This window comes from Archangium sp. (genome assembly GCF_036277355.1).
Taxonomy (GTDB): domain Bacteria; phylum Myxococcota; class Myxococcia; order Myxococcales; family Myxococcaceae; genus Archangium.
On the sequence record NZ_DASUNC010000060.1, the window covers coordinates 1 to 46362 of the forward strand.

31 protein-coding genes and 2 pseudogenes are annotated in these 46362 nt (G+C 70.0%); 11 read left to right on the forward strand and 22 right to left on the reverse strand.

All coding sequences use genetic code 11. The annotated features are described in order from the left end of the window. Positions 1-184: 184 nt before the first annotated feature. The 3 genes from VFZ09_RS15330 to VFZ09_RS15340 all read right to left on the reverse strand — a co-directional run bounded on the left by VFZ09_RS15330 (position 185) and on the right by VFZ09_RS15340 (position 3141). Positions 185-997, reverse strand: a complete 813-nt coding sequence (locus VFZ09_RS15330; protein WP_329728318.1) for an alpha/beta hydrolase — start codon at positions 995-997, stop codon at positions 185-187. Positions 998-1151: 154 nt separating this feature from the next. Beyond that, complete coding sequence (locus VFZ09_RS15335) at positions 1152-1934, reverse strand: hypothetical protein (protein WP_329728319.1); 783 nt, start codon at positions 1932-1934, stop codon at positions 1152-1154. 91 nt (positions 1935-2025) lie between these two features. Beyond that, positions 2026-3141: an acyl-CoA dehydrogenase family protein gene (locus tag VFZ09_RS15340; protein ID WP_329728320.1), complete on the reverse strand. Its 1116-nt coding sequence runs from the start codon at positions 3139-3141 to the stop codon at positions 2026-2028. 89 nt (positions 3142-3230) lie between these two features. Between VFZ09_RS15340 and VFZ09_RS15345 the strand changes: the two genes are divergently transcribed. Further along, positions 3231-4637: a pyridoxal phosphate-dependent decarboxylase family protein gene (locus tag VFZ09_RS15345; RefSeq protein WP_329728321.1), complete on the forward strand. Its 1407-nt coding sequence runs from the start codon at positions 3231-3233 to the stop codon at positions 4635-4637. A gap of 10 nt (positions 4638-4647) precedes the next feature. Here VFZ09_RS15345 and VFZ09_RS15350 read toward each other — a convergent pair whose 3' ends face one another. The 6 genes from VFZ09_RS15350 to VFZ09_RS15375 form a co-directional block, all read right to left on the reverse strand. Then, positions 4648-5112 carry a hypothetical protein gene (locus tag VFZ09_RS15350; RefSeq protein ID WP_329728322.1) on the reverse strand — a complete coding sequence of 155 codons (465 nt, stop codon included), beginning with the start codon at positions 5110-5112 and terminating at the stop codon, positions 4648-4650. 157 nt (positions 5113-5269) lie between these two features. Beyond that, the gene (locus tag VFZ09_RS15355; protein ID WP_329728323.1) at positions 5270-6541 is read right to left on the reverse strand and encodes a serine/threonine-protein kinase; all 1272 of its coding nucleotides are present in this window, start codon (positions 6539-6541) and stop codon (positions 5270-5272) included. An 18-nt stretch (positions 6542-6559) separates the two neighbouring features. After that, positions 6560-8056, reverse strand: a complete 1497-nt coding sequence (locus VFZ09_RS15360; protein ID WP_329728324.1) for a serine/threonine-protein kinase — start codon at positions 8054-8056, stop codon at positions 6560-6562. A 15-nt stretch (positions 8057-8071) separates the two neighbouring features. Then, positions 8072-10864, reverse strand: coding sequence for a DUF1998 domain-containing protein (locus tag VFZ09_RS15365; protein WP_329728325.1), 2793 nt, complete (start codon positions 10862-10864; stop codon positions 8072-8074). Beyond that, on the reverse strand, positions 10861-13254 hold the full coding sequence (locus VFZ09_RS15370; protein WP_329728326.1) for a hypothetical protein: 2394 nt from the start codon (positions 13252-13254) through the stop codon (positions 10861-10863). Before VFZ09_RS15370 ends, VFZ09_RS15365 begins: the two co-directional genes overlap by 4 nt. A 1-nt stretch (position 13255) precedes the next feature. Beyond that, positions 13256-16480 carry a tubulin-like doman-containing protein gene (locus VFZ09_RS15375; protein ID WP_329728327.1) on the reverse strand — a complete coding sequence of 1075 codons (3225 nt, stop codon included), beginning with the start codon at positions 16478-16480 and terminating at the stop codon, positions 13256-13258. A gap of 188 nt (positions 16481-16668) precedes the next feature. On the opposite strand from VFZ09_RS15375, the gene VFZ09_RS15380 reads away from it, so the two are divergent. The 4 genes from VFZ09_RS15380 (at position 16669) to VFZ09_RS15395 (ending at position 20919) form a co-directional block, all read left to right on the forward strand. After that, positions 16669-18285, forward strand: coding sequence for an AAA family ATPase (locus tag VFZ09_RS15380; protein ID WP_329728328.1), 1617 nt, complete (start codon positions 16669-16671; stop codon positions 18283-18285). Next, on the forward strand, positions 18282-19187 hold the full coding sequence (locus VFZ09_RS15385; RefSeq protein ID WP_329728329.1) for a hypothetical protein: 906 nt from the start codon (positions 18282-18284) through the stop codon (positions 19185-19187). The genes VFZ09_RS15380 and VFZ09_RS15385 overlap by 4 nt, the downstream gene beginning before the upstream one ends. Before the next feature lie 255 nt (positions 19188-19442). Next, complete coding sequence (locus tag VFZ09_RS15390; RefSeq protein ID WP_329728330.1) at positions 19443-20408, forward strand: DUF2381 family protein; 966 nt, start codon at positions 19443-19445, stop codon at positions 20406-20408. A 16-nt stretch (positions 20409-20424) separates the two neighbouring features. Beyond that, entirely contained in the window at positions 20425-20919 is a 495-nt protein-coding gene (locus tag VFZ09_RS15395) for a serine/threonine protein kinase (protein ID WP_329728331.1), read from the forward strand. A gap of 47 nt (positions 20920-20966) precedes the next feature. Here VFZ09_RS15395 and VFZ09_RS15400 read toward each other — a convergent pair whose 3' ends face one another. From VFZ09_RS15400 to VFZ09_RS15435, 8 genes are all read right to left on the reverse strand, one after another. Next, entirely contained in the window at positions 20967-21110 is a 144-nt protein-coding gene (locus VFZ09_RS15400; RefSeq protein WP_329728332.1) for a hypothetical protein, read from the reverse strand. Between the two features lie 134 nt (positions 21111-21244). Then, positions 21245-21598 carry a hypothetical protein gene (locus tag VFZ09_RS15405; RefSeq protein WP_329728333.1) on the reverse strand — a complete coding sequence of 118 codons (354 nt, stop codon included), beginning with the start codon at positions 21596-21598 and terminating at the stop codon, positions 21245-21247. A gap of 48 nt (positions 21599-21646) precedes the next feature. Continuing rightward, positions 21647-22126 (reverse strand): hypothetical protein, encoded by a 480-nt coding sequence (locus tag VFZ09_RS15410; protein WP_329728334.1) that lies wholly within the window; start codon positions 22124-22126, stop codon positions 21647-21649. 155 nt (positions 22127-22281) lie between these two features. Then, positions 22282-24357 carry a vWA domain-containing protein gene (locus tag VFZ09_RS15415; protein ID WP_329728335.1) on the reverse strand — a complete coding sequence of 692 codons (2076 nt, stop codon included), beginning with the start codon at positions 24355-24357 and terminating at the stop codon, positions 22282-22284. Further along, a complete protein-coding gene (locus VFZ09_RS15420; protein ID WP_329728336.1) occupies positions 24358-26535 on the reverse strand; it encodes a hypothetical protein in 2178 nt (725 codons plus the stop codon). Further along, positions 26535-27785, reverse strand: coding sequence for a PP2C family serine/threonine-protein phosphatase (locus VFZ09_RS15425; protein ID WP_329728337.1), 1251 nt, complete (start codon positions 27783-27785; stop codon positions 26535-26537). Before VFZ09_RS15425 ends, VFZ09_RS15420 begins: the two co-directional genes overlap by 1 nt. Next, entirely contained in the window at positions 27782-29740 is a 1959-nt protein-coding gene (locus VFZ09_RS15430; protein ID WP_329728338.1) for an FHA domain-containing protein, read from the reverse strand. The genes VFZ09_RS15425 and VFZ09_RS15430 overlap by 4 nt, the downstream gene beginning before the upstream one ends. A 20-nt stretch (positions 29741-29760) precedes the next feature. Further along, positions 29761-30534, reverse strand: a complete 774-nt coding sequence (locus VFZ09_RS15435; protein WP_329728339.1) for an FHA domain-containing protein — start codon at positions 30532-30534, stop codon at positions 29761-29763. A 139-nt stretch (positions 30535-30673) separates the two neighbouring features. Between VFZ09_RS15435 and VFZ09_RS15440 the strand changes: the two genes are divergently transcribed. Then, positions 30674-31615, forward strand: a complete 942-nt coding sequence (locus VFZ09_RS15440) for a hypothetical protein (RefSeq protein ID WP_329728340.1) — start codon at positions 30674-30676, stop codon at positions 31613-31615. A gap of 48 nt (positions 31616-31663) precedes the next feature. Here the strand turns inward: VFZ09_RS15440 and uvrA are convergent, their stop codons facing one another. Beyond that, entirely contained in the window at positions 31664-36964 is a 5301-nt protein-coding gene (gene uvrA, locus VFZ09_RS15445; RefSeq protein ID WP_329728341.1) for an excinuclease ABC subunit UvrA, read from the reverse strand. A gap of 164 nt (positions 36965-37128) precedes the next feature. On the opposite strand from uvrA, the gene VFZ09_RS15450 reads away from it, so the two are divergent. The 5 genes from VFZ09_RS15450 (at position 37129) to VFZ09_RS15470 (ending at position 43440) form a co-directional block, all read left to right on the forward strand. After that, the gene (locus tag VFZ09_RS15450) at positions 37129-38322 is read left to right on the forward strand and encodes a cytochrome P450 (RefSeq protein ID WP_329728342.1); all 1194 of its coding nucleotides are present in this window, start codon (positions 37129-37131) and stop codon (positions 38320-38322) included. A gap of 115 nt (positions 38323-38437) precedes the next feature. Further along, positions 38438-39637, forward strand: coding sequence for a cytochrome P450 (locus tag VFZ09_RS15455; RefSeq protein WP_329728343.1), 1200 nt, complete (start codon positions 38438-38440; stop codon positions 39635-39637). A 102-nt stretch (positions 39638-39739) separates the two neighbouring features. Continuing rightward, positions 39740-40732 (forward strand): serine protease, encoded by a 993-nt coding sequence (locus VFZ09_RS15460; RefSeq protein WP_329728344.1) that lies wholly within the window; start codon positions 39740-39742, stop codon positions 40730-40732. A gap of 168 nt (positions 40733-40900) precedes the next feature. Continuing rightward, entirely contained in the window at positions 40901-42838 is a 1938-nt protein-coding gene (locus VFZ09_RS15465) for an ATP-binding protein (RefSeq protein ID WP_329728345.1), read from the forward strand. 125 nt (positions 42839-42963) lie between these two features. Continuing rightward, positions 42964-43440, forward strand: a complete 477-nt coding sequence (locus VFZ09_RS15470; RefSeq protein WP_329728346.1) for a hypothetical protein — start codon at positions 42964-42966, stop codon at positions 43438-43440. A gap of 17 nt (positions 43441-43457) precedes the next feature. Here VFZ09_RS15470 and VFZ09_RS15475 read toward each other — a convergent pair whose 3' ends face one another. The 4 genes and pseudogenes from VFZ09_RS15475 to VFZ09_RS15490 form a co-directional block, all read right to left on the reverse strand. Then, entirely contained in the window at positions 43458-44192 is a 735-nt protein-coding gene (locus VFZ09_RS15475; RefSeq protein ID WP_329728348.1) for a DUF1643 domain-containing protein, read from the reverse strand. Continuing rightward, positions 44169-44327 (reverse strand): annotated as a pseudogene (locus VFZ09_RS15480) (transposase); the annotation flags it as partial. The gene VFZ09_RS15475 and the pseudogene VFZ09_RS15480, both read right to left, overlap by 24 nt. A gap of 58 nt (positions 44328-44385) precedes the next feature. After that, positions 44386-45333 carry a DUF2381 family protein gene (locus VFZ09_RS15485; RefSeq protein ID WP_329728347.1) on the reverse strand — a complete coding sequence of 316 codons (948 nt, stop codon included), beginning with the start codon at positions 45331-45333 and terminating at the stop codon, positions 44386-44388. 106 nt (positions 45334-45439) lie between these two features. Beyond that, positions 45440-46362 (reverse strand): annotated as a pseudogene (locus VFZ09_RS15490) (hypothetical protein); the annotation flags it as partial.

Consider the following 46362-nt stretch of genomic DNA (forward strand, 5'->3'; position numbering starts at 1 on the left):
CTCCCCGGCACCACGCAAGACTCGCTTCCGGCTGGCGGCCTCCTTTGCCGGGCGGGGTTTGAACCCGCAGGGTCCCTTCGTGAAGTTTCCGCTCCTACATCGCTTCCTCCTCACCCAGGCTTCGCCTGGCGCACTCCAACAGCTGGACAACTTCTCCGGGACCGCGCCCGGGACAGCCCCGGCTTCATGCGGCCGTGTGGAGGTAGTTGTCGATGGCCCGGTTCACCGCCTCGGGCGCGCTCAGGTGCGGCAGGTGCCCGCGCGCGGGAATCGTCATCATCCGCGCGAGCGGAATGCGCCTCGCCATGTACTCGCCCACCTGGTTGGGCACGGCGAGATCCTCCCCGGAGTGGATGATGAGCGTGGGCACCTTCAGCCGCGGCAGATCCAACCGGTGGTCGTACTGGAAGACCATCCTCGCGAAGGCCAGCGCGATGTCCGGCCGCATGGAGGACAGCGTGCGGGCGAACTCCTGGCCCAGCTCGGGCCGCTCGGGGTTGCCCATGGCCAGGGGCGCGAAGCCGCTCGCCCAGGACTGGTAGCTGGAGTCCATGGCGTCGAAGAACGCGTCCAGCTCCGCCCGGGTGAAGCCCCCCACGTAGCCCGACTCCGGATCATCCAGGACCCGGGGCGTCGACTTGACGAAGACGAGCTGGCGGAAGCGCCGCGGCTCCACCAGCGCCGCCAGCACGCCCACCATTCCACTGAAGGAGTGGCCCACGAAGATGGCGTCGGAGAGCTTCAGCTCCCCACACAGCTCCAGCAGATCCTCGGCGTAGGCGTGGACGCCGCTGTAGCGCCGCGGATCGTAGGCGTTGAAGTCGGACCCGCCGCACCCCACATGGTCGAAGAGGATGATGCGGTAGCGCTCCTGGAACGCCGCCACCTGGTGGCGCCAGGCGCTCTGCTCGGAGCCGAAGCCGTGGGAGAAGATGAGGGTGTCCCGGCCACTGCCGAGCACCTGCACGTTGTTGCGCTTCCGGATGGCCTGGCCCATGACGCTCACACTCCCATCGAGTTGGTGAGCGTCCATCCTGCCAGCACCCCGCGTTCGCCCACTTGTCGCAACTATCGCAGGAAACGCGGATTGCAGGGTAGAGCACCTCCGTCCGGGGTTTGTCCGTCCGTCACCCAACACCCGGCCGGGAGGGCTATGGCCCCGTGCCCAGCGCGCGCACCAGGAAGTCGTCGAACCAGACTCCCGCGATGGGTGTGGCGAGCCCCGCGTCCCCCTCGCCCGTGAGCGCGGCCGGGTCCGCGTCCGTCACCGAGAGGCGGACCTGCCCGTCCACCGAGGCCGAGAGCCGCACCGGGCCCGCGCCCCACACGGACAGGGAGAGCGTCGCGGCATCCCTCGGAGACGCCTGGCCACTGGCGGCCTCGCCGAGCACCGTGAAGCCGCCGCCCCGGTAGCGGCGCAACTGGATGCGCCCCCGCGGCAACAGCACGAGCGCATAGCGTGCATCCCCCTCGGCACGCACCACGAGGCCCGCCTCGTCCACCCCGAAGGCCTGCAGCCGCGCCTGCACCTGACAGTCGGCACAGCGCGAGGGCAGCGCGAGGGCGAGGTGGAAGTACACGTCGTGCCGGCGCGAGGCCGCCAGCTTCGGCGCCTCGTATGAGTAGACGAGGGCCACGTCCCGGCCCACCGCGAGCACCTCCGCCCGGTCCGCGTGGCTGGCGTCCGGTTGGATCGCCGCGGCGAAACGGAACGTGCGCCCCCCATCGTCCGAGCGGAAGAACGACAACCCCCGGCCCTCCGCGCCTTCCTGCTGCACGGCGAACAACCAGGTAGGCGGCCGCCCGCTTCCCGTGTCGATGCGCACCGCGTGTCGTTGAGCCGGCAGGGTGAGCGCGTTTCCACCGCTCACCGGAACCACCGGCGCCAGGCTCGCGAGCACCGTCGCGAGCAGCGCCGTCGAAAACCCCACCATCCGTCCCCCTCCCCCGTATTCCCCGAGACAAACCAAGGCGCTCGGGGGCGGGAGAGAAGAGACAGGCGGCCACGGGACATGTCCCCCGGTCTCAATCGAAGAGTGGCATTCCGGTCATTGCCTTGCCGATGAAGTCGTAGAGCAGATCCGTGGTGGGCGACATCACGGTGACGGCGTGGGCGTCGCGGAAGTGCCGCTCGATGCCCACCTCCTTGCGGTACGCCGCGCCACCACACACGCGCATGCCCAACTCGGTCACCTCGGGGGCCAGCTCGCCCACGGCGGCCTTCACCTCGAGCACCCGCAGCTGCGCGTCCTCGCGCTTGGACTCGAGGGCGTCCAGCGTGTCGCGAATCAGCCCGCGCACCATGTCCGTCTTCATGCGCATGCGCGCCAGGTAGGCCCGGATGGTGGCGAGGTCCGCCAGGGACTGCCCGGTGTGGAGCAGCCGCGTCTTCGTCACGTGCGCCGCCGCCTTGCGCGTGGCGGCTTCCATGATGCCCAGGTAGCAGGCGGAGCCCAGCACCTGGAAGTGGGGCAGCACGTTGCCCATCATGATGTCGAACCCGCCTCCGTCCTTGCCGAGCATCGCCGAGCGGGGCACCCGCACGTCCCGGGCCACGATGGGGCTGGAGGAGTTGCCCCGCAGGCCCATTCCGTCGAACGCCACGGGGAACGACAGCCCGGGAGCGTTGCCCAGGACCAGCCAGAGCGTGCTCATGCCCCGGGCCTCCACCGGCTTGCTCGACCAGACGTAGCTGTCGGCCTGGCCCGCGGAGGTGGCCCAGCTCTTCTCCGCGTCCAGCCGGACGGTGCCCTCCTCCGGCACGGCGAGGGCGGTGCTCACCGGCGCCCAGAAGTGACTGCGCGAGCCCGCCTCCGACAGGGCCAGCGTCGTCACGTGGCGCCCCGCCGCGATGGCCTCGCGGATGTCTCGCGGCCCGTGCTGCTCGATGACCGCCGCGCCACAGAAGTGCATGCACAGCACCATGCCGCTGGAGCCACACGCCGTCCCCACCTGCTCCACCAGCGTGGCCGCCGCCCGGAGCCCCTGGCCTTGTCCCCCCACCTCCCTCGCGCTGAGCAGCCCAAGCAGGCCCGCCTTGCCCAGCGCGTCCATCGCCGCACGGGGATAGACACCGTAGCGGTCCACCTCCATGGCCTTGGGCTCGATGACTTCGGAAATGATGCTCTCGACGGAGTGCATGGGTCCGGATCCTCGGAGATGAAGGGGCGCCGAGGGTAACAACCCGCTGCCCCCGGAGGGCAAGGGACAATCTGCTAAGAGACCACCCCATGATTTCGCTCGAGCTGACGACCGACGACTTCCGGCGCCTGGCCCTCCGTGTCTCCACCCTCGCCGAGCAGTGGCTCGCGGAGCTGGATGCACGCACCATCGCTCCCGCCCTCACGGGGAGTGATACCGAGGCCCTCTTCGCCGAGGGGTTGCCCGAGGAAGGCATGAAGGACAGGGCGCTCGACGCACTGGGGGCGGTGATGGCCGGGACCCGCGCGGGCAACGCGCGCTTTCTCGGGTACGTGCTCGGCTCGGGCGAGCCGGTGGGCGCGCTCGGGGACTACCTCGCGAGCGTGATGAACCAGAACGTCACCGCGTGGCGCTCGTCCCCCACCATGGTGAGCATGGAGCGCGCGGTGGTGCGGGGACTGGCGGCCGCGGTGGGCTGCCACGGCTTCACCGGGAGCCTGACGGGTGGAGGCTCCTCGGCCAACCTCATGGGGTTGACGATGGCGCGCGAGGCGAAGGCCCCCGCGAACGAGGAGGGCTCGCCCTCGGGGGTGGTGTACGCCTCCACGGAAGTCCACATGTCCATCCCCAAGGCCCTGGCACTGCTCGGCCTGGGACGCCGCAACCTGCGCCTCATCCCCACGGACGCCGGGTGGCGGATGCGCCCCGACGCCCTCGAGCAAGCCATCACCGGGGACGTGGCCGCCGGCAGGCGCCCGCTGGCCGTCGTCGCCACCGCGGGCACCGTCAACACCGGCGCGGTGGATCCCCTGAAGGACGTGGCGGCCATCGCCCGGCGGCATGGGCTGTGGATGCACGTGGACGGCGCCTTCGGCGCGCTGGCGGCCCTGGCCGTCCCCGAGCACTTCGAGGGCCTCGCCCTGGCGGACTCGCTCTCCATGGACGCGCACAAGTGGCTGTATCAGCCGGTGGACTGCGGGGTGCTGCTCTACCGGGAGGCCGCCGCCGCGCGCCGTGCCTTCTCCTTCTCCGGCGACTACGTGCGCACGATGAGCTCGGACAGCGTGGAGGGCTTCGCCTTCTTCGACGAGTCCCTGGAGCTGTCCCGCCGCGCGCGTGCGCTCAAGCCGTGGCTCTCGGTGCGCTACCACGGGCTGCGCGCCTTCCGGGAGGCCATCCGCGAGGACCTGGAGAACGCCTCGCGGCTGGCGGAGCTGGTGCGGGCGGAACCGAAGCTGGAGCTGCTCGCGCCCGTGCCGCTGAGCGCGGTGTGCTTCCGCTACGTCGCGGGCCTGGCCGAGCCCGCGCGCGACGCCTTCAACACCCGGCTGATGGCGCGCCTCAACGCACGCGGCCGCGTCTACCTCTCCAACGCCACGCTGTCGGGGCGCTTCGCCCTGCGCGCCTGCTTCGTGAACCACCGCACCACGGCGGAGGACGTGCGGACGGTGGTGGCGGAGGTGCTCGCCACCGCGAAGGAGTTGCAGGGCGCGTGAGGGGACGGGACTAACCGGCACGAGGTTGGGAGAGCAGCCCCAGTTCGCGCCGGAGGCGGCTGGCGGGTGCGTGCAGTCCCACGTCCTCCAGCCGCTTGAGGGCCCACTCGAACGCCTGCTGCTCCCGGGCCACGATGACGTAGGGATAGGGCGGCCGCCACACATGGAGGAGCACGCTCAGCGCCAGGCGAACCACCGCGGTGGGGGCGATGTAGGCGGCACCGACCACCGTCCGTCGCATGGCCTCGTCATGATCCCGCGACCACTGCTCGAACCGTTTGCGCTGCTCGGGCGACATGCCCGCGGCCTGGCTCAGGTCCACGACGAGGACGTGCGGCTGTCCGCGATCCATGGAGCGGGTGGAGCGAGCGAGGTAGTCGTCGAACTCCGGGTTCGACATCTCCCCCACGATACGGGAGATGAGCAGCGGCCAGTGCGAGTCATCAATCGAAGCGAAATGGCGCGACCCGCCCATGACAGCGCTCTCCTCGTGCGTCTCCCACCGCCGCGCATTGTGCCAGTGAGGCTGTGCGCACGAGCCGCCGGATGTCCCGTCCCTCGCGGGTTCTGTCCGAAATGAAGCGGTGCCCTGGAAGGGGGAGCGGGGTCCGGTGCGTTACGGTGTCTTCCGCTCAGCGGGAGCGGGTGCCCGACGAGCCACCGGGCCGCGTCACCGGAGCGCCACTCCTCGGCGTGGACTGCGCGGAGCCCCCGGTGAGCATTCCGATGAGCGCCGAGCCGAACAGGGCCACCAGTCCCGCGAGCGCGAAGAGCAACACCCAGCGCCAGGGCTTGCCGCGCGGTGGAGCCTCCTCCTCCGCCTCGGCTTCCTCCACGGGTGGAGGCGCGGGCTTCTTCGCGAGCTTCGGAGCCCGCTTCTCGATGGGGGCCGCGGGCTTCGGCTCGGCGAGGCGGACAGGGGCGGGAGCCGGACGGGCCTCCACGACACGGGCGGCGGGCACCTGGACGGGAGTGGGCCTGGGTCTCTCGATGGCCGCGGCGGGCCTGGGCACGAACGTGGGCTCGGTCCCATCGAGCTCGTGGACTCGCGGAGCCGGAACCTTCTCCTCCAGCGCGGCGGCGAACTCCCCGCATGAGGCGAAGCGCCGCTCCGGCTCCAGGGCCATCGCCCGGAGGATGGCCGCGCGGAGCCCCGGCTCGAGGCCCGGGTGCACCACCTCCGGGGACACGAACTCCCCCCGGGTGATCTTCTCCATGATGGAGAGGTCGCTCTCGCCCTGGAAACACGGCTGCGCGGTGGCCAGCTCGTAGAGGGTGACACCGAGCGAGAAGATGTCCGAGCGGACGGTGACCTCCTCGGCCGAGCGGATCTGCTCCGGGCTCATGTACTGCGGCGTGCCCATGCGCGAGCCCTTGCGCGCCACCGGCCGGCCCTCGCCCTCGGACAGCGTGTCGGACACCTTGGCGATGCCGAAGTCGAGCACCCGCACCACCCGCCGGCCGTGCACCTGCTCCAGGAAGATGTTGGAGGGCTTGAGATCCCGGTGGATGACGCCGTGCTGGTGCGCGAACGCCATGGCCGCGAGCACCTGCCGGAAGATGTCACGCACCTCGTCCGGGCTCGGAGGCTGCTTCGCGCTGGCCAGGTACTTGTCGAGCGACTCGCCCTCCAGGTAGTCCATGACGAGGCCCGCGACGCCGGGCGCCACGACCACGTCCGTGATGACCAGGATGTTCGGGTGCCGCAGCCGCGCCTGGATGCGGCCCTCGTCCAGGAAGCGGGCGCGCAGCTCCGCGTTGCCCACCAGCTCGGGGTCCAGCACCTTGAGCGCATGGACGCTGCCCAGGGCCACGTGGCGCACCTTGTAGACGCGCGCCATCCCGCCGCCGCCCAGCTCGCGCTCCACCTCATAGCGCTCGACCACATTCCCCGGGCTCAACATGACGCGACTCTACTCCAGCTAGAAGAGCTCCCAGGGGCCCACGTGCCACCCCCGCTGGCGCCTGGCGGCGATCTTGTACCCGTCCACGATGAACGCGCCGTACCAGATGAGCCAGAAGCAGGCTCCCGCAGACCCTCCGGAAATGATGCCCTTGATGACGAACAGTGACCCGATGAGGCCGAGCACTCCCTTGGCCGTCTGCCCGTTGTAGATCTGCCCTCCGCCGGACAGGCAGAACAGGTTCAGCAGCACGGCCACGGCGGGTGAGCCCTCGGCCCGGGCCATGGCCGCCGGCGAGGAGTCCTGCACCACCTGCCTGTGACTCACGCGGACGGTGGTGACCGGAGCACTCCGCACCGGAGCAGGAGCCACCGGGGCAGGAGCCACCGGCGCCGGAGCCGGCGGCGGAGGGTACGGAGGGGTATCGGCCTTCGGGAACCGCCCGGTATTCGGAGGGTACGGAGGGGTATCTGCCTTCGGGAACCGCCCGGTATTCGGAGCGCGGTCGTCCGTCGGAAAGCGGCCGGTGTTCGGCACGTAGGTCGGCGCGAGGGCTTCCGGCTCCGGAGTCCTCGCCGGAGGGAGCTGCGCCTGCGTCACCGCGTAGGAGCGGGACGGCTTCTGGGGCGCCTGCGCACCGGCCTCGAAGGCGTGCTCCAGGGCCTCGCGGAAGGCGGCACAGTCCTGGAAGCGCTCGGCGGGGTCCACGGCCAGCGCCTTGCGGATGCAGCCGGCGATGACGGGGTGCATGCCGCCCACGACGCGCTCGGGAGGCTCGTAGGTGCCCTCCACGATGCTCTTCATCGTGTCGAAGTCGCTCGCCGCGTGGAAGGCGACCTTCCCGGTGGCGGCCTCGTAGAGGATGGCGCCGAGCGAGAAGATGTCGGTGCGCGCGTCCACCTCGCCAGCCCCGCGGATCTGCTCCGGGCTCATGTACAGCAACGTGCCCATGCGGGCGCCGGCCTGGGTGCGCGCCTTGCCGCCCGGACCCTCCTCCACCAGCTTGGCGATGCCGAAGTCCGTCACCATGGGCTGGAGCCGGCCCCGGCTGTCCTTGCCGATGATGATGTTGTCCGGCTTGAGATCGCGGTGGACGACGCCCCGCTTGTGGGCCACCTCCATGGCGTCCAGCACGGGCAGGAAGACCTCCAGGAGCACCCGGGGCTCCAGCCCCTGGCCGCGGCAGAAGTCACCGAGCGTGGGGCCCTCGATGTAGTCCATGACGAGGCCCGCCACCGGGGTGGTGACGATCTCCGTCACCTGGACGATGTGCGGATGGCGCAGGCGCGCCTGGATGCGGCCCTCGGCGAGGAAGCGCCCGCGGATGTCGTCATTGAGAGCCAGGTCCGCGTTGAGCACCTTCAGGGCGTGCGTGCTGTGCAGCCCGAGGTGGCGCACCTCGTACACGGAGGCCATGCCGCCCTGACCGAGCAGCCGGACCACCTCGTAGCGGCCATCCAGCTGCGTTCCCGGCTGGAGGAGGTTCATGTCATCACTCATACGCTCACCCGCCATGGCGATTGCATCCGCCTATCCCAGCAACCCGAGCACGCCCGACTTGTCGGGACCGGACGCGAGCACGTCCTGGGGCGTGCACTCGAGACACCCGTTGGGGCACTTGCAGTTGGCCAGGATGGCGCGGACCCACTTGAACGTGTCGTCGATGAGGGCCAGGTCCAGCGCCTCGGCCACGCCCATGCCCTGGAGGTGCCGGTCCACCACCACGATGCCGGCCGGGGCGTCCGGGAACATGCCCGGCCCCACCGGCACCACGTCCATGTCCTCGTCATTGGAGAGCAGGTGCGCCACCAGCACCCCGTCCGCCGAGCGCGCCAGGTGGACGAGCACCTGGGGCGTGGTGGCCGCGGGGAAGAAGACACCGCGCACGCGCGTGCGGTACCGGCAGCTCACCGCGCCCACGTCCACCCGGCCCGGCCGCCCCAATTGCGAGTAGCCGGTGACGCTCTCCACCACCGTCGCCTCCAGGGTGCACACCTGGTACACGCAGCGCCCGGTGCGCACCGTCTGGGGAGACTCCACCACGGTGGCGGACTCGAACTGGATGCGCAGCTGCGGCTTCGTGAGGGGCCTGTCGTTGGGCACCGGCTTGACGCGCAGCTCGTTGCGCTTGGTGTCCAGCGAGTGCAGGGGCACCTCGTAACGCGAGTCGCCCACGGCGAACACCCGGCCCGGGTAGTAGCGCGTCTCCACCAGCAGCCGGTCCACCTCGGTGAGCAGCTGGCCACTGTGCACGTCGAGGATGCGCACCACCTGCTCGCTGACGGTGCGCCGCAGCGGATTGACGGCCTCGGCGAGGCCCGCCGGGACGACGGGGCTGCGCACGGCCGGACGGCCCGCGGCCAGCCGCACCACGTGGCGCTCGGGACGGAACTTCGGCCCCAGCAGTTGCTCCACGCGCGAGCGGCCGAAGACGGCGGCCAGGGACTCCACGTCCTGCGAGCCCTCCTGCATGGCGGCCTTGAGGTGGGCCGTGGCCAGCGCGCCGTTGTGGTAGCCCACGAGCGCCCGCGGCGGCATCAACATGCCGTGGCGCGACAGCCCGTCCAGGTTGCCATCGCGCGTGAGGAAGCGCGTCACCGGGTTGTCGGCGAGGCCCCACAGCGCGTCATGCGTCTGCCCGTCCGCCAGCGGCACCCGGTGGGGGAGCGCCCGGTACGCGGCCACCAGCCACGCCTCGTCCAGCGTGCCCACCGAGGCCACGCCGAAGAGGGACACGTCGCGGACGAAGCGCAGCTCGCCGCCCCAGAAGTCCACGGCCTTGAGGTCGAACGCCCCGCCCGGGTCTCCCACCGCGGCGGGCAGCTTCGCCCCCACCACCGGCTCCAGGGCCCGGCGCACCCACGGCGTGCCGGGCTGGGAACGGAAACCCTCGACCACGCGCCACACGCGCACGGGCGCCGTGGAGCGCGGCGTGAAGGGCACCTCGCGCACGGAGATGCCGGGGAACATCTGCTCCACCAGTCCCCGCGTGCCCCCGCCGCCCACGCCCGTGGCCAGCACGCTCCAGCGCGCCCCGGCCGCCGACAGCGCCAGCTCCAGCCGCCGCAGGGTGAACATGCGGTGCGTGGAGGCCAGCGGCGTCCCCCGGTCCACGCGCGACAACAGCACCAGCCCCACCGAGAGGGCCCACAGCCGGCCACAGCCGCCCCGCGTCTCGGAGAGCGCGCGGATGCCCCCGGCGGACAGCTGCTCCACGTCCAGGAAGACGGCGGCCGGCATGCGGTTGCCCGCGAAGGCCTCGCGCATCGCCGCCTCGCCGGCCAGCAGCGGCCCCGAGGGCCACGAGCCACTGCGCGCGATGGCCTCCAGCACCGCGTCGCGCAGCGCCTCCGGCTCGTCGCTGACGACGATGCACGGCAGGCCCTCGCGCTGGAGCGCCAGCATCACGCACGAGATGAGGAAGTAGCGCTCCGTCGGGTCCGGCAGGTCGCCCACGAGCCAGCCCTGGTTGGGCGAGCCCCACGCGTTGGCGAGTTCCTCCAGCGCCCGAGGCGGAGCCCCGGTGGCGCCCGCGTCCCGCCACGCGGCGGCGCTCCAGGCGGGAGCCGGCTCCGGGTTGTTCGTGCCCGGCGTCGCGAGCAGCGGACGCGCCTGGGAGTCGAGGGCGCCCAGCTTCCGCCACATGCCCGGGACGTCCGCGCGCAGTGGCGCGGGCATCTGGGGTTGGGGAGCCTCCTCCTTGGCGGGCGGAGGCGCGAGACGCTCGGAGCGCGTCCACACCGCGAGCGCCACGGACAGCATGGGCAGCACGGCGGCCAGGTCGAGCAGCGCGCGGGGCTTGTCCTGCCGCCACGGCGCATCCACCGCGATGAGGGCCAGCACCGGCACCGCCACCAGGACGAGCGCCAGCGGATCCGCGAGCGGCACGCGGAAGGACGAGAGGCTCTTGTGGCCCGCCTCCTGGAACGCGAACACCAGCGTCGCCACGAGGAAGGCGGCGGCATGGGGCAGCGCCAGCAGCAGGACGGCGTCCAGGGGGAACCAGGTGAACACCACCTGGGGCACGCCGGGAGTCGTGCTCTGGGGCAGCGCCGTGAGCGCATGCAGCCAACCGAGCGGCCCGCCCTGCATGGAGGCACTGGCGGCCTCGACCAGACGGGTGAGGAGCACCAGGGCCAGGGTGACGAGAACGGCCTTGCCCACGGGAAGGGCGGCGCGGCGCCAGCGCGAGTTGGGACCCGGGCCGACCACGAGCGCGGCCAGGGCCCAGGCCAGCACGGGCGTGCCGAGCAACAGCAGCCAGACCAGCAGGTAGAGGGCCGTCGTCAGCTGCTGCGACAGATGCGGGAGTTGCAGCGTCATCGCGCACCTCGCGGAACCGCCACGGACTGCGGGGTGGCGCGAGCCCCCCGCGACATCTCTTCCACGGTGATGCCCTCCCAGGTGCGCAGGAAGATGACGCGCGCGGCCTTGGAGGGAGACCACAGGATGGGCAGCCGCGTGGGCATGTCCCGGAGCCCGGCATCGAGCGTGTCGCGCCCCGCCGACGGAGCGATGACGAAGCCCTCGCCGGGACGGACGCCGAGCACCGGATCTCCATGCGCGTTCAGCGGCTGGCACGGCGGAGCGAGCACCGCCCCCATCCGCGAGCCGAAGTCACGCAGCACGTCCGCGGCCTGCACGCCCGCCTCTTGATCATCCATGACGCTGCGCTCGGCCATCGGCTTCACCTGACGCCGGCTCAGCTCGGCGATGCGCTCGGGATCGCCGCACGGCACGTCCTCGAGCAGGCCGCCCTCGGGCCAGGCGCCCTCGAGCAGACGGTCCGCCCAGACGCGGTCCTCGGAAATCTCCCGCCGGGAAGCAATCCACCGGCTGATGACCTCCGGAGGCACGAGCGAGCCATGCAGCAACCCGCCCGCGCCAAGCAACGGCCCCAGGTCGTCCAACCGGGCCTCGGCGGCCGGAGTCACCCCGAGCGCCAGCAACTCCTGACGCTTGCGATCCCTCGCCTCCAGCAGCGCGTGACGGACGGCGTGCAGCCGGGCCACGGCGTTCTCCAGCGCGAGGATGGCACCCCGGCGGGCGCGCTTGCGGCGCACCACGAGCTGCAACTCCGCCTGTTTCGCGCGCCGCCCTCCCCCGCCCCGGCTGACCAGCGACTCCAGCGCGTCACGCCGGAGCTTCAGCACGCGGCGCACTTCCTTCCGGGTGTGGTTGCCCACGAAGTAGAGCCACCCGGCTCCAGCGCCTGCCGCGGCGAGCACGCCGAGAATCCACGGCAGGGCCTCGCGCCAGTCGAAGCCCGTGGTGGGCGGAGGGGCCGTCGTCGACAGCTGGGGACTCGAGAGCGTGGCACTGCCCGGGGGCGCGGCCGGAGTCATCAGGGACAGCGTGAAGAAGGAGACTCCCAGCAGCACGGCCAGCGCGAGCGCCGCCGCGGCCGCCAGCGCCATCCGCTTCGAGGGCAGCTCCAGCAGGGCCTGCTCCAGCTCCTCGCGGTGCGGGTCCACCGGCGGGCCCGCGGGCTGGGACGGGTCCAGCTTCCGCAGGGTCGCGTCCTCCTGGGCCTGCTCGTCGTGGAGCTGCGCGATGACGCGCTTGAGCCCCTGCTCGACGGAAGGCAACTGGGACAGGCCCGACGAGGGCCCGAGCGACGCATCGAACACCGCCTGGATGCCCTGCTCCACCGAGGTGGCCACTTCTGCCTCGGCGCGGTCGAGCGCACGGAAGGTCTCGTCGGTGCGGGCCTGGTCCACCGTGGTGGGCGAGGTCTCCACCGAGGCCGGCTTGAAGAGCCCGGAGTGGTTGGCGCGGATCTCCTCGGGCGTATCGAGCGGGCCCACGCGGATCTCCGCGGGCAGATCCACCGGCGAGCGGGACAGCTCGGCGGCGAGGCGCCGGGAGAGCTGCGCGGCCTGTCCCTCGACGAAGGGGGCCAACCAACGCTCGTGCTGGAGCGCGGACACGGCGCCCATGGCGAGCGTGGCATCGGTCCCGGGCTGCTGCACGCGCTCCACCAGCACACCGAGCCCGTCATACGCGGCGCGGGCGGCGGCATAGGTGCGCAGGCGGGACTCGGGCAGCTCCACGGAGGCCAGCGAGACGAAGCTCACGAGGCCCTCGTCACGGGCCGGGTGGGCCATGCGGCGGGACACCTCGTCCTCGGTGCGCAGCCCCGAGGCCACCATGCCGAGCGCGAAGGAGGCGCAGGTGGACACCATCTCCTCAGAGGAGAGGGTGCCGGCGGCGGTCTGCTGGGACACGACCCAGATGCGGGCCAGCAGGGGGAACACGGGACGGGCCCGGGCCCAGCTCTCCAGGGCGGCCAGCCGCGCGAACACCACGGAGGCGCGGGGGCTCGACAGCGCCGGCACCTGCACCACGAGGTGCAACGTGGCGGTGCGCTGCTCCGGCGGCCGGTCCGGCGGGAACATGGTGCCGTAGCCCTCGGCGAGCAGCCGCGCGGCCTGCTCGCACGCGGTGAGCAGGTCCTCGTCAGCGCCCTGCAGCGCGGCGCCGAAGGCGATCACATCCAGCCGCTGGTCGCGCCGCTCGCCCGAGCCACGGCCCGCACGCAGCAACTCCTCCAGCAGGGGCTGGAGCCCGGCGGCCACACCCGAGGGCTCGCAGCGCAGCACGCCCAACAGGGGCGAAGAGGCCTCCAGGGACTGGAGCGTGCGGCCGATGACCTCCTGGCCGAAGCGCCCCAGTCCGACCAGGACGGTGGGGTACGAGACGGCGGCGTCCAAGCTAGCTCCTCAGCTCGGCGGCGAGCGCCTCCACCACGTTGCGCTCGTCCTGGAGGAAGCGGCGCTCGGCGTCCTTCTGCTCGGAGACGGCGCGCGCGTAGGCCTCGGTGAGGCGGCGCTGGTGGGCCTGCACCTCCTCCAGCAGCTTGCCGCGAGAGGGCCGCTCCGCCGTCGCGCTCGTCCACGAGTCGCGGGCGTTCTTCTCCAGGTCTCCGCGGAGCACGGGGTCCAGGGACTCGAAGGCCTCGAAGGCACGGGCCCGGTCCGGCGCCAGCTTGTTCTTCGTGCCGGCGAAGCTCCAGTGGTAGCCCTCGTCGTCGCGCGAGATGCCGCCGAACAGGGCGCACAGCGTGAAGGCGCGCAGGCGGGCGTCGCGGGCCTCGCGGGTCGCCTGGGCCGAGCGCTCGGCGGTGCGGCGCTCCTCGGCGCGCTTGAGCTCCACGGGATCCAGGTCCGGCAGGCCCGGCGAGGACTCCCACACCGCCTCGATGTGCAGCGGATAGGTGCGGTTCTTGTCGTCGCGCACGCGCTTGTAGCCGGAGTACAGGTCGGACTGGACGTTCTTGAACCAGTACACGGGCACGCCGAGCAGCGCGCGGTAGAGCACCAGCGAATCGCGCTCCTCCCAGCCCGCCACGCGGTGGGTGCCGGACACCACGCCCTTGAGGACGCTCCAGAGCGAGCCCTCCTCGTCACTGGCGTACTTGTCGTGCAGGCCGGCGTAGAAGACGTCCGCGGGCGTCACCGTGGGATCATCGCGGCGCGTGGCGTCGATATGGGCCAGCAGCACGCACTCGTCGGACAGGCGCTTGAGCCGGTCCTCGATGCCACGGCGCACCTCGGTGGCGGACACGGCGCGCAGCTCGTCCTCCAGCTTGCCCTTGCGGCGCAGCTCCTCCAGGTCCTTCCCGGCCTTGTGCAGGGCGATGTAGCGCTGCTCCAGGTCCAGGCCCGTGGCCAGGTCCAGCCCCATCTCCTCCATCACCCGGCCGTACACCTGCAGGGCCTGGGTCTCCAGCTTGCCGCGCACGTGCTGGACGATCTCGTTGGCGTCGCGGGCGCGCAGCTGGCCGCTCGGGTCGCGCACCGGAGTGAAGGCCTCGGTGACGGAGTCGAAGATGTCGGCCACGCGGAAGTTCGCGTCGCTGTCGAGCTTGTGGCTGTAGAACTCCTTCCACAGCCGCTCGCGGCGCCGGTCATCGCGGAGCACCTCGGCGTCCAGGTAGTACTGGGCCACGTCCGAGCCCGCGTCCACCGCGGCGGGGTCCTTGCGGAAGCGCTCGGCCTGGGACTCGGCGTCGCGGGCGCGCTCGTCGGCCACCTGGGCCACCTTGCGGAAGGACTCCAGCCGGGCCTCGGCGTCCTTGCGCAGCTCGCTCTCGAAGGACTTCCAGAAGAAGCGCTTGATCTCGTCGCGGAACTCGTTGGCCCAGCTCTCCACCTTGGCCACCGCGCGCAGCTTGGCGGCGGCGAACGCCTTGTTGTCCCGGTCCGTGAGGCTCTGGAAGAAGCCGGGCTGCGCCTGCTTCGTCATCTCCGAGTCCAACCGGGCGATCTCCTGGCGCAGCTCGGGGCTGTCCAGGTCGGGCGGCGCGCCCTCGGCCTTGAGGTAGGCGCCCTCCTCCGGGTCCTTGAAGGGGACGACGAAGGACTGCTCCAGCAGGCGCACGAGGAAGAGCCGCTGGGCGATGGGGTTGACCTCGTACTCCTTGAAGAAGGACTCGAAGAAGCGGCCGGTGCGCACGTCACCGCGCTGGGCCTCGAGGTACTCGCCGCACACGCGGGCGCGCGACTCGTCCTTGGCCCGCCGCAGCACCGCGATGGCCCGGCTCAGCGACGGGTTGCCCGGGTTGATGGACTGCTTCTCCACGTCCGGGATGTCGATCTGCTCGTCCAGCCGGCCGAAGATGGCCTCCAGCTTCTCGCGGAAGGCCTCGCCGAGGTTCTTCCCGCCCTTCCCAATCTGCTGCTGGATTCCGTAGAACTGGCCCTTCTCGTCGCGGCGCTCCTCGTCCGAGGCGCGGAAGGCCACGTAGCCCTTGAACTTCTCGTCGATGCGGCGGTTCTTCTCGTTGGGCTCCAGCCGCTGGAAGGCGGGGTCGCCGTAGGGCACCTGGAAGTCCGGGTGGTCCGCGCCGAAGCAGAGGAACTGCCGGAAGGCGCTCGCCACGTAGCGCAGGCCCGCGTACTTGAGGAGGTCGCGGCGGGGCAGCTGCAGCAGCGCGGTGCCGAACGAGCCGTAGTGCACGGAGAAGTGGCCCAGGGCGAGCTTCTTCTGGTGCTTCTCGTAGTTGTCGTACTCGCCGGCCTGCGCGCCGAGCAGCGGCGAGAAGATCTGCAGGTAGCAGGCATCGGCCACCGCGTTCTCGTACTTCTCGATGGAGAGCTGGTCGGGCCGGTCGATGAGGTAGGTGAGCGTGAAGGGGCGCTCGCCGACGACCTGGCGGTCGCGGTCCTGGCTGCCCGGGTCGTAGTGGAGCTCGATCTCCCCCGAGCCCCCGGCGTAGTCGAGCTGGCGGTTGAGGAACTCCAGCTCCTTGAGGGCGGCGTAGCCGTTGGCGAGGATGTCCGGGTGGAGCTGGGGCTTCACCTTGTCGAGGAAGGCGGTGGGCAGGGTGAGCACGCCGGTGACGTTGGGGCGGCCCCAGCCCGCGTCGAGCACCATGCGCCGCAGCAGGTAGGCCATGGGCAGGAAGCCGCCCGAGCCGGTGCCGCCGGCCACGGAGCCGTAGAGCATGACGCGCACGACGCGGTTCTCGTTGTCGCGCCAGGGGTTCTCGCGGCGGGTGGACTCGTCGAGCAGCTTCTGGAGGGCCTTGCGGATGCCGCGGCGGTCCTCCTCGAGGTTGTAGTAGAGGCGCAGGCGGCTCTCCATGCGGATCTGCCCGGCGCCGGCGCCCTGGGTGGAGCGGAACTGGTAGGTGGAGGGGACCCACTGGGTGACGAGCTTGTCCTCCTGGAGCTCGCGCTGGCCGCGCTTGCGCTCGATATAGGCGCGCGCGTCGAAGGCGGAGATGAGGAAGCGGTTCTCCACCGGGACGTCCTTGAGCTTGTCGAGGTCGTCCTTGTTGGTGTCGATGGCCACGAAATGGGTCATCGACTTGATGCGCTCCCAGTTGGGATGGCGGCGCAACCGGCCGGCGAGCAACTGGACGATCTTCCCGCCGTTACCACCGAGCCCCACGAACAACGTGGGGTTGAATTTCTCCGTCGCGAGCAGCCCCAAGACATCCCCCTTCAGTCAGCTCCACAGCAGCTAGAGAGTGGGAGCATGCTATAGCATGCGGTGGCGTGTCCTGGGGGCCGAGGAATACTCGTGGTGCGCCCGGCCTTCACGTGGAGATTCGGCTCTCAGGTGGACGCGGAGGAAGCGTGTGCTACGAGGGCTCCTTCAATCAGGAGTAGGCGAGGTCCATGGCGAACGCACGGCTCACGGCGATTGAAATCGAGCGGTTCAAGAGCTACCGCAAGCGGACCCGTGTGGAGTTCGCGCCCCTGACGGTACTGCTGGGGCGAAACAACAGCGGCAAGAGCACCCTCATCCAGGCCCTGTTGTTACTGAAGCAGACGCTCGCCCTACCACGCCCCGAAGTGCCCTTGCATCTGGAGGGCATGGTGGACGCGTTGTCACTGAGGGAGCTGACGTCCGGCTGGCCCGAGGGACCGGAAATCCAGGGGCCGTCCTTCAGCCTCGAGTGGACGTCCACGGTGGACATCGACGCCGCATTGGAGCAGGCCCGTTCACCAGACCTGGCTGAACTCCGTGGCAATACAGGCCTTGAGTGGCTGATGGATGCCGCAACTCCAAAGTTCCGTTCAGTGACAACTCGCCTAACGCTGGAATATGCCGAGTCTAACGGCAAAACAATCCTCAAAAGCATCCTGCTCGCCTCATTGCAAGAGAATTCAAAGCCATCCTTTTTCATAGGGCGACATCAGGAATCAGGCCAATACGCGTGTTTCTGGCACTCTAAGGGATGGTCACAATACCAACACGCAAGCAAGCTGAGCGTCGAGCTGGAGCACTTCCTACCCTATCTGCTCATCGAGCGGCGCAACGTTGGACCTCGCGACCGGCAACGGTCCTGGCATAATGCCTTTCTGCTGCTCTTTGCCCAACCGCTGGAAGATCTCAAGGCACTCCTGACGGGATTCTCCTATCTTGGATCGATCAGAACGCTTCCGCCCTCCCTGTACCGGCCCGCGACGGTGCCTCCAGAGGAGATCGGAATCAGCGGTGAGTATGCAGCTCAGATGCTCCATGCACGCCGGGCTGATGCCGTGCACTACCTTCCCCCGCTGCACCTGAAAGACGATCAGGTCGTCATTCCCGACACCATCCGCGAGAGTGCCCTCGTAGATGGCGTCAACGATGTCCTACGAGCCTTGGGAGTGGATACGTCTCTCGAAGTCGAAGAGGTCAGGGACGTGGGCTTCAGGCTCCTCTTCGGCCGAGCAAACCTCCAGCACGTCGGACGAGGGCTCAGCTACCTGCTACCCGTCATCCAGCTGGGTCTGATCTCCGATCCTCTGAGGTTCAAGACCACGGGCCCACTCGACCTCGAAACCTATCGAGAGAAGTGCCCCAGCTATGGCCACTGCGCATTCGAGGAGCCCGAGGCCCACCTCCATCCGAAAGTTCAAACGCGCCTCGCCCACTGGTTGGTGGCACTGGCCATGGCCCGTCGGCAGCTCCTGGTCGAGACTCACAGCGACCATCTTGTCCGGCGCCTGCGTGGACTCATCGCACGAGCCGGAGCTGGCAGTGAGTTGGAGCGCTGGCTGCTCGAGAACATCCGAGTCCTCCAGGTCGAGCAGACTGGAGGCGAGTCCGAGGTCCAGGTCGCGCGCCTGACGACACGCGGAGGGTTGGAGGAGTGGCCCTCGGATTTCATGGATGAAGCCACCGGTGAGGAGCGATCCATCTACCATGCCGCGCTGGACAAGCCGGAAGAAACGATGGCCGTGGAGGCACCTCCTCCAGACGAGGCGCCCGTTGAGCATGACGTGGGGGAGGAACCGGAACCGTGAAGGTCATCTTGGATCCCGCCCTCTTTCTCACCCAGGTGCCGGATCGCCTCTCCGCCGATGAAGATGCGGAACTCACCCGCCTCGTGGCAGATGCGGTCCGCGTCTGCCGCCAACGCGGCTACCAGGTGGTAGCAGCCGGGCCCTATTGGAAGAGGATGCAACAGGAACTGGTGCGTCCTCTGGAACGTGTTGGCGGTCGTGAGTTGAAAGCGGGCCTCGACACCTTGCGCTCACTTGCAGTGCCACAAAACCTCCCGGTGGCCCCTGCTGGCAGCCGCAAGAAGGTCTGGGGTGTCAAACAGCTCTTCGACTGGCCAAGACTTGGCAGCGGCTGGCTGGAGCAGATGGAGCAACTGCTCATCGGCTGTGCCCTGCTTGGGGGACCGTTCATTCTACTGGTACGTCATTTCGAAGGCCGTAACCAGAAGACATACGCGACAGGCCGCTGCGAACTCGTGGAGAAGATGCGCTGGCGCCTCTACATTCAGGTGACCGGCCAACCTCAATGCACCATTCCATGCATCCGCAACCCACGCAATCTCCTCGTGGATTGGACTCAGCGCTTTGACGAGAGCCTACCTGCGCAATCCGATGGAGCCCGATTTCCCTTCTGCCCGCCTGAGAAATGGTGGCGCCGACATGTCGAGCCGTTCCGGACGATGCAGTCCAAACCCGCCTGGATCGACGTGCGAGACAATGGCTGGGCTCGCCCCGCCACGGGTGGGGGTCGTCACTGGGATGTGTACATCGCTGATCCGAAGCTGGCCGAAAGCATCGGGCTAGGTCAGCTCAACATCGTCCAGTGGGAAGTGCGCCCCGAAGGCAAGATCGGAGACATTCACCACACGCCCACCGGGAAACAAAGCCGACTCGCCGACACGACCGGTTGGTCGTGTGACTGATCTGTCAAGTACCGGGATGACGGGCGTCAGAGCGCCCATCAAGGATGCGTGGCAGCAGCAAGGCCTGGAGTTCCACCACCCCCCTGGGAAAGCTAGTGGAGTTCTGCCCCAACCTCGCCGAAGAGCGATGGATAAAAACCCCGGCCCCCCTACATCCTGAGCAGCGCGCGAGAACTCACGGTGCCCCCAAGTAACGCTCCGTTGCGCACAGGAACGCCTCCTGCACGAGATGGGGGTGGAAAAGAAGCTTGTGCCTTGTGGCTCCTCGCGACATGCCCTGTTAGGTTAGTCTGCGCCATGCGTCATCCACTACTTTTCCGGTTCCCCCTGCTGCTCGTCCTCGTGGCATCCGAGGCCGTCCCCCAGGTCTGCGCGCCCACCGAGCGGACCCTCATCCTCTCGGAGCATCCGAGGACCGAGGCGCCCAAGGTGTACGTCGGCGGCCAGACCGCGACCGTCCTCCGCCTGGAGAAGGACTGTGACCCCGCGCGGACGAGCATGCTGGGATGGAAGGGGCACTTCGAGCCCTTGATCTGCCGGGACAGGTTCGTGCTGCTGTACCCACTGCGCGACCTCACGCCGAGCGACCGTTTCCTGCTCCAGGTGACGCTCACGGATGGGACAGAGCTCCCGTTCATCGTGACCGCACACCCACAGGCCTACAGCGACCGCCAGGTGGACCAACAGGTGAACGTGTTCGAGAACCGCGAAGGGTACGACGCGGTGCTCTCATCCCTGTATCGCGCGCTCGATAGAGAGCGAGAGCTCCGCGAGGAGAACGAGCGTTACCGCAAGGAGGAGAACTCGATCGACCACGCCTACGCCACGCTTCTGGCCAATGGCGCGGTGAAAGCAGTGCCCTTTCGCCTGGAGAAGACCCTCACCCTCAAGGATGGAGATACCTCCATGGTGATCAAGCTCTTCTCGGGGAAGGGGAAGGCCGCGGTCGTGGTCAACCTCAACAACACGTACTCCGATCAACCCTGGACGCTCGGAGAGACTCGGCTGACGGCTGACTCGACCTCGCACACGGCCAGGCCTTTCGCGCTCCGAATGAACCCATCCGAGATCATCCCGGGAGCGTCAGGCGCGCTCGCCGTCGTAGCGGACAAGAGTGCTTTTGTCTCGCAAGAGGGCCTCGTTGATCTGACTCTGGAAATCTTCCGAGGCGATGGGCTCCGGCAAGTAGCCATCTTGTTGGACCGCCGCCTCATTCGCTAATTCAGGAGCGGCGATCATGCCCACGTTGAAGTTGCTTCTCTTCTTTTCCGCACTCGTCCTTCTTGCGTCTTCCGGATGCACCACGACCCCCGGCGGCATCACGCTGCGCCCGGACGGCACTCCCGGCCCGGAGGCATGCCCGGCGAAGGCACTCGAGGTCATGCGGTATCTGAAGTTGCATGTCGGGGACGCGGCGCTCGTGGAGCTCGATGCCAACCAGATGGGGGCGTGGCCCATCACGATCTACGACGGACCCATCGAGAGCGTCTTGCAGGACGATTTCGGAACGATCGAGGCTCCCGCGCGCTTGTACGGATGGGTCTGGACAGGAGGGCCACAGGTCGTCATCCGGTACTACGAGGCGCATCCTCTGGACGGCGACAAGGTTCCCATCTGCGCCGTGGCTCGACTTGGAGACGGCCAGTTCAGGAAGCGGCCCGAGTCGAAATCAGGGACGGCCATCCTCAATGCCTCCGTCGCCTCCGCGTTCGTCGTCGAATCGTTCCGGTAAGGCAGTCAGGGTTTGTCCGTGCAGGCATTACCCCATCCCGGGGACCCTTACTGGCCCGGCTCCACGCCCACTCCTGACTTGGGCTGCCCGGCACCGACGTAACGCGCCGGTACCGGCACGCCCTGGCGGAGGATCATCGACACGAAGCTCAGCAGCCCGCTGGTGAGCAGGGACCCGGCGAAGCGGAGCAAGGCCCCCCGCTGGCCATGCGAAGCCAACGAGCAGCAACGGCAGCAGCAGGCACGTGCCCAGCACGGGCGCCACGTCACTCCAGGGGCCCACCCCGAAGTTCTCCGCCAGCGCGTGCATCAGAGCGGCCCGGCTCCTACTGGGGGTCTGGCTTGTCTGGAGGGGGCTCAAGCTCGTCTGGCAGACGCGTCCGGAGGAATCTCCACCCTTTCACCCCCCTGAGTACGGTGAACCCTTGACCCCCAATGGTGACGAGCGCGCCATCATCGACCACACCACTGGCGAGCACCGCATCCGCGTCTTCTCTCGTCGCGAATGCGTGAGAAATGGTCAGTGGCTTGCCAGCGATAAACTCCCGGAAGTAGTTGCGGTAGTCCTCCAGCTTGTCGATGTCTCGGACATAGAGCAGCGACACCGCAGCGATTCGGAGCGCTTCTTCTTCCGGCGAGCCCTTCGGGTACTTGTCGCTCACGGTGCCGAGCGTCTTCATCACTGATTCAACATCAAATTCTGGATTATAGGTCATTGGAGCACAGGTTTAGAGTGCAAGAGGAGCCAGAATCAGCGCGCCAGAACCGCCTGTTGTGAGGACAAAGGCAACACCGGCGATGATGACGACAGTCCCAAGAGCTACTTCAGCCTTGTGATTCCTGATCCAATCAACCGCCTCATCCATACGCGAGAACTTCAGTTCCCTCGCCTTCTGCTCATTTGACTTTTCGCACTCATTGTAAAGCTTGCGGCACTCCCTGGTGCAATACTCACGATACCAGCCATCCTTCTTCGTGTGAGGATATGGCCGTGGCTCCGCGTTCCAGCATTCGTCGTAACACTCACGCTCCTCTGCTTCGCAGTTACGGAAGCCAGAGCCGCCAGTTCCAAGAGCAGTGCCGACTCCGTGAGCGTCCTCGGAGATGACGTAGATTCGAGATTCCGGCCGTTGCGAATGGGCACATCCCATGCCGGCCGCCACGGCGGCAACGACCAGAACATTCCAGTTCAGCCCCGTCCGCCTCATGCGCTACCGCCTTTGAGTGTGTGCCAGGTGGCCTTCCGAATCCACTCTGTCACATGGACGCAGCCGCCGCTGTGGCCCCAAGACCATCCGTCAGGTGTCCAACAGCGGAATTGGCCATACCAGCCCGCAGGCAGCCATAACCGAGACCCCGGCACTCAGCTCCACTTCAGGTACAGGCTGCCCAGCCGGTACACCGTGTTGGGCGTGTACCCGATGGCCAGTTCCTCGGCCGGCACGGGCTCCCACTTCCCGGTGCGCTGCACCTTGCGCTCCAGTCCCGCGGCGGTGACGAAGCGCGTGGAGCCCCCCAGCCCCGCTTCCAATACAAGCACCGCCGCACGCGGCGAGCGCACGAAGTCTCCGCCCGCGTTCAGGCACATCCGCGCGTTCCGGTAGAAGCCCCGGGTCCCCCCAGGCGTCTCGCGCAACGTGAGCGCCGAGGCGCGCTTGAGCCCCAGCTCCGAGCCCGCCACGTAGACGCTCGCCGCCGGATCGAAATCATGTGGCCGCACGAAGCCCGCGACGATCCAGCCAAAGCCAAGCATTCCCGCCGCGAACGCGAGCCACGGCCACCAGCAGCGCAGAAAGCCCGTCTCCTCCACCTTCACGACCGTCGGCACCGTCACCGCCGAGGCGGCGTAATGCGGATGCGTCGCGGAGAAGTGCACCCCGAGCCCCTGTGGCTCCATCTGGCCGCAGCAGCCCTCGGCGACGAAACAGACCTCATATTTGAGCGGCTGTCCCTTGCGCCCATTCCCCAGGTCCGCCTCCGAACCCGCCACGGGACCACAACTCAGCACGCCCTCCGTGATGGTCCCCTGCGCGGTACAGGTGATGGGCACCCGGTCCGCGTTCGTGGAACGGGACAGGTCCACGATGGCGCACCGGCGCGTCTCGCCGCGCTCGCCCCGCCACTGGCCGAGATCGATGGACGCCGGATCCGGCACCAGCGCGAAGTCGAGGAAGCCCTCCACCTGCACCGTCCGGCGCGCGCGCTGCTCCATCCACGCATTGCGGAACGTCACCTGCACCGGCGTGGGCGCACCGTCCCGCGACAACTGCGTGGGCGTCCAGTCCGCCACGAAGCGCCCTCCCCCTTCGTGACGCAGTGGCACCTCCTGGCCCTCGACCGTGGCCACCGCCGCGAAGCCGTCCGCCTGGAAGAAGGACTCGTCGTCGAACGTCTTCCCCCGGAAGAGCATCCGTGCATCGAGCCGCACCGGCTCCCCCACCCGCGCCGTCGCCGGCACCGCCAGCGAGGCCTCGAGATCGTAACGGAGGATGAGGCCGTAATCGATGTCACCCGAGCCCTTCGGCAACGACAGCGTCCAGCGGCTCGGCTGGTCCGGTGAGTTGGGCGCGCGGAACACCTGGTAGTGGCGGTGCGGCGGCTGACACAGCTTCGGCGCGCCTCCGTAACGGACACCGGGCGGACAGCCGTTGTCCCCCGAGGCCTGCGCGGGAACGTTGCCCTGGGGGCCCTCCAGCTTCGCGGTGTACGCGGGCCCGGGCGAGGCCGACGCCGTGGCCACCAGCACCTCCACCACGTACTTGCCCACCGCGAATGTCTTCGACTCGCCCGGCGACAGCGAGCCCGTCTCCGGCCTCGAGCCGAGCACCCGCGCATAGCCCCGCGTGAAGGCTTCGATCACCTCGCGCGGCTTCTGGACGAAGACCAGGTCCTGCGGATTGCGCACCAATGGCCGGAGGAACTGCTCGCCTGTCTGGCGGATCTCCTCACTGCCGAAGAGCCCGATGACCAGCGTCTCGAAGTCAGCGCCCTCGGAGACCCCCAGTGCCCGAGGGCCCTCGGAGGGATCCCTCAGGTCCTGCGGGGCTCCATCCGTGAAGAAGAGGAACAGCCGGTTCGGCAGCGTCGAGCTCCGCAACCGGTTCCCCGCCTCCTCCAGCGGGCGCTTGTAGAAGGTGCCCTGCGAGTAGGGCAGCGCACGGATGGCATCCGCGTTCTGTGCCGGGCGGGGCGGGTCCCGCTCGTTGTCACCAAAGGCCAGCACGCTCACGTGGTCGGCCGAGCCTCGCGCCAGGCCCTCGACGATGAGCGTCCCGAGCACCGCGGCGCGCTCGGGATCATTGGGCGGATACCGGTGCCCCTGGTCGTCCCGGGACTCCACGCCCATGGAGCACGAGTTGTCGAGGATGAGGACGATCTCGTTGCCCCCGCCCGCCGCTCCGGTGAGGAGCAGGGGCAGGACGAGTTGCGCGAGCATCATCTAGAGCTCCACCTTGAAGTACGTGCCCCCGGCCCGGTACAGCACCGAGGGAGAAGGAACATGCCCCTGCGCCAGGTCCGTCACCGGCTCCCACTGGAGCGTGCGGCGGTCCTGCTGCTCCAGGGGTCCCAGGCCCGTCAGCACCACCCCGGCGCCCTTGGTGGCGCGCAGGAGGATGACCACGTTCCGGGTCCGGCCATTCACCTCGCCGTCCCCGTGCAGGCCCAACCGGGCGTCGCGGTAGAAGCCGGGGCTGCTGCCAGGACAGGCCTGCAGGAGGATGGCGGCCGATTGACGCATGCCGCGCTCGCTCCCGGCCACGCGGATGGACGCTCCGGGCGGGAAGCGCGCGGGCTGGGTGAAGCCGGCCACCACCAGCCCGAAGCCGAGCAGCGCCAGCGTGGGCCACACCCACGCGCCATGGCAGCCCAGGAAGCCCCGGCCCTCGACCTTCCAGCGCAGGCGCACCGTCTTCTCCTGCGCCTTGAACTCGGCGGTCAGCGGCACCACGCGCAGCACGGCCGAGTCCGGTGACACCTCCCCGGCACAGCGCGGCACCTCCAGGCAGATGTCGAGCCACCGGTTCTTGGGATCCAACGCCTCGATTTTCAGCGAGGACCCCAGTCCATGCGCATCCTCCTGCCCCAGCGCGTTGCGGAAGCGGAGCACCGGACGCGACTGGCAGCCGCCGAGCCCCTCGGCACGCAGCTCCCAGCTGTGCTCCTCGGCTCCCTGCGAGCCGCTGAAGTCGAGCTTCTGACACGCCGCCGCCACCGAGGCGCCCGCGGTCACGGTGCCGAAGTCCAGCTCCGCCGGCAGCTCCAGCTTCAGCTGGGGACGCACCCGCACCTCGTGCGTGGGCATGCTCACGGGCCCCTTTGGCGTCTGGAACACGATGGACCAGCTCGCGGCTCCGGGCTCGCCGTAGGTGGCGGAGAACTCGTACCGGTCATCCGCTCGCGGCGGCCCCCGGTAGCGCTCCTCGCCCGTGTCCACCACGCGCACCTCCACCTTGGGGTTCGCGAGCAGCGCGTCCACCTGCTGGCGGCTCGTCCCCGGCTCGGGCCGGATGAGCCGCACCGTCCCCTTGCAGGGAAGCCCGACGTAGCACGTGCGCGGCAGCTCCGAGGTATCGAAGCCGAGCCCCAGGTCACTCACCGTGGCGGAGACCTCGCCCGCGGGACACACCACGCGCTCGCCCGTGCGCCCCCCCGCGCTGAATCGCACCTCGCGCGGCTTGGGAGACGCGGGCGGTGTCCACGTGGTCGAGAGCGCACCGTCCGCCCTCAGCACCTGTGGCTTCTCCCCGTCCACCTGCACGGTGAACTCCAGCGAGAGGCCCGCGGGCGGAGACGTCACCGGCACCTGTCCCGCCGCATCGAAGAGCCGGGCACCCAGCGCGATGGCCTGGCCCGACACGAGCGCCTCGTGCTCGGTGGGCTGCACCACGCGCGCCCGGAAGCCGCAGACCTCCACCTTCAGGCTCTGGGCCTCGGAGGCCGCCGCGCGCAGCTTCTCGTTCCCGCCGAGCGACGGCAGCTTGGGGACGAACTCGATGCGGACGGAGTCGGAGGCGGGGAGCGAGAACCCGCCCGACACGGTGCCGTCCGGCTGCACGGTGCCCTCGTGCTCGGAGGTCTTGCCGCTCGCGTCGGTGACACGGAAGGTTCCGCCCGTCAGGGGACGCGGCGCTCCGCTCTCGTCGCGGACCGCGCCCACCACAGTCACCTTGTCCCCGGCGGTGTAGGGCCCAGGGGAGATGCGCTCCACCCGGGCCTCGAGCTGCATCGGCGGGGGCGGCGGAGCGGACGTGACGGGCTCGCCGTTGATGACGTGCTCCACCACGTTGCCAGCACCGTGCTTCTCCCCGTAGAGCCGCGCGCACTCGTACGGATCCGCGCGCCGCCAGGTACCACGGTTGCGCCGGAGGAACTTCGTCTCGCAGGTGGAGTCCTCCTCGTCATAACAGACGAAGCACTCCTGACCGTTGGTGACCCAGTTGTGGTAGTGCCACTTGCGGTGCATCGCGTGCACGTCCGGCATGCCGCACGCGGGCAGCACCTGCGGCGGAGTCCCCTCATAGCCTCCGACACAGTAGGTCTCCCCGGCCTGCGCCCCGGCGGGCACGGCCCACAGGAGCGGCACGAGGACGACCAGCGCCGCGAGCGCGCGCAGCATCACTTTCCTCCGGATTCCGTGACCTGCGGGCTCCCGGCCGGAGCCGGTACCGGCGTGGTGTGAGGCGTCCCCATGCTCTCGGGAGGTCCAGACCGGGCAACGCCCGCGTCCTGCTCCGTTCCACCGTCCACCTCCACCACGGAGGTGGTGCCCTGCACGGGCGCTGGCGCCGTCGGAGTCGATGGCGACGGCGACGTGCTGCCCGCTCCCAGCCCCAGGGCGATTCCCACGCCCATGGTCAGGATGCCCGTCGCGAGCAGCCACCACAGGGGAACACGGCGTCCGGCGTTCCCCGACGGCACGGGCTCGGCCGGAGCCGCCGCCGTTGGCATCACCTCAGCCGTGGGCTCCGGCCTCCGGGGCGCTGGCGCCGGTGGGGCCGGTTCCTCGGACGAGGCCTGCACCGGAGGCGCGGGCGTGAGCTCGGGCGCGAGCATCGGCATGCCGTCCGGGAGCGTCTCGCGCCGGGCCGCCTGGGGCGCCTTCACCATGCGCGGCACCTCGGGCTGTCCCGCCACGAGCAAGATGACCGTGATGTTGTCGGCCCCCCCGCGCTCGTTGGCCGTCTGGATGAGCCGCGTCACCGCGTCCTGGTAGTCCCGCCCCTCGATGAGCGGGTACAGCTCGTGGTCCTCGATGAGGTCGTACAGCCCGTCGCTGCACAGCAGCACCACGTCGCCCGAGCGCAGCTCCAGCGGCTCCGTCCACACCTCGGGCTTGAAGCTCTTCTGCACGCCCGGGCTGCCGCCCAGCGCCTGCACGAGCACGTGCGAGTCGGGGTGGTTCCGGGCCTCGTCCGCCGTGAGGATGCCGTGGGCGACCATCTGCGCCACGCGCGTGTGGTCCCGCGTCCGGTCGATCAGCCGGCCGTCACGGAACTGGTAGAGGCGGCTGTCACCCACCCAGCCCACGTAGCAGCGCGAGCTCATCACCCAGGCGATGACGCCCGTGGTGCCCATGCCCGGCGCGCCCCGGGTGCTCGCGGCCTCGAGCACCGCCTGGTTGGCCGCGACGAACGCCTCGTAGAGCGCGCGCGGCGGATTGTCGGGCGGGCTGGCGGAGAGCACCTCGACGAGGCGATCGCTGGCCACCTGGCTGGCCACCTCACCGGCCTCGTGACCGCCCATGCCGTCACAGACGACGAGCAGCCGCGAGCCGTCCGGCTGGGCACCGATGCGGTAGGAGTCCTCGTTCTGCGAGCGCTGGCGCCCGACATCGGAACTCCCGTGGATGTAGAGCGGGAGGCTCATTCGTCATCTCCCCTCGCGGGTGCGTAGAGGGTCCTCGCCTTCGCCCGGGGGGCCTCGGCGGACGGTTGAGCGGCGGGAGGCGCCGAAGGAGGAGCCGCGGCGATGGGCACCTGCGCGGAAGGCTCGGCGGGCTGGAGCCCGGGCTGCACCAGGGTGAGCTCGAGGTGCTGCGACAGGCGGATGGTCTGGCCGGGCAGCACCTGGACACGCTCGCCCGGATTCAGGCGGCGCCCGTCCACGAAGGTGCCATTGGTGGAGTGCTCGTCCTTCACGAAGACGTTGCCCGCCTTGAAGAGCTGCACCGTCGCGTGGTGGCCACTGAGCTGGGGCAGATTGACGGCGAGATCCATCTCGCCCTGCCGGGCCCCGATGGTGAACGAGGACTTGTGCACCCGGTAGAACGGCTCCAGCCCGGGAGGCCCCTTGCTCACCACCAGCCGCGTCTCCGGCAGCGTGGCGAAAGGATCCTTCCACGCCGCGGGCGCGGCCGGAGCAGGCTCGGGCTGCGCGGGAGGAGGCTCGGCCGCGGGCGGTGGAGCGACGGGCTGCGCGGCCACGGGCGGCGAGGGATTCGCGGCCGGAGCGGCGGCCTGCTCCGGACGGCGCCGGGCCAGAAACACGATGAGCGCGATCAGCAGGAGCAGACCCAACGCGATGAGGAGCGCGATCAGCCACCAGGGCAATCCACTCGGGGCCGCATCCGCACCCGGAGCCCCGGCCGGGCCCCCCATCCCAGGAGCGCCCGGTACTCCGCCGGGCTGAGGAGTTCCACCGGGAGTCCCCATGGCGCCACCAGGCGGCGTCGTGCCACCGGGCTGTGCCGTCGTCCCGGGGCTGCCGGTCGCCGTGCCCGGTTGCGCCGGGGAACCCGCGCCGGGCGTGGTCCCCGGAGGATTCGCGGACCCGGACGTGCCGGGCCTGGTCGAGGCGCCGGACTGCGCCTGCGAGGGGCCCATGACGACCGTGCCCGGACAAGCGGCGGTGGCGGGGCCCTCGGCCCTCTGCCGGAAGGAGATCGGGTCGCTCCAGGCGGTGGGGGTCTGGCCCACGAGCGCCTCGACGGAGAGCCGGTCCGAGGTCTGCCCGGGCTTCACGCCGCAGAAGGCCACGTCCAGCCAGTAGAGGTTCTCCAGCGCGCCCACCAGCCCCGTGACGGCCTGCCGCTCATCGACGTCCCCCACCTGGATGTAACGGCCGCCGGAGCCCTCGGCGAGCTGGGACATCTCGTCGAGCCGCTGCGCGATCCCCCTGCCCGCGCTCCGCGCACTGAAGACGACCACGTGGATGCGCACGCCCCGCTCACGCGCCTCGCGGGCGAGGTCCTTCACCTTGAGCGCGGGCGACTCCTCGCCGGCATCGGTGAAGACGATGACCTCGCGCGAGCCCCCTCGCTGGAGCGGCAGCTCGCGCGCGGCCTCTCGCACCGCCTGCTGGATGTAGAACTTGAGCCGGGTGACGGGCTGGTCCGTGCCCAGCGCCTCGACCCGCGCCAGACACGTCCGGAGCCCGGCGGCGGTGGTCTCCTCGCAGTGGGTGGACTTGCTCTTCCCGAACGTCATCACCGCCACGGTGTGGTTGCGGGAGCGGGCGCCGAGCTCGTCCGCATACGCCTCCGCGAGATCGAAGGCCTGGGGCCAGTACGTGGCGAACGACTTGGATTGATCGAAGGCCAGGACGGTGTAGCGGCGCTCCTTCGGGGAGTCGGCCATCCGGGCCACGGACTTCACCTGCGCGCCGGCCTGGTCCACGGCGACGCGGAAGCGGTCCTGCGAGGCCCCCGAGGCTCGGAGCTCCTTCTGGAGGGCGGGGTCGGTGACCTCGACCTGGAGGCGCATGTGCCCGTTGGACGCGGGAGGCGCCACGAGCACGGTGAGCCCGTTGTCGGCGGCGGCCGCGGGCGCGCCCACGAGGAGCGCGGCGAGCAGGCCCGCGAGCATGGTGACTGTGCGATGCATGGACATCCCCCCTCGCCCGCTCACTGGGAGCGGCGGGACAGCAGCTGCTCGGGGACGATGACGAGCACGAGGGTCGTCCCGCCCAGGGTGATCACCGATTGGTTCTGCAGGACGATCTGCTCCCCGTGGACGACGGCGCCGTTGACGATGGAGCCATTGCTGGAGACGTCGATGAACGAGGCATCCTCGGCGCGGATGAAGAGGAAGGCGTGCTGGCCGCTCACGCGCCCGTCGTCGAGCACCACATCACAGTCGGCGTTGCGGCCGAGCACGTTGCGCCCGGCGCGCAGCGGGTGGACGCGGCCGGGGTCGGTGGGGCCGCGGTACTCGAAGAGGGCACCTCGCACGAGCCCCGCGGCGGCCGGGCTCTCGCTGCCCATGTCCACGATGGTCCGGGCCTTGGGGCGCGGAGCGGCGGCGGCCGGAGGGGGAGCGGGCTGAGCGGGCTGAGGAGGAGCCGGCGGCATGGCGGCGGGAGCCGGGGCCGGAGCGGACAGACGGGTGGGAGGAATGGACGCGGCGGCGAACGGATCGCGCGGGTCGAAGGTGGGCCGGGGCGGAGGCGGATTGGCGAAGAAGTCCGCGCCCCGGTGCGCGGGCGGAGGCGGAGGGGCCGCCGGATCCGGCTCGAAGACGGTGCGGCGTTTCTGATGCGGGTTGACCGGCTGGGGCGGCTGCGGCGCGGGGGCGCTCACGGGGCCCGGAGCGGGACTGGCGGGCGCCAGATCCATGCCGCACATATCGCAGTAGGCGGCACCGGCATCGTTCTCGTTCTGACAGGAAGGACAGCGCATGAGGGGCGGTCACGACTCTAGGGCACGCCCCGGAGGAAACTCCAGCCGGACGAGCCCCCAGGCCCCTACGAACGAGTCAGGTCGCGATTGCAGACCCCGGAGCGGGCACGCGCGTTCATGCATCGGAGAGGAAATCCTCATGAGCCCCCACCCCACCTGGCCACGTGCCCTCCCCGCCCTGACCTGTCTGCTGCTGCTCACCGGAGCGTGCCTGCCCGCGGTCCGTGCCCCGGCCCCAGCACCCCAGGAGCCCCCGCCCGAGGCCATCGCGCCGCCCCCTCCATCGCCCTCGCCACCGCCCGAGCCTCCCGCCGAGGTCCGCTCCCTTGCCTGCGTGGCGAGGCAGCCCACCGTGGCGCCGGAGCTGCTGCCTCCCCCTCCGGCGGAGAAGGCGTGGCTGCGGCTCCAGCTCTACGAACTGCCCACACCGTCCGGACAGGGGACGTCCCTCCAACTTCGACTGACCTCGGTGCAGAACTACAGCTGCCTCGGCTATGAGATCCCCGCGCGCCTGAGCATGGCCGCGGGCGAGCTTCGCATCGACGTGGAGAAAGTGAGGTTCCGGCCCGGGCCCTGTCTGGCCGCCATCGGCCCCGCATCCGGTCTGGTCGTGCTGCCCGAGACAGTGCGTGGCACCTTCACGCTCCGCTTGCGGCACGGCGGACAGGAGGACCAGTACCGGCTGGTCATCGAGCAGGACAGGCTCGAGCTGTCCCCGCTGCGCGCCCGCTTCTCCGCGACCCAGAGCCCGCTGGTGCTCCTGCGCGCCCCGGAGGGAGCGCTCCACCTGCAGTGTATCTTCAAGGACTGGGAGAACCGCTGCCGCGAGCAGGCGGCGAAGGGCGGGCCCACGTGCGCGACGTTCTTCGCGGATCCGGAGATCGCGCGCCTGGAGCCGCTGGAGCTGAAGCCGGGCGCGTACTCCCTGGGGATCTTCAGATCCCCCTCGGGGTGCTTCGTGCGGGCACCCGGGGGTGTGGAGGCCCTGGTCCGCCACATCTCCGAGCACTACCGCGACCCGAGCAACTGCCTGTACATCGCGGTCCACACCTGGACGGGCGGAGGGTTCAGCAACCTCTGAGCCCCTCGCGCGAGCTCACGCGGCCCTGGCGCCGAGCCCCCCGCCCCATCACCGCCCCCGCGCCGCCTTCCGGAGCGGCTCATCGGCGGCGAACACGGACTTGAGCACCCGGCCCGTGGCCGTCTTCAGCCTCGCCACGTCCTGCGGCGTCCCTTCCGCCACGAGGGTGCCACCCGCCTCGCCGCCCTCGGGCCCCAGCTCCACCACGTGGTCCGCCGAGGCGATGACGTTCGGGTGGTGCTCGATGACCACCAGCGTGTCCCCTCGGTCCACCAGCCGGCGCAGGAAGGAGATCAGCTTCGACACGTCTCCCAGGTGCAGACCCGTGGTGGGCTCGTCGAGCACGTACAGCGTGGGCTCATGCCGGGTGGACGCGGTCAGCTCCGCGGCCAGCTTCAACCGCTGCGCCTCACCACCGGACAGCGTGTTCGAGCCCTGGCCGAGCTGCAGATACCCCACGCCCAGGTCCGACAGGCAGGACAGCGGCGCGGCCACCTTGGGCAGCGCGTGGAAGACGTCCTTGGCCTCGTCCGCCGACAGGCGCAACACGTCGCCAATCGTCAACCCGTGGTAGCGCACCTCCAGCGTGGCCGCGTCGAAGCGCGCTCCGCCGCAGGCCTCGCACGGGGTGACGACGTCCGGGAGGAAGGACATCTCGTGGGAGATGGCCCCCTGCCCCTCGCACGCCGTGCACCGTCCACCGGACGTGCTGTTGAACGAGAACCGCGTGGGAGAGAAGCCCCGCAGCTTGGCCTCGGGCGTGGCGGCGAACGCCCGGCGCAGCTCGTCCCAGAGTCCCAGGAAGGTGGCCGGCACCGAGCGCGGCGTGCGCCCGATGGGCGACTGGTCCACGGCCAGCACACGGCGGATGGCCTCCACGCCCGTGAGCGACTTGAAGGCCCCCGGGCGCGTCGTCACCAGCCCGAGCTTCTCGCGCAGGGCCGGGTACAGCACCTGCCGCACCAGGGTGCTCTTCCCCGAGCCCGACACGCCCGACACCACGGTGAGCCGGCCCACGGGGATGCGCAGGTCCACCCCCTTCAGGTTGTTGGCGCGAGCCCCCTTCAGCTCCACCCACTTCTCCGGCGCTCCCCGAGCCGTGCCCGCCACCACCGCGGGCTCACGGAGCGCGCGGGCCGTGGGAGCATCCTCCGTCTGCAGCACCTTCTCGGGCGGCCCCTCGGCGAGGATGCGCCCACCCCCGCGGCCACCCGTGGGCCCCAGCTCCACGAGGTGGTCCGCCGCGCGGATGGTGTCCGTGTCGTGCTCCACCACCAGCACGGTGGAGCCGGTGTCCACCAGCGCGCGCAGGTTGGACAGCAACCGGTGCGTATCCCGCGGGTGCAGACCGATGGTGGGCTCGTCCAGCACGTACATGGCGCCGGTGAGGCCCGCGCCGAGCTGCGCGGACAGCCGCAGCCGCTGCATTTCTCCACCCGAGAGCGTGGCCGCGTTCCGGTCCAGCGACAGGTAGCCCAGCCCCACGCGGTCGAGGAACTCCATGCGCCGCAGCAGCTCCTGGCGGGACGGCTCGCCGAGCAGCGCCCGGTCCCCCTTGAACTTCCACCCGCGCACCTGCTCCAGCGCGGCGGTGACGGACTGCTGCACCACCTCGTGGTAGCGCTGCCCCTCCAGCTTCACGGCGCGCGGCACCGGCTCCAGGCGCGAGCCCTCGCAGGTGCCGCACGGCTCCGAGCGGCCCTCGGCCAGCGCCTCCGCGCCCCCGTCCACCCCCGTCCCCTCGCAGTCCACGCACCGGCCCTGCTTCGTATTGAAGGAGAACCAGCGCGGGTCCATCTCCGGCACGGAGAAGCCACAGACGGGGCAGGTGCGCTCGCTGGACAGGAGCGTCTCCTTGTTCCCGCTGGAGCGGACCTTCAGCGCGCCCTTGCCCCAGGTGAGGGCCTTGTCGAACACCTCGCGCGGCAGCTTCGCCAGCTTGCCCTGGTACATGACGAGGTCGATGTCGTGCTCGCGCGACTTCACGAGCTGGGGCGGCTGGTCCGTGGAGACCACCTTGCCGTCGGCGATGGCGGTCTCGATGCCCGCGCGGGCGGCGGCGGTGAAGACGTCCAGGTAGGTGCCCTTGCGCGCGCGCACGGCGGGAGCGAGCACGGTGCCGTCCCCCTTCATGGCGGTGAGCTGCGCGTAGAGGGCCTCGGCCGTGGTGGCGGCGATGGGCTCGCCGTCCTGCGGGCAGTGGGGCTGGCCCAGCTTGGCGAACAGCAGGCGCAGGTAGTGGGCCACCTCGGTGACGGTGGCCACCGTACTCGTGGCGCCCGCGCGCGAGGTGCGCTGCTCCAGTGCCACGGAAGGCGGAATGCTGCTGATGCGCTCCACGTCCGGCCGCGGCATCGTGGGGAGGAACTGGCGCGCATACGGCGTCAGCGTCTCCAGGAAGCGCCGCTGCCCTTCCGCGAACACCACGTCGAAGACGAGCGAGCTCTTCCCCGAGCCGCTCGGCCCCGTCACCACCGTCATCTTCCCGAGCGGAATCCGGCAGGACACCTCCTGCAGGTTGTGCTCACGCGCGTGCTCCACCTCGATGGCGGGAGCCGCCTCCGCCAGGCCCTTGCCGCGCTTGCCCGGTACCACCGGCTCGGCCAGCTCCCCGCGCAGCGCCGCCGCGGTGAGCCCCTTGCTCCGGGCGAGCTGCTCCGGCGTGCCCTCGGCCACCAGGCGCCCACCATTGCGGCCACCCCCCGGGCCCAGGTCGATGATCCAATCCGCGCCGCGCATGACCACGAGGTCATGGTCCACCACGACGACGCTCGCGCCACGGTCCACCAGCTCGTGCAGCGCGGCGAGCACCTGACGCACGTCCGCGTCGTGCAGGCCGGCGCTCGGCTCGTCGATGAGGAAGAGCGAGCCCTTCGCCTCGCTGGCCAGGGCGCGCGCCAGCTTGAGCCGCTGGGCCTCGCCACCGGACAGGGTGGACAGGGGCTGGCCGAGCGGCAGGTACCCCAGGCCCAGCCGGGACACGGGCCCCAGCGCGCGCACCAGCGGCTTGTCGCCGGCGAAGCGCTCGAGCACCTCGTCCACGGTCAACTCCAGCACGTCCGCCACGGAGAGGCCGTGGTGGCGGATGGCCAGCACCTCCTCCTTGAAGCGGCGGCCCCGGCACACCGGGCACAGCAGGGACACGTCCGCGAGGAACTGCATCTCCACCGTCTCGTAGCCCTCGCCCGAGCAGGCCTCGCAGCGCCCCTTGTCCACGTTGAACGAGAAGTGCGCCGAGGTCAGCCCACGCACCTCGGCCTCGGGCTCGGAGGCGAAACGCTCGCGCAGCCGGTCCCACGCCTTGGTGTACGTGGCCGCGTTGCCGCGCGAGGTGCGCCCCAGCGGCGACTGATCCACGAAGGTGACGCGCTCCACCGCCTCCAGCCCGTCCACGCCGTCCGCCTCGCCCGGCACCTCCACGTCCTTCTCGCCCAGGGCGCGCCCCAGGTGGCGGTACAGCACCTCGTCCATCAGCGTGCTCTTGCCCGAGCCGCTCGGCCCGGTGATGGCGCACAGCACGCCCAGCGGCACGCTCACGGACACACCCTGGAGGTTGTGGGCCCGGGCATTGCGCACCACCAGCTCGCCCGTGCGCTTTCGCGGCGCGCGCTTCACCTCTCCGGTGCCCGCCAGCAGCCGGCCCGTGGGCAGGTCCGCGCGCTTCGCCAGCGCCTGCGGTGTCCCGTCGAAGCACAGCTTCCCACCGTGCTTGCCCGCCCCGGGCCCCAGCTCCAACACGCGGTGCGCGGAGCGGACGACGAGCGGATCATGCTCGATGACGAGGGCGATGTTGCCCCGCGTGGCCAGCTCGGCCATGGCGCCGGTGAGCGGCCCCACGTCGGCGGGGTGCAGGCCCACGGTGGGCTCGTCCAGCACGAAGAGCGCCCCCGTCAGTGACGTTCCCAGCGCCGCGGTGAGGGACACACGCTGGGCCTCGCCCCCGGACAGCGTGCGCGCGGGCCGGTCCAGCGTGAGGTAGCCCAGGCCCACCCGCTCCAGGTAGCCGAGGCGCCCGGCCAGCTCGCGGCGCACCAGCTCGCCCTGGCCGGTATGGGTGCGCAGGGCGTCCAGCCGCGCGCGGGCATCGGACAGCTCCAGCCCGTGCCACGCGGCCAGGTCCAACCCGCCCACGCGCCAGGCCCGCGCGGACTCGTTGAGACGCGCCCCCTGGCAGTTCTCGCACAGCGTATAGGCGCGGTAGCGCGAGAGCAGCACGCGCACGTGCATCTTGTACGTGCGGCTCTCCATCCAGCGGAACCACGCGCGCACGCCCGGGTACGAGCGGCCCCCGTGGTAGTCCCCCTCCCCTTCCAGCACCCGCTCGCGCTGCGCCGGGGTGAGCCGCTCCCAGGGCACGTCCAGCGGAATGCCGTGCTCGCGCGCGTAGCGGAACAGCATCTTCCGCTCCCACTCGGACGTCTTGCCCGACCAGGGACGGATGGCGCCCTTCTCCAGGCTCAGCGACGGGTTGGGCACCACCTTGGCCCAATCAATCCCAATGGTGCGGCCGAAGCCCTTGCACGTGGGGCAGGCCCCGGTGGGGGACTGGTAGCTGAAGAGACCGGGCCGGGCCTGCTCGAACTCGCGCGAGCACTTGGGGCACACCAGGCCGCGGCGGATGCGCCGGGCGCCCGAGGGCGTGAAGGCCACCGCCTCGCCATTGCCCATGGCCCACGCCGACTCCAGCGCCGCCGTCACCCGGCCGAGCTGCCCCTGGGCCAGCTTCAACCGGTCCACCACCACATGGGCCACGCCGGCCGAGTCCGTGGCCTCGGAGGGCCGCAGCGACTCCAGTTCCTTCACCTCACCCTGCACCACCAGCCGGTGGAAGCCGTCCTTCAACAGCCGGGCGCGCACGTCGAGGAACTCGGCGGTGTCCGCGATACGCAGGGGGAAGGCCAGCACGGCCAGGGCATCCGGCTCGGCGGCGAGCACCGCGGTGGCGGCCACGCGCGCGTCGGTGCGCACCGCCTCCACCCCACAGGTGGGGCATACCGGCATGGCCTCACGGGTGAAGAGGGCGGACAGGTAGGCCTCCACGTCCGCCAGGGTGGCCACGGTGGAGCGCGAGCTCTTCACCGGCGCGCGGCGATCCACGGCCACGCCCGCGGCCACGGGCTCCAGGGTGTCCATCGGGGGCCTCTCCAGCCGCTCGAGGAACTGGCGGGCGTACGGGCTGAAGCTCTCGACGAAGCGGCGCTGGCCCTCGGCGTAGAGGGTGTCCAGTGCGAGGCTGGACTTGCCGGAACCAGACACGCCGGTGAGGCACACCAGCTCGCCTTCCGCGAGGTCCACCGAGAGGGACTGGAGATTGTGGGTGCGAGCGCCAACGAGGTGCGTCTTGTGCATGCGAGGCGCTGATTTAACGGCGGAAGTCAGGCTCGCCAACGGAATCTGTAACGTGGGAACGAGCAGGCAGTTGGGTCATCCCGTACAGTCCCATCCAATCCACCCCGTCCAGGCATGGTGCCGATCTAGCTTGCCACTCCCCCCACAACCCCCGAGGACTGCCCATGAGCAGCCGAGTGAACCTGCTCGCACCCAAGGTGCGAATGAACCCCTATCCTCTCTATGCCGAGCTGCGCCGGAGCGCCCCGGTGAGCCAGGTGGATCCCGGCGGGCTCTGGGCGGTGGCGCGCTACGCGGACGTCCTCACCGTGATGAAGAATCCGCGGCTCTTCTCCTCGGAGGGCATCCGGCGGACCTACCGCCCGGCGTGGATCTCCAACTACCCCATGGCAGACTCCATGCTCGTCATGGATCCGCCGCACCACACCCGGCTGCGCTCGCTCGTCAACCGCGCCTTCGGGGCCTCGGTGATGACCCGGCTGGAGCCCCGCATCCGGGAGCTCGCACGGCAGCTCGCCACCGCGCTGCCCGCGGGCCAGACGGTGGACTTCGTGGAGGCCTTCTCCATCCGCGTGCCCATCGCCGTGCTGGGAGATCTGGTGGGCATTCCGCCCTCGCTCCACACGCGGCTCAAGCAGTGGGCGGAGGTGATGACGCAATTCACCAGCGTGGGCCCGGAGGACACCGGGTTGCAGGAGCGCATCCGCGCCACGGTGAACGAGGCGCGCGGCCATTTCGAGCAGGTGCTGAAGGAGCGCCGCCGCGCGCCGCGGGATGATCTGATGAGCGACCTGCTGCGCGCGCGCGTGGACGGAGAAGCGCTGACGGCGACGGACCTGATGGGCTTCATGTTCCTGCTGCTCATCGGCGGCCTGGAGACGACGGTGCACCTGCTGAGCATCAGCGCGCTGAAGCTCCAGGAAGACCCCGCGCTGATGGCGCGGCTGCGCGCGGAGCCGGAGCTCCTCCCCCGCTTCATCGACGAGATGCTGCGCCACGGTGGCCCGGTGCACGGGGTGGTGCGGATGGTCACCGACGAGGTGGAGCTCGGCGGCGCGCGCATCCCCCGGGGAGATCGGCTGCTGTTGCTGATGGCCTCGGCCAACCGCGACGAGGCGCAGTTCCCCGACGCGGACCGCTTCGACCTCGACCGTCCCGGTCCGCAGAACCTGCCCTTCGGGCATGGCGTGCACTTCTGCCTGGGTGCCCAGCTCGCGCGCCTGGAGGCACGGCTGGCGCTGGAGGCACTGCTCGCCCGCTTCTCCCGGCTGACGCTCGGCGAGGAGCCGGCGCGGTGGAACATCTCGCTGGTGATGCGAGGGCCCACCCTGCTGCCCCTCGCGGCGCATACGGACTGACGGGTGGAACACCTCCCTGGTGGTGCGCGGTCCGCTGTCCCTGCCGCTCGTGGCGCACCCGCTCTGAGACCTCCTACGATGGGGGCCCCCACTGCATCACCCCCGAGGTCAACCGATGAGCAGTACCAGTCGAGTGAACCTGCTGGCACCCGAAGTGCGTGCGAATCCCTACCCCGTCTACGCCGAGCTGCGCCGCCACGCGCCCGTGAGTCAGGTGGAGCCCATGGGCATGTGGGCGGTCTCGCGTCACGATGATGTGCTGTTCGTCCTGAAGAATCCCCAGCTCTTCGCCTCCGAGGGCTTCCGTCAGGCGTACCGGCCTCCGTGGATCTCCAACTACCCGCTGGCGGACTCGGCGCTCGTGATGGATCCGCCGCGCCACACGCGGCTGAGGGCCCTCATCAACCGTGCCTTCGGGGCCTCCGTCATCACCCGCATCGAGCCCTTCGTCCGCCAACTCGCGACGCGGCTCGTGGCGGCCATCCCCGAGGGCCGCCCGGTGGACTTCGTGGAGCACTTCGCCACGCCCATGCCCATGGGCGTCATCGGCGAGCTGCTGGGCCTGTCCCCCGAGGTGCACCCGCGCCTCATGCACTGGGCGGAGCACCTGGCCCGCTTCACCAGCATCGGCCCGGATGACATCGACAAGCAGGAGGCCATGCGCGCCACGGTGAACGAGGCCCGCGGCCACTTCGAGCAGGTGCTGGAGGAGCGCCGGCGCAACCCGGGCGACAACCTGGTGAGCGACCTGGTGCGGGCGCGCGTGGAGGGCGAGTCCCTGACGGACACGGAGCTGCTGGGCTTCATGTTCCTGCTGCTCATCGGCGGCCTGGAGACGACGCTGCACCTGCTCAGTCACGCCGCCCACCGGCTCCACCTCCAGCCGGAGCTGATGACGCTGCTGCGTGAGAAGCCCCTCCTCGTCCCCCGCTTCATCGAGGAGGTGCTGCGCCACGAGCCACCCGTGCACGGGATGATCCGCCTGGCCACCGAGGAGGTGGCGCTCGGCGGGACGCGCGTGCCCAAGGGCGCGCAGGTGCTCACCCTCATGGGCTCGGCCAACCGCGACGAGAGCCACTTCCCCCACCCGGACGTCTTCAACCTGGATCGGCCCGGTCCGCAGAACCTCCCCTTCGGGCACGGCATCCACTTCTGCCTGGGCTCGCAGCTCGCACGCCTGGAGGCACGGCTGGCCGTGGAGGCACTGCTCGCCCGCTTCTCCGGCCTCGGCCCGGGAGACGCACCGGTGCAGTGGAACTCCTCGCTGATCGTCCGGGGCCCCGCGAAGCTTCCGCTCGTGGCCTGGCCGGCCTGACGCCGGAGAGTGCCCGGCTGCCCTGCCTTCTTCGGGACACCTGCGCCGTGCCTGCCCGGTCTGGTGCGCGTGTCCATGCTGTACAGAAGGCAGGAGGCCCCCATGTTGACCGTCGATACCGATATCTCCACCGCTCGGGCGGTCGCCGCCCGGGCAGCTCCCTCACTCGCCATCATCGAGATGCCCGGCAGGCAGGGGGTCGGTTTCGTCGTCTCCTCCCAGGGCCAGCTCGTCACCAACCTGCACGTGGTGGCGGGCGCCGAGGAGATCCACGTCCTGCTCGCCGACGACCAGCTGCTGCAGGTGGAGCAGGTGCTCGCGCTCGACGAGAAGCGGGATCTGGCCGTGCTGCAGTTGCCCGTGCACGGGGTGGAGGCGCTCCAGCTCGACGGCCATGCCCACCCGGGCGAGGGCGACGCGCTCTTCATCCTCCTGCCGGCCGGCGGAGGCATGCTGGGGCTGATGGAGACGCGGGTCCAGGCGGTGCAGGTGCTCGACGAGTCCCTCACCTTCCTCGAGCTGGAGGCGGGCCTGCCGGAGGATGCCTCGGGCAGTCCGGTGATGGATGCCTCGGGCGCGCTGGTGGGCGTGGCCACGTGCGCCTTCGCGGACGGGCGGCCCATCACCATCGTCATCCCCTCGCGCTACGTGGAGGCGTTGCTGGAGCAGCAGGCCACGCTGCCGCTCTCCACGCTCGCCCTGGCCCGGCCCCTGGCCTCGCGCCAGCGTCAGGTGCCCACGCATCCGCTCTCGCTGCTGGAGGGTTGCGCCACCGACAGCGTGGAGGAGATCGCCCTCGCCATCATGCAGGCCATCCAGCTCGGCGCACCCGCCTACAACCAGGGGGACCCGGAGTCCTGCTACCGCCTCTATGAGCGCACGGCCGAGCGGCTCATCCAGGAGCGTCCGGACTGTCCCGGTGCCCAGGCCGCCCTGCGCGAGGGACTCCAGCGCTGTGCCCGGCTCGACGGCGCGGACGCGTGCGCCTGGGCCCTGCGCGACACCTTCGACGGACTCCTCCACGTCATCGACCGCTGGCTCCAGGCCCAGGCCGCCTTCGCGCGCATGTCCGCTCCCAGGTCGTACCTGCAGTGAAGTGCTCCGTAACCGGAGGAGGCGACCCGTTGGGGATTCCGTTCAGTCCCTGACGCCATGGGTACCCCGGTCACCTGGGGGGACCTGTGGGTAAATCCCTACCCACCGGGGCCATCCCGACCCGTAGTAAGACGGGGTCTGGACGCAATCCACCTCGCCGAGGAGCACATGCGAGCCCTGCTCGTCCCATCCGGGAGCATCGATCTCTCGCCCGTGGAGCTCCTGCTCCGCCAACTCGGCGTGACCCCGACACGGGCCCGGGATGACGAGGCCGCCATCACGGCCTTCCACCTGTCTCCCTATCCCCTGGTGCTGCTGGGAATGGATGAAGCGGGAGACCGCATCGTGCTCGTGCGAGCGCTGCGGGCCTGTCCGCGGGGGGCACAGGCCTCCATCCTGGTCGTGGCGCGTCCCGAGCAGGTGGAGACGCTGCAACCGTTGCTGGAGGCCGGAGCGGACGACTTCCTGCTGCTGCCGCTGGACGAGGCCTCGGCGGCGCTGCGGTTGCGGATCGCCGAGCGCCGGTCGGCGGAGCGGCCGGCGCCGATACCGGACGACTTCGAGCTGGACGGGCTGTGCGCGGTGCTGCTGCGGGAGAGCCCGGTGCCCACCTGCATCACCACGCGCGAGGGCCAGGCCTTCGTGGAGGTGAACGATGCCTGCACGCGGCTGTTCGGCTACGCGCGGGAGGAGATGCTCTGGCGCACCGCGAAGGACCTGAACCTGTGGGAGACGCCCACGGAGCCGGATCGCCTGAGCGCGCTCTTCCGGGAGCAGGGCGTGCTGCGCGGGGTGGAGTCGCGGGTGCGGTCCAAGGATGGGGAGCTGCACCATGTGCTCGTCTACTCGGGCATCGCCGAGTACGCGGGCACGCCGCACGTGGTGACGATGTTCCCGGACCTGACCGAGCGCAAGCAGATGCAGGCGCGGCTACTGCTGTCGGACCGGATGGCCTCGGTGGGCACGCTGGCCGCGGGCGTGGCGCATGAAATCAACAACCCGCTGGCGTACGTGACGGCCAACCTGGGCTACGCGCACGAGGAGCTGGTGCGCCTGCTGGAGCGCGGGGCCGCGGTGCCACAGGACAGCGCTCCGGCCGCGAACCCGTTGAAAGCGGTGTGCGTGGCGCTCGGCGAGGCGCTGGACGGCGCGGACCGGGTGCAGACCATCGTGGGAGATCTCAAGACGTTCTCGCGCGACACGCAGGAGCCGCTGCGAGCGGTGGACGTGAAGAAGGTGCTGGAGCGCACGCTCAACCTGGCGTCCGGGGAGATCCGCCACCGGGCGAAGCTGGTGAAGGAGTACGGGGAGGACGTGCCCCTGGTGCGGGGCAACGACTCGCGCCTGGGGCAGGTGTTCCTCAACCTGCTGGTCAACGCCGCGCAGGCCATTCCGTCCGATGGGGACGCGGACCACCACGAGATTCGCGTCAGGACGCGCCTGGCGGCGCCCGGGAAGGTGGCGGTGGAGGTGTCGGACACCGGAGCGGGCATCGCGCCGGAGCTGATGGGCCGCATCTTCGATCCCTTCTTCACGACGAAGCCGCCGGGGGTGGGAACGGGGCTGGGCCTGTCCATCTGCCACAACCTCATCCACGCCATGGGTGGGGAGATGCAGGTGCGGAGCGACCTGGGGCGGGGCACCACCTTCCAGGTGTTGCTGCCGCCGGCCACCACGGAGATGGAGGAGGCCAGGCCAGCGCCGAGGCCCACGGTGAGCAGTGCCGGAGGGCCGAGGGGGCGCGTGCTGGTCATCGACGACGAGCCGATGCTGTGCACGGCGGTGGAGCGGATTTTGAGGCCGCACCACGACGTGGTGTACACGACGCTGGCGGCCGAGGTGCTGCCGCGGTTGGAAGCGGGCGAGCACTTCGATCTCATCCTGTGTGACTTGATGATGCCGAGGATGAACGGGATGGACTTCCACGCGGCGTTGCAGCGGCTGAGGCCGGAGCTGACGGGGCGGGTCATCTTCCTGACGGGAGGGGCCTTCACGGCGCAGGCGAAGACGTTCCTGGAGCGGGTGCCCAACCGCCGGGTGGAGAAGCCCTTCAACGCGCGTGCCCTGCTGGCGGTGGCGCGCGAGGTGATCTCCACCGTCAGTTGAGGCAGGTGGCAGTCAGGGCAGCTCCGCGTGGCCCGTGAAGGCACGCAGCCAGATTCGAGCTTGCAGCCCGACCGGAGACGTTGGCAGCATCTACCTACTGAATACGTAACCAGTAGGCTCGAATCGTGAACAGACTCTCGAAGGCATCCGTGCGTCGTGCCATGGAAGTGGCGCGGGCTTTCGACCAGCTCATCCTGGCAACCCAAGCTGACTCATTCGAGGTACTGGAGAGCCGATACAAAGCGCTGGAACGTCATCTCCTGCATTCAGTGGTCAAGACGGACTTCGAACGCAAGGAGTTACGGCGGCGTATTGCCGAGAGGCTCTTCACCGAGGCCTTCGGGCATGACTGTCCATGGCCAGTCTTCGGGCGCACCCTGCGGCGCATCCAACGGCTGGGCTACTCGAACGTGGAGCGCCGCTATCATGTGGCCTGCCTCTACGCCATGTGGTGTGAGCACCACCCGGAGCATGACCCACGAGAGGCACGCCGCATGCTCGACGACACCGAACGGCACCTGCTCCGGTTCCCTCGCTCCAGCCCACTGCGCCAGGGTCTGCTGGAGGCACTCGCGGCGAAGCGGAGGCAGACTGGCTTGTAGCCCCGCTCAGAATTGCCTTATCGGCCCCCCGACACCCGCTTGCGAGTGCTCAAGTCACTGCCCGTGCTCGAGTCGTCAACGACCGAGCCATCCGATACGCCAGATTGCTCCGTTCCTTTTGTACAGGCTGCCCAAGAGTACTGCGGCATTTGCGATTTCCGGTACTGCTCCTCCAGCCAGCGCCGCGCATGCAGCGGGTATCCGTCCCTGGTCTCCGCCACGCAGCGCGCCTGCTGCCCACACTGATCAAGCAGTGCCCGAACGGCCCGCATCCGATCGAGGTACGCCATCACACCGGCCTGCGGTCCCGGAACCTTCCCGCAGGCGATGATCACCCGGGCCGCCCGCCGAAACACTGCCTCCAGCCAGCGGTCGTTCTCAGCGCCCACCAGGCCCGATGCTCTCCCTCCTGCCAGCGCCTTGGAACTCACGTCCCGGAAGGCGAACAGGTTCACAATTGTGATGCTGCCCACGTCCTGAAGGCTGGGCGAATTACAAACGAAGGTCTGCACATTCCAGACGGTCCGGTCGCAGCGGCCCGGGTCCGTCCAGGACGGGTTCATCATCAACACTGCCAGTTCTGCTCCCGGGCGCCTGAGGGGCAGGGTGATGTACCAACGATAGTTGTGGCTTTCGTCCCATTCCTCGCGGATATCCGGAACCTTCACGGCCTTGTGGTAGGTATACAGCCTCTGCGGTCGCCGCGAGTCGCCTGCCGACTGGTGGTCGTCGCCCCTGTCGGCTTTGCGCACCCAGTTGCGCAGGGTCGAATCGGTCAAGTTCAGGTCCCTGGCCACCCGGAATAGGCTCTTGCTGCCCTCGCGCACCAACCGGACCGCCTCGGCCTTGAACTCCTGGGTAAAGTTCCGCCTCTTTCTTCGTTCCATGGACACTACCTCTCGTGTAATCGATCCTATCGGGGGTATCCACGAAACCCGAGCAGGCTCAGCGCCAGGGGAAGATCACGCCGTCGAAGAACTCGCCCCCGCCGCTCGCCTCCTGGCTCCGCAGCTTCAGGGTGAAGGCGCCGCGCGCCGCCTCCTCCGTCATCTCCACCTCCATCCCGACACGAAGTGACTTCCCCGGAGGAATGGGCCCCGGTGACCAAACGCCGAGCGCCCTCCACTCCACGCCCTTGGGCCCTACCAGCACCGCGCCAGCGGGTGTCCAGGGGTTGTTCCCGTTGTTTTTCAACTCCAGTTCCAACGCCAGCCGTACCACCTCTCGCCCTTCCTCCATGCGTGCGGTGGCTGTGCGGTAGCTGCGTGCCGTGACGCTGGTGAGCGTGTTGCCCGGACGCGAGGTGATGCTCCGGGTGATGTCCTGATGGGCGATGCCCCCCTCACCCAGCAGTTTCCGAGCAATCAAGCCCAGCAGCCCCACCTGCCCACTGCACCGCGCCTCCAGGCGCGCCTTGTCCTCCTGGCATTGTCGCGCTTCCGCCCGCGCCTGCTGCTCGCCCTCGCCGCAAGAGGCGGGCGGGCGTGGCTGGCGTGTCACCTCCACCTGCCGCGCGGCTTCGGAGGGGTGCACCACCAGCACGAAGCGGGCGCTGGCCGGAGTCATGCCGTCCTGGAAGAAGACCGTCATGGGCACGCGCTCTGCCTGCGTGAGCGCCCGCGTGGGCACCAGAGCCAGCCCCGTCTCCCCCTGCATCACCTGGAAATGCTCCCGCCCGGCCAGTTCCACGCCCCCCACTTTCGCGTCGAAGAGGACGCTGGTGGTGAGGCCCGGGTGGATGCACACCGCGTGCGCCTCCCCGTGCGTGTCTTCCGTCAGCCTCACGTGGCTCGTCCCCGTCACACAGCCAGGTGTCGCGGACAGTGCGGAGGCGTCCAGGGGGGCAGCGAGCAACACGAGTCGCAACAGGGCAGCGGAGGACAGCACGGGCATGGGCGGGGATCTCCCGAGAACGTGGACAGGACCGCGGGAGTGGGGCTCTACCATACCTCCTGCCCGGTCGTGTCCGGTCCACTGCCGTCCCACCTCGCGGACGCCCCTATTTGAAGCGGTCCACCACCCGCACCCGCGCAACGGGGACCACCATCATCTTGCCCGGCGCGCTGCCGGGCTCGAGCTCCTCGCCGACCTTGTTACTGCTGTCCAGCAGCTCCAGACACACGGGGTACGTCACCCCGTTGGGCGTGCGCGCCTCGGTGAAGCGGCCGTACACCCGCCCCTCCTTGACGTAGAGCCGCCCGGAGACCCGGGTGTCGCCCGGCAGCGCGAAGCGTCCGCCATAGCCAAAGTCATCGGCTCCCGCATCCCAGTCGCCTGCCAGGTAGACAGGAGTGTCTTCGTCCACGCGCACGGCCCTGCCACGCACGTTGCTCCATTCCACGCTCTTCATTTCTCCCAGGCGGAAGCCGAGCGTGCCCGTCATGGTCTCCAGGGCCCCGGGGGGGCACGCCTGGGGTGGCGGAGCGGGGCGCTCGGACGGCAGTTGCTGCGGGGCGCCCATGCAGGCTTGCAAGGCGACGCCGGTGAGGCCGAGACACGCGTTGCGCATGGCGGTGCCCCGGCGCTTGGGCGCGGCTTCGAGTTGGGGGCCGGGGGTTGTCTTCGGCGGCTGCTTCACGGGAGCACTGTCCTTTCGGGGCGCCAGCGGCGGGGCGGCGGCCGGGGGAGGAGGCGCCTCGGGCAAAGGCGCGGCCACGGCCCGCACAGGTTCCGGTGCTGGCCCACCCGGCGCCACTTCCTGGCTGGAGCCGAGCCACAACGCCCCCAACGCCACCGCCAACCCCACGCCCACCCCCGTCAGCACCCGGCCCCAGCGCGCCCAGGGCTTCACCGCGCGCCGCCGCTCCGGGTGCAGCACCTGCCGCCAGTCCACGTCCGTCCGGGCCCTCAGTTCCTTCAGCACCCGGCACAGCGTCACGGCGTCCGGGTAGCGCGCCTCGGGCGTCTTGGCCAGCAGCCGCA

Bases quoted from the DNA above. Each gene is read 5' to 3' on its own strand.
- VFZ09_RS15395 (WP_329728331.1), top strand. From the start codon at position 20,425: ATGCCCACGTTGAAGTTGCTTCTCTTCTTTTCCGCACTCGTCCTTCTT.
- VFZ09_RS15345 (WP_329728321.1), top strand. From the start codon at position 3,231: ATGATTTCGCTCGAGCTGACGACCGACGACTTCCGGCGCCTGGCCCTC.
- VFZ09_RS15435 (WP_329728339.1), bottom strand. From the start codon at position 30,534: ATGCGCTGTCCTTCCTGTCAGAACGAGAACGATGCCGGTGCCGCCTAC.
- VFZ09_RS15340 (WP_329728320.1), bottom strand. From the start codon at position 3,141: ATGCACTCCGTCGAGAGCATCATTTCCGAAGTCATCGAGCCCAAGGCC.
- VFZ09_RS15450 (WP_329728342.1), top strand. From the start codon at position 37,129: ATGAGCAGCCGAGTGAACCTGCTCGCACCCAAGGTGCGAATGAACCCC.
- VFZ09_RS15430 (WP_329728338.1), bottom strand. From the start codon at position 29,740: ATGCATCGCACAGTCACCATGCTCGCGGGCCTGCTCGCCGCGCTCCTC.
- VFZ09_RS15410 (WP_329728334.1), bottom strand. From the start codon at position 22,126: ATGAGGCGGACGGGGCTGAACTGGAATGTTCTGGTCGTTGCCGCCGTG.
- VFZ09_RS15425 (WP_329728337.1), bottom strand. From the start codon at position 27,785: ATGAGCCTCCCGCTCTACATCCACGGGAGTTCCGATGTCGGGCGCCAG.
- VFZ09_RS15355 (WP_329728323.1), bottom strand. From the start codon at position 6,541: ATGTTGAGCCCGGGGAATGTGGTCGAGCGCTATGAGGTGGAGCGCGAG.
- VFZ09_RS15440 (WP_329728340.1), top strand. From the start codon at position 30,674: ATGAGCCCCCACCCCACCTGGCCACGTGCCCTCCCCGCCCTGACCTGT.
- uvrA (WP_329728341.1), bottom strand. From the start codon at position 36,964: ATGCACAAGACGCACCTCGTTGGCGCTCGCACCCACAATCTCCAGTCC.
- VFZ09_RS15380 (WP_329728328.1), top strand. From the start codon at position 16,669: ATGGCGAACGCACGGCTCACGGCGATTGAAATCGAGCGGTTCAAGAGC.
- VFZ09_RS15330 (WP_329728318.1), bottom strand. From the start codon at position 997: ATGGGCCAGGCCATCCGGAAGCGCAACAACGTGCAGGTGCTCGGCAGT.
- VFZ09_RS15420 (WP_329728336.1), bottom strand. From the start codon at position 26,535: ATGCTGCGCGCGCTCGCGGCGCTGGTCGTCCTCGTGCCGCTCCTGTGG.
- VFZ09_RS15415 (WP_329728335.1), bottom strand. From the start codon at position 24,357: ATGATGCTCGCGCAACTCGTCCTGCCCCTGCTCCTCACCGGAGCGGCG.
- VFZ09_RS15455 (WP_329728343.1), top strand. From the start codon at position 38,438: ATGAGCAGTACCAGTCGAGTGAACCTGCTGGCACCCGAAGTGCGTGCG.
- VFZ09_RS15485 (WP_329728347.1), bottom strand. From the start codon at position 45,333: ATGCCCGTGCTGTCCTCCGCTGCCCTGTTGCGACTCGTGTTGCTCGCT.
- VFZ09_RS15460 (WP_329728344.1), top strand. From the start codon at position 39,740: ATGTTGACCGTCGATACCGATATCTCCACCGCTCGGGCGGTCGCCGCC.
- VFZ09_RS15465 (WP_329728345.1), top strand. From the start codon at position 40,901: ATGCGAGCCCTGCTCGTCCCATCCGGGAGCATCGATCTCTCGCCCGTG.
- VFZ09_RS15360 (WP_329728324.1), bottom strand. From the start codon at position 8,056: ATGGCGGGTGAGCGTATGAGTGATGACATGAACCTCCTCCAGCCGGGA.
- VFZ09_RS15350 (WP_329728322.1), bottom strand. From the start codon at position 5,112: ATGGGCGGGTCGCGCCATTTCGCTTCGATTGATGACTCGCACTGGCCG.
- VFZ09_RS15365 (WP_329728325.1), bottom strand. From the start codon at position 10,864: ATGACGCTGCAACTCCCGCATCTGTCGCAGCAGCTGACGACGGCCCTC.
- VFZ09_RS15335 (WP_329728319.1), bottom strand. From the start codon at position 1,934: ATGGTGGGGTTTTCGACGGCGCTGCTCGCGACGGTGCTCGCGAGCCTG.
- VFZ09_RS15405 (WP_329728333.1), bottom strand. From the start codon at position 21,598: ATGAAGACGCTCGGCACCGTGAGCGACAAGTACCCGAAGGGCTCGCCG.